Source organism: Glycomyces amatae (genome assembly GCF_020991375.1).
GTDB classification, from domain to species: Bacteria; Actinomycetota; Actinomycetes; order Mycobacteriales; family Micromonosporaceae; genus Glycomyces; species Glycomyces amatae.
Map to the genome: position 1 here is coordinate 1 of NZ_JAJLQZ010000023.1, position 57,671 is coordinate 57,671.

Consider the following 57,671-nt stretch of genomic DNA (forward strand, 5'->3'; position numbering starts at 1 on the left):
GGGGGGGGGGGCGGGGCCCCCCCCCCCGGGGGGCGGGCCCCCGGGGGGCCCCCCCCCGGGGGGGGGGCGGGGCCCCCCCCCCCGGGGGGCCCCCCCCCCACCGCCGTGCTGCTCGCCTAGTCTTCGCTGGTGCGGCGGTCGCTGTCGCCCGTGGGGCGACGGCGGCGCCGGCGCCTGCGGGCCGGGGCGTCGCCTTCGGCGCCGCTCCCGCCCTGCCGGGTCTGCTGCTCGGCCGCGGGGTTCGACTCGCGCGCGGCCGCGCTCTCGTCGCCCTCCTGGCGGATGCGGCGCCGCTGCCGCTGGCGCGGCGCGGGCGCCTCGCCCTCGCCGGACGCCTCGCGGCCCGAACCCCGGCGGTCGCCGCCGCGGCCTCCGCCGCGCCGGTCGCTCTCGCCGCGGCCCTTGCCGCGCGGACCGCGGCTGCGGGACTTCTTGCGGCCCTCGCCCTCGACGTTCTCCTCGCGCTCGGCGCTCAGGCCGTCGCGCTTGCGCAGCTCGCTCGGCAGCGACGACGGGGCGCCCTCGGGGATGTCCAGGTCCGTGTACAGGTGGTCGGAGGTGTGGTACGTCTCCAGCGGCTCGCCCAGGTCCAGGTTGTTGGCCTTGACGATGATCTTCCAGCGCGGCAGGTCCTCCCAGGTCAGGAAGGTCACCGCGATGCCGGTCGCGCCCGCGCGGCCGGTGCGGCCGATGCGGTGCACGTACGTCTCGGCCTCTTCGGGCGCGTCGTAGTTGATGACGTGCGTGATGTCGGGGACGTCGATGCCGCGCGCGGCCACGTCGGTCGCCACGAGCACGTCGATCTTCCCCGAGCGGAACGCCCGCAGGGCCCGCTCGCGCGCGTTCTGGCCCAGGTCGCCGTGGACCGAGCCGACCGCGAAGCCGCGGAAGTCCAGCTCGTCGGCGAGTTTCTGCGCGGCGCGCTTGGTGCGGCAGAACATGATCGTCAGGCCCCGGTCGTTGGCCTGGAGGATCCGGGCCGCGACCTCGACCTTGTTCATCGCGTGGGTCATGTAGACCAGCTGCCGGGTGTTGTTCGCGGCCTCCAGGTCGGGCGCGCTCACGTCGGCGGCCACGGTGATGGGCCGGTTCATGTGGCGCCGCGACAGCGACATGATCGTGTCGGGCATCGTCGCCGAGAACAGCATCGTCTGGCGCTGCTCGGGCAGGAGCTTGAGGATCTTCTCGACGTCCTCGGAGAAGCCGAGGTCGAGCATGCGGTCGGCCTCGTCGAGGACGCAGTGCGCGATCTGGTCCAGCTTGATGTGCTTGGACTTGTAGAGGTCGAGCAGGCGCCCGGGGGTGCCGACGATGATCTCGACGCCCGCCTTGAGCGCGTCGACCTGGGGCTCGTAGGCGCGGCCGCCGTAGATCGGCAGGACCCGGACGCCGCGGGTCTTGCCCGCGTCCTCGAGGTCCCGCGAGACCTGGAGCCCCAGTTCGCGGGTCGGGACCAGGATCAGCGCCTGCGGTCTGCCGCTCGCGCCCTCCTCCGCGGAGGTGATCTGGTCGATGATCGGCAGGCCGAACCCGAAGGTCTTGCCGGTGCCGGTGGGGGCGCGGCCGATGATGTCGGAGCCGCGCAGTGCGATCGGGATCGCGTACTCCTGGATGGCGAAGGCCCGCTCGATGCCAAGCGCCGCAAGCGCTTCGACGGTCTCCTCGCGAATGCCCAGGGCCGCGAATGTCGGCCCGTCGTTCTTGGGCCGGTCGTTGTTCACTTCGTTCACTCTGTTCACCTCGTGGCGGAGGACGTCACCAGATCCGGGGAACTCGGCGCCACATTCATGTCTCGGTACACAGCGGCGACGACCGCCGGATTCGGAGAGTCGCCGCTTCGCAGGAGCGGTCCGGCGCTTCGCGCCGGTGCCGCGTTGAGGACCGCTCGCACTGTGCTGATGCCCGGCTTGCAAGCATCGCCATAGGGGAACGCCTTGTGAAAGGCCGCGGTCGCTCCTGTCCATCGTACGCTCTCCATGCGCGATCGTCTCGGAGCGCCGCTCGGCGCCCCGCGCGGAGGTGGCCGTTCTCACCCGAAAGCGGCAGTCCTGGCCTGCGAAGACGTGCCCGATCGTCCGGTTCGCGACAACCCCGTGAAGGCGAAGGCCGCTCCGGCCCAGTGATAACCTGCCCCCGTGTCCGAGACAACTGATCCCGCCGCCGGAGCCGACGCCACCGTCCCCGCCGTCCCGGCCCCCGGCCGCGAATCCGTCATCGACCTCCTTGGGCTGCTTGCCCTCGGAGAGCTGCTCGCGTTCGAGCGGATGGTCTTCGACGCGCGGCTGGCCCCGGACCTGGGCCGCCGGGCCGCCCTCTCCGAGGCGGCCGTGGGTGAGATTCGCAACTACCGGCTCCTCGCCGACCGCCTCGCCGAGCTCGGCGCCGACCCCGCCGAGGCGATGGCCCCGTTCAAGGAGGCCTTCCGCTCCTTCGACGCCTCCACCTCGCCGCGCGACTGGCTCGAGGCGCTCGTGAAGGTCTACCTCGGCGACGCCGTCGCCGACGACTTCTTCCGCGCCGTCGCCTCCGGGCTCGATGAGGGCGACCGCGCCCTCATCGAGACCGTGCTCTCCCAGACCGGCGCCGCCGACCTCGCCGCCGAGGAGCTCCGCGCCGCCGTCGAGGCCGACCCGTCGGTCACCGGACGCCTGTCGCTGTGGGCCCGCCGCCTCGTCGGCGAGGGCATCAACCGCGCCCAGGGCGTGGCCGCCGCCAACGAGCGGCTCACCGGGCTCATCGTGGGGGACGGCGGCACCCTCGACGGGCTGCTGCGGCGCCTCACCCGGGCGCACCAGGACCGCATGAAGTCGGTCGGCCTGAACAACTGAGGGCCCGCCCCGCAAGGGGTGTTACCGAATCGAGATGATTCGGCCGCAACGCAGGCGTTCTCCTCCCGCGTCTTGGGGGCGGAGGAGGACACAACATGCGGCTCACGAAAAGCCATGTCGTCAGCGGGGTGCTCGCCCTGGCACTGCTGGGGGCGACCGGTACCGCCTGGTACTTCGCGGCGCAGGCGCGCACGCCGGCGCAGCGGGCGGAGGAGACCGAGGAACCCGACGACAGTGTGATCACCGTCCGGGTCGACCAGGACCAGCTCATCGACACGCTCGAATTCGACGCGGTCCTCGACCGCACCGGGGACTTCGCCGTGCAGGCCCCCGCCGCCCCCGAGGGGATCGAGACCGCGCTGGCCTCGAAGCTCCCGCTCGAGGTGGGCGACGAGGTCAAGGCCGGGACGGTCCTGCTGGAGGTCTCCGGCCGCCCCATGATCGCCCTGGAAGGGGACGTCCCGGCCTACCGGGACCTCCAGGAGGGCGACACCGGGCCGGACGTCGAGCAGCTCCAGCTCGCGCTCCAGCAGCTCTACGGGACCCCCAAGACCGGGACCTTCGACTCGCGCACCGCCGACGACCTCGAGAAGCTCTACGACCACGCCGGGTACGAGCCGCCCGTCAACACCGAAGAGGTGTACAACGAGGGCGGCGGCGAGGAGGACGCGGGCGGCGGGACCGGGGACGAGGGCGGCGGCGAGGAGGACGGCGGGGAGAACGCCGGCGGCGCCCAGGCCTCGACGGTGGAGCGCGCGGCGCTGCCCGCCTCCGAGGTCGTGTTCCTGCCGAACCTGCCCATGCAGGTCTCGAAGATCGACGCGAAGCAGTCCGCGCCCGTCGAGGGCGCCGTGATGACCCTCGCCTCGGGCGACTGGAAGCTCGAGGCCGAGCTCGACGAGGAGACCGCCTCCGAGCTGTCCAAGCTCGGCGACGAGGCCGAGCTCGAGTACGGCTCCGGGCCCCTGGAGGGCCAGGAGGTCGGCGCGTTCGAGCTCGACGTCCGCGAGGAGGCCGGCGAGACCGACGAGTGGACCGGCGAGGAGGGCGAGCCGGTCGAGAAGACCTACGCGGTCTTCGAGTTCGACGCCGACGAGATCGAGGGCCTCGACGACCTCGCCCCCGGCGAGGAGCAGGAGGTGACCCTGGTCCGGGCCCGCTCGGCCGAGGACGCGCTCATCGTCCCGCTCTCGGCGCTGTGGACGGACGCCGAGGACCGCACCATGCTCACCGTCCTCGAGGGCGAGGGCGGGTCCGAGCGCCACATCGAGGTCGACGTGACCCTGCGCCACGAGGGCCGCGGCGTGGTCGTCCCCGTCGAGGGCGAGCTGGCGAAGGGCGACGAGGTCGTGATCGCCTGGCGCGACCGGGGCAACGGCTGATGGCGCGCGAGCCCCGCGAACCCCGCGAGCCCGAGACCGACACCGAGATGCTCGACTACCTCCCCGCCGGGGAGGTCCCGGGCGCCCCCGCCGGAGGGGCGCCGGAGGACGCGCCGCGGGGCCGCGCGGCCCGCCGGGAGGCGAAGCGGGCGGCCAAGGCCGAGCGCCGGGCCGCGGAGGGCGACGACCTCCCGAAGGCCAAGGGCCGCTTCGGGATCCGCAGCATGGGCATCGCCTACGAGGCGTTCCAGTCCCTGCGCGGGCGCTCGATGCGCACCTGGATGACCGCGATCGGCATCGCCCTGGGCATCGCCGCCACGGTCGCCACCGTCGGCCTCTCGTCCACCTCGGCCGCGGCCATCGCCGAGCGCTTCGACGCCACCGAGGCCACCCAGGTCACCGTCTCCTTCTCCAACAACATGCGCGACGCCGGGTACGCGCCCACCCTGGACTCCTCCGAGCGGGTGCGCGGCATCAAGGGCGTGATCGACGCCGGGATCTACTGCGCCGCGGGCGAGGAGCGCGGCGCCTCGCGCACCGAGGGCCAGGACTACGTCCGCGACGTCCCCGTCTTCGGCATGGAGCCGGGCGCGATGGACGCCTTCGGGTTCACCTTCGCCCACGGCGCGTCCTTCGACGCCGGGCACGTCGCCCGCGACGACCGCGTCGCCGTCATGGACGAGTCGGCCGCCCGCGACCTCGGCTTCTCCTCCCTCGAAGGCGGGCCCATGGTCTACCTCGACGGCGAGGAGTACGCCCTCGTGGGCATCTACCGCGCGCCCGAGGGCGAGGCCAAGCTGACCGGCGCCGTCATCGTCCCGCCGACCCCGTGCACCGAGGCCGACGCGTCCTTCGACGCCGCGCAGGTCTTCATCCGCACCGACCTCGGCGCGGCCGACAAGGTCGCCGACACCGCGCCCACCGCGGTCTTCCCCGAAGGCGCCGAGAACCTCTCGGTCTCCAAGCCCTCGGACCTGCGCAGCTTCCGCAAGGGCGTCGAGAACGAGATGCAGGCCCTCCTGCTCGGCCTCGCCGCCGTCTCGCTCGTGATCGGCGCCGTCTCGGTCTCCAACACCGCGCTCGTCAGCGTCATGGAGCGCCGCTCGGAGATCGGGCTGCGGCGCGCCGTCGGCGCCGCCCGCCGGGCGGTGGCGATGCAGTTCGTCTGGGAGTCCACGCTCATCGGCCTCATCGGCGGCCTCGTCGGGACCGTCCTGGGCGTGAACGTGACCGCGCTCGTCTCGCTCTACCGCGACTGGCAGATCGTGTTCGACCCGGCCCTGTTCGCGGCCGGGCCCGTCATCGGCGCCGTCGTCGGCGTGGTCGCCGGCGTCTACCCCGCCTGGCGCGCCAGCCGCGTCCCCCCGGCGGTCACCCTCAGGGCCTGACGCTCGTTAGTCCCGCGTGTGGAGTAGCACTGCGAACCTCGCCGCGGACGCCAGAGCCCTGTTCCTGCCCGCCGCCTGCGCCTCCTGCCGGAGCGCGCCGGCGGCGGGCGGCGGCCTGTGCGCCGACTGCGCCGCCGCGCTGGCCGCCCTCCGGCCGCTCCTGGCGACGCCCCTGCACCCCGCCCCGCCCGTCGTCGCCGCCGGACCCTACGCCGGGGCGCTCGCCGAGGCCCTCAACGAGTACAAGGAGCGCGCCCGCCGCGAACTCGCGCCCGCCCTCGGCGCGCTCCTGGGCCGCGCCCTCGCCGCCGTCGCCCCCGAGGTCCCCGGCGCCGTGCTCGTCCCGATCCCGCCCACCCGGGCCGCCCGCCGCGCCCGCGGCTTCGACCACGTGGCCGCCGCCTGCGCCCGCATCCCCGGCCCCGCGGCCCCGCTGCGCCCCTGCCTGCGGGCGCTGCCGCGGCCCGACTCGGTCGGCCTGTCCCCGCGCCGGCGGGCCCTCGCCGCGAAGCGGAGCCTGCGCGTCGCCGCCCGGCCCGCCGCGGCCCTGGCCGCCGCCGGCCGGCCCGTCGTCCTGGTCGACGACGTCGTCACGACCGGGGCCACGCTCGCGGCGGCCGCCGCGGCGCTGCGGGCGGCGGGACTCCAGGTCCCCGCCGCGATCGCGATCGCCGCCGCATGAACGTGACGGACGGGGTTCATGTGGCGCGGCGGCGGGTACTCACGCGAATGTCGACAAGCCGACAGCCGTTCCGACGAGTATTCGACCGTAAATGCGAATAGTTATCCGAGTCCGCCGATATCCGCGCGCGCGCACCCGAGCGCATTGGAGAATTCCGGTAGCGGAAGGGTCGACTTTCGGTGACCGAGGGGATAGTCTCGAAATCTCGGAACGGTAACGAGACGACAGAGGCCAGATGGCCCAAAGGTGAACGCCCCCATGTCGAGAGGTGTCCCACCCCAGGTCGTCCCATCCGTGAGAGGAGGTAGTTCCATCCGCCGTACCGGAACTTCGGCTCCGGACCCAGCATGCACAACTACGACAGCTCTCCCGCCTGGCAGCGCGGGGGGCACCTGGGAGGTTCAGAGGTGGACATCGTCGTCAAGGGCCGCAATGTGGAGGTTCCCGACCACTACCGCGAGCTCGTCGCCGAGAAGATCGAATCGAAGATCGCCAAGTACCTGGCCCGCTACGACGGGGAGGCGATCGCCATCGACGTCGAGCTCTATCACGAGCCCAACCCCCGCCAGAACGACCACGCTCAGCGCGTCGAGATCACCTGCCGTCCCAAGGGAGCGGTCATCCGCGCCGAAGCCTGCGCCGGCGACTTCAGGTCGGCCTTCGAACTGGCGGTGACCAAGCTCGGGCACCAGCTCCGCAAGACCTCCGACCGCAAGCGGATCCACCGCGGCGGCTCCAAGACCCCCATGTCGGTCGCCGAGGCGACCTCCAACGGCAACGGCTCCCGGGTCTCGCCGCAGGGGGGCACGCTCCTGGTCGAACCCGGCGCGAAGCTCTCCCGCGAGGAGGCCCGCTTCGTCTCCGAGGACGTCGACCACTACGAGGGCCTGGTGGAGGAGCACCTGCCCGGCCGCATCGTGCGCGAGAAGATCCACCCGGGGGAGCCGATGAGCGTCGACGACGCCCTCCAGAACATGGAGCTCGTCGGCCACGACTTCTACCTGTTCCACGACAAGGAGAGCGGCCGCCCGTCCGTGGTGTACCGCCGCAGGGCCTTCGACTACGGCCTCCTGCGCCTCGACCTCTAGACACCGGAACGGACGTCGCCGCGGCGCAAGGCCCGCGGCAGTGATGAAGGGGGAACCCTCCTCCGCGGTCCGGACGCGTTGACGAAGGCGTCCGGACCCGGAACGAGGCCCCGGGCTCGAGCCCGGGGCCTCGTTCTGCGCATGCGGTCCGGCAGGGGTGTCGACCGGCCCCCTAGAGCGCCGAGCCCTCTTTCCACTCGTCGAAGGACAGGATCCAGAAGCCCCAGCCGTTGTTCCACGGCATCTCGCGCGGGGAGCCGACGACGTCGACCGGGTCGCCGCGCTGGGCGATCTCGTAGAACCACTTCGCGTCCGCGTCGCTGGCGTTGACGCACCCGTGCGAGAGGTTCGCCGACCCCAGGCTGCCGTTCCACGGCGCGCCGTGGACGAACTCGCCGGTGGAGTTGATGCGGGTGGCCCATTTGACGTCGGTCGAGTAGTAGCCCTCGTCGCCCTCTTCACGGCCGGGGGAGACCATGGTCTTGTCCGCGAACTTCTCCATCACCAGGTGCACGCCCGTGGCGGTGTAGTACTCCCACTCGGCGCCCGAGCCGCCGCTGATGGGCAGTTCCTTGGCGACCTCGCCGTCGATCTCGACGGTCATGGTGTGGGCGTCCAGGTCCACGTGGGAGATCTGCGACTCGCCGATGACCATCTCGGCGTCGTAGTCCTCGCCGCCCCACACGTCGTCGCCCAGGTGCTCGCCCTCGAAGTCCGCGGTGAACGTGACCGTCTGGTGCGGCTCCCAGTACTCCTTGGTCCGGTAGATGACCTGGTTGTCGCTGATCCAGTTCCAGGCGCCCTCGTGGCCCTTCTCGGACTCCACGAGCAGGAGCCGCTCGACCGCGGCCCGGTCCGGGGCGTCCTCGGTGAACGTCACGATGATCGGCGCGCCCACGCCGACCTCCTCGCCGTCGACCACCGGGGTGACGTCGGCGACCTCGAAGCCCGAGCTCTCACGCGCCTCGGTCGTGAACTGCTGCTCGAACTGGGTCACCGTGCCGTCGGTGCTGACCGCCTTGGCCACGACCGTGTGGGTCGAGCCGGCGTCGAGGATGCCGTCCGAGGTCCAGGACGTCAGGTCCTCCGAGAAGGCGCCCTCGATGGTCTCGGAGCGGTCGGAGGTGACGTTGACCTCTTCGAGGATGCCGTCGACCACCGAGAGGGTGAACGGCGCGGTGGGGTCCTGCGCCTCCGCGGCGGCGTCGAGCGAGACGACGGGAACGATCGGGGCGGGTGTGAACGTCCCCGTCTGGGGCGCCGCGCAGGCGCCCGCCATGAGCAGCAGGGACAGCACCGCCAAGGCGCGCACGGGCATGAGCTTCAAAGGGGGTTCCTCCACAGGGCGAAATGACGCGACCACTATATCTTCGACGCGCAGTACCACCCATTGGGTTGCACGTCAGTCGTCGGATAGCGCAGCCCACAGCAGTGTGTCCCGCCGCTCCCCGGAAAGGGTGGGCAGTCCGCCCCTTTCGACCCCTTCCAGGCGGAAACCGGCGCGGCGCAGGACCGCCTGCGAGGCCGCGTTGTGGACGTCGGTCCCGGCCCAGACCCGGTCGAGCCCGACCGCCCCGAACGCCCAGCGGCGCATCAGCGCCACCGCCCGCGTCGCGTACCCCCGGCCGCGCACCTCCGCGCGCAGGTCGTACCCGATCATCCCGGTCCCGACCACGCGCGCCACGTCGTAGAGCCCGATCGTCCCCTGGTAGCCCCCGCCGTCGTCGATCACCATCAGGGCGCTGCGCCCCCGCAGCCAGTCGACCGCGGCCCGCCACTCGCAGAAGTCCCGCGCCTCGTCGACGCTCGGCGGCAGCGGCAGGGCCGCCCCCGCGTACACGTCCGGGCTCGACCGGTGCCGCAGATGCGCCTCGAAATCGTCGGACCTCAAGGGCCGCAAGGCGATCACGCCGTCGTCCAGCTTCCCGCCCGGCAGGTCCGGCAGCACCCTGGGCGCGGGACCGGGGCCGTCGCCTGGGATGAACCCGAGCACCAGCGCCTCCGTGCCGTCCCAGGCCGCGGCCCGCGCGATCCCGCCGTCGGGGCGGAAGCCGGCCCGCAGCGCCGAGCGGATCGCCGCCTGGTCGCGCACCGGCGCGCGCACCTCGACCCGCCGCGCCCCCGTGGCGAACAGGCTCGGGACGGCCTCCCGCAGCATCGCCGACGCCAGGCGGTCGCCCCGCCGCTCCGGCGCGACCCAGAACCGGACCTCCACGACGCCCGAGCCCTCGAAGCCCAGCACGCCCCAGGCCGCCCCGTCCTCGGGGCCGACGGCCACCGCGCCCGGCTCGAACCCGCAGTCGACCTTCTCGCCTTCGGCGGCCGGACGCAGCGTGAACGCCGTCGTCTCGACGGGTTCGAAGAAATGCACGCACTCAGACAAGCAGGTCGGCCGCGGTGCGTCAAGGTTTCCCGGATGCCTGGTTTGCGCCGTTGCGCGCGGTCCGCGCCCGCACGGGCGTTCAGGCGGTCGCCGCCGCTCTTCGGAGAGCGATCCTATAGGATCTGGGTCACTGCAACTCCTCGGGGAACAGGCTCCCCGACCAGGAGTCGAGTCGGCCGTCCGCGCCGTGGCGGATCCGCCGCCGGACCCCTTCGACGGTGAACCCGGTCTTCTCCGCGACCCGCCGCGACGCCTCGTTGCCCACGACCGCGCGCCACGCGATCCGCTCCAGGCCCAGCTCCTCGAAGCCCAGGCGGCACAGGCGCTTCGCCGCGGCCGTCGCCCAGCCCCGGCCCCGCGCCCACGGCGAGCAGAAGTAACCCAGCTCGGCCTCGCCCGGCTCGCCGAGCGAGAGCTCCACCGAGCCCGAGTACCGGTCGCGCTCGTCGGCCAGCGCGAACAGCACCGACCGGCCCAGGTCCCAGCGGTGCCGCGCCACCTCCAGCCACGCCTCCGCGTCGGCGCGGGTGTAGGGGCGGGGGAGGCTCACCCAGCGCTGGGTCTCGTCGTCGGCGCAGGTCGCCGCCAGATCGTCCAGGTCCCGCTCCATGAGCGGCCGCAGCCGCAGCCCGGCCGCCTCGGTCGCCAGCGACCGCCGCTCGGCCATGAAGAACCGGGCCTGCCGCTTCAGGAGGCCGTAGTGCTCGGGCGGGTCGTCCGCGCCGCGCAGCTCCCCGGGGAGGAGGCCCCCCACCCAGCAGTCGCGGGAGGTCCCGCGCTGGTTGACGCCCGAGCGCGCGACGCCCTCGACGGTGAACCCGGTGCGGACCGCGGCCAGGCGCGAGGCGTGGTTGCCGACGATGGCGTCCCAGGCGATGCGCTTGGCGCCCAGGTTCGCGAACCCGAAGCCCACCGCGGCCCGGATGGCCCGCTGCGCGACGCCGCGGCCCCGCGCCCACGGCGCGGTCACATAGGTGATGGTCATCTCGGACGGGAACGACCGCGTCAGCGCCATCGAGCCCACCAGGGACCCGTCGGCCTCCACGACCGCCCAGCGCGGGTTGCCGCCGTGCCAGTGCCGCAGCTGCGTCCCGACGAACCGGTCGCGGGCCGGGCCGGCCCACGGCAGGGGCATCACGAGGTAGCGCTCGATGAGCGGATCGGCGTAGATCCGGGCCAGGTCGGCCATGTGCCGCTGCTCCCAGGCGACCAGGCGCAGGCCCTCGGCCTGGAGGGTGACGGGTTCCATGGACATCGATTCTGCCGCACCGGCGGCCGTCAGGACCAGCCGCTGGCTGCGCGTAGTATTGAGCGGGAAATCCACCCGATCTGGTCAAGACGCTGCTAGGGGCTGATCTTCCGTGTCGATGTTCGAGAAGGTGCTGCGGGCCGGTGAGGGCCGCGCGCTCAAACGGCTCAATGCGATCGCCGACGCGGTCGACTCCCTGGAGGACGAGTACGAGGCGATGACCGACGCGGAGCTCCGCGCGCTCACCGACGAGTACAAGGAGCGCCTGGGGGACGGCGAGACCACCGAGGACCTGATGCCCGAGGCGTTCGCCACGGTCCGCGAGGCCGCCAAGCGGGTCCGCGGGATGCGCCACTACCACGTGCAGATCATGGGCGGCGCCGCCCTCCACCAGGGCAACATCGCCGAGATGAAGACCGGTGAGGGCAAGACCCTCGTCTCCACGCTCCCGGTCTACCTGAACGGCCTGACCGGCAAGGGCGTCCACCAGGTCACCGTCAACGACTACCTGGTGCGCCGCGACGCGGAGTGGATGGGCGAGATCCACCGCTTCCTCGGCCTCACCGTCGGCGTCGTGCTCCCCGGCGAGGGCTCGGAGAAGCACCGCGAGGCCTACCGGGCGGACATCACCTACTCGACCAACAACGAGCTCGCGTTCGACTACCTCCGCGACAACATGACCGCCTCGGCCGAGAACCTGGTGCAGCGCGGCCACAACTTCGCGCTCGTCGACGAGGTCGACTCGATCCTCATCGACGAGGCCCGGACCCCGATCATCATCTCCGGCCCCGCCGAGCACTCCAAGCGCTGGTACACCGAGTTCGCGAAGATCGTGCGCTCGATGAAGCGCGAGGACCACTACGAGGTCGACGAGGGCAAGCGGACCATCGCGATCACCGAGTCGGGCGTCGCCCGCGTCGAGGACCGCCTGGGCATCGAGAACCTCTACGACTCGGTGAACACCCCGCTGGTGGGCTACCTCAACAACGCGATCAAGGCGCAGGAGCTGTTCGAGCGCAACCGCGAGTACATCGTCTCGGAGTCCGACGAGGTCCTCATCGTCGACGAGTTCACCGGCCGCGTGCTGCCCGGGCGCCGCTTCAACGAGGGCATCCACCAGGCCATCGAGGCGAAGGAGGGGGTGGAGATCAAGCAGGAGAACCAGACCTTCGCGACCACCACCCTCCAGAACTACTTCCGCATGTACGACAAGATCGCGGGCATCACCGGTACGGCCCAGACCGAGGCCTCGGAGTTCAACAACGTCTACGGCATGGGCGTCATCCCGATCCCCACGAACAAGCCGATGATCCGCAAGGACCAGTCCGACGTCATCTACAAGACCGAGGAGGCGAAGTACCAGGCGGTCGTGGACGACATCGCCGAGCGCCACGAGAGCGGCCAGCCGGTCCTCGTCGGCACCGTCTCGGTCGAGAAGTCGGAGATGCTCGGCCGCTTCCTGAAGAAGCGCGGCATCCCGCACAACGTGCTCAACGCGAAGAACCACGCGAAGGAAGCCGACATCATCGCCCAGGCGGGCCAGCGGGGCGCGGTCACCGTCGCCACGAACATGGCCGGGCGCGGCACCGACATCATGCTCGGCGGCAACCCCGAGTACCTGGCCGCGACGGACCTGCGCAACCGCGGCATCGACGAGGCCGACGAGGAGACCTACTCGGCCGCCTGGCAGGAGGCCCTCGCGAAGTTCGAGGAGACCTGCGACGCCGAGGCCGAGGACGTCAAGGACGCGGGCGGCCTCTACGTGCTGGGCACCGAGCGCCACGAGTCGCGCCGCATCGACAACCAGCTGCGCGGCCGCGCCGGGCGCCAGGGCGACCCGGGCGAGTCGCGGTTCTACCTCTCGCTCTCGGACGACCTGATGAAGCGGTTCAACGCGGACGCCGTGCGCGCCATGATGAACCGCCTGCGCGTGCCCGACGACGTCCCGATCGTCTCCAAGATGGTGTCCAAGCAGATCGAGTCGGCGCAGTCGCAGATCGAGGGCCACAACGCGGAGATCCGCAAGAACGTCCTCAAGTACGACGAGGTCATGAACAAGCAGCGCTCGGTCATCTACGACGAGCGGCGCAAGGTGCTCGACGGCGAGGACGTGTCCGAGCAGATCGAGCACTTCGTGGACGACGTCCTGGAGGCCTACGTCGCGGGCGCGACCAGCGACGGCTACGCCGAGGACTGGGACCTGGACGAGCTGTGGAGCGCCTTCAAGCAGCTCTACCCGATCTCCCTGTCCCACAAGGAGCTCGCCAAGGAGGCCGGGGGCCTCGACGACCTCGACCCCGAGACGCTCCTCAAGGCCGTGAAGGAGGACGCGCGCGCCGCCTACGCCGCCCGCGAGGAGGAGTTCGGCGAGGAGGTCCTGCGCAAGCTGGAGCGGCGTGTGCTGCTCCAGACGATCGACCGCAAGTGGCGCGAGCACCTGTACGAGGTGGACTACCTCAAGCAGGGCATCAGCCTGCGCGCCTACGCGCAGCGCGACCCGGTCATCGAGTACCAGCGCGAGGCCTTCGACATGTTCCAGACGATGCTCGACGGCATCAAGGAGGACACCGTCAGGTTCCTCATGAACGCCGAGCTCAAGGCCAAGCCCGCCGAGGGCGGCGCGGCCGCGGAGCCCGAGGCCCAGATCCGGGGCCTGGAGCCGCTGCGCAAGCCCGAGATGCTGCTCCAGTCGGCCCCGTCGATCGACGGCGCGAACGGCAGCGGCGCGGTCCAGCAGCAGGCCACCACCGAGGAGGGCACGGTCTTCAAGCGCCCGCCGAAGCCGGTCCCCGGCCAGAAGCGCGACGTCAAGCGCACTCCGGGCGCGGGCTCGAAGGGCGCCGCGAAGGTCGCCTCGAAGTCGGCGCGCTCGGCCGGGCCCCGCAAGGCCTCGACCGCGCCCCCGGCGCAGCAGGCGAACCCGGGCCAGCGCCAGTCGGCGAAGGTGGGGCCGAACGAGCCGTGCCCGTGCGGCTCGGGCAAGAAGTACAAGCGCTGCCACGGCGCCCCCGGCGCCGCCGCGCAGTAGGGACCATGGCGAACTCCCCAGCCGGTCCGCGGGCGGCGCTGACCCGCGTCTACCTGCCGGCCGACGTCGCGATGCTGGCCCACCTCGCCGAGAGCGGCGAGGTGCGGCCGGTGGCGACGGTGCACGCGGTGACGGCCTGGCTCGTCGGCGCGGCGCCGGGCGCGGACGTCGAGGACCTGGAGTACACGGCGTTCGCCGACGCCGCCGCGGCGTCGGTCGCGCTCCTGGCGGGCCAGGTCCCGCGGCGGGTCGTGATCTCGGCGGACGTGCCCGAGGCGCTGGTGATCGACCGGGCCGAGGGCACCGAGGCGGACTTCGACGGCGCCGTGGCCCTGAAGCAGGTCGCGGCGATCCACGTCGACGACGCGGACGCGGCCGCCCAGATCGCGGCCGAGCTCGCCTCGGGCGCTCCGGACCCGGCGGCGATCGAGGCCAACGTCCTCGACTGGTACGCCCCCTCGGAGCTTCAAGAGCTCTTGGCGGCCTTGGCCTTAGGCGGCTTGGGCAGGAGCAGGCCGTAGGCCAGCACGGAGCAGAACGCCCCGACGAACATCGCGGTCATCGAGCCGTTGTACTGGGTCTGGAACGCCAGCGCCAGGTACCCCTCGTCGAGGAACGAGAGCTCGTCGACGCCGACGCCGATGAGGACCTCGACGCCGATCTGCGCGACGACCGTGCAGGCGAGCCAGATCCCGCCCGGGAGCGCGCCCGCGAGCAGGTAGCCGAGCATCTTCGTGCGGCCCTTGCGCTTCCACAGGTACAGGAAGGCGCACAGGCCGCAGACCAGGCCCATGAGGAACGGCGCGTACCGGCCGAGGATGCCGTACTCCTCGAGCGGGTCGTTCGACAGCTCGATCGAGGACTCCAGGAGCCCTCGCGCGAACATGAACACCAGCAGCAGGAGCGTGGCCCACAGCCCGGCCGCGACCGGCAGCGGGTGCCGGGGGAGGGCGATGAGGCCGCCGGCGAGCGCGGACCCCAGCAGGATCAGGCCCAGCGTCAGCGCGATGGCGCCGTCGACCTGGAAGAGCAGGTAGGCGGCGGTCGCGGTGGCGAGGCCGGTGACGGTGAAGCCCAGCGCCGCGACCGCCTTCCGCGGGCCCTTGACGAGCCGCGGCGCCACGAGGCCGGCGACCGCTCCGGCGTAGGCGGCGACGATGATGGGGCTGAACAGGCTGAGCGCCAGGATCATGACGCCGGTCTGGTCGAGGCCGTCGGCCATGCCGGTGAGGCGGTAGAGGGAGTAGAGGACCCCGCCCAGGGCCGCGAGGGCGGTGAGGCCGAGCACCCACAGGGTGGGGCGGCCCGGCCGCGGCCCCGCCTCGCGCACGGGCTCGGCCTCGTCGGCGGGCGCGGCCGGCGCCTCCCGGGGCTCGGTCTCCTGCTCCGGTGCTTTCTGCGAGTTCGTCACGAGGCTCAGAGTACGGACCCCGCGCCTCCGCGGCGCTCGCGGCGCCGCGATTGTGGCTTGGACTCCTCCTGTACGTCTTGTTGCCGTCGCAGCAGGTCGCAGGCCCCGAACATAGCGACACCCGTCTTTTGACATCCTCGCCGTCCTAAAGGACGGCGATTCCCGGCTCGGGCGCCGCTTGCGCGGCGCCGCTACGGGTGGGTTCCTCGTTCTGCCCCTCACGGGGATTTCCAGGTCTGCCAGGTCTCCCTGGTCTGACGTCCTGTCCAGAGGCGTTTAGGGTGTCCGAGCGCCCCTCGGCCACCATACGCTTGCCTTCACGGCGAATATTGATCTCGGCGTTCTGATCCCGGTCGTGCACCGCTCCGCACCCGCACATCCAAGACCTGACCCTCAGGCCCTGAACTCCGGACGGCCCGTCCGAGACCCCGCACAACGAACACAACATGGTGGAGGGGAAGAACCGGTCGACCTTCACGAACGTCCGCCCCGCACGGGACGCCTTCGACTCCAGCCGGACCAAGAACATGCCGAACGCGGCGTCATGGATCGACTTCGCGTGCCTACCCCGTGCCAGGCCCTTGACATTGAGGTCTTCAACGTAGAGAGCTTGGTTCTCGCCCACCAACGTCTTCACCTGCTTGTCGATCCAATCAGACCGGGTGTGCTTGATCTTCTCGTGGACCTTCGCGACCCGAATCCGGGCTTTCGCCCGGTTGACCGAGCCCTTCGCCTTCCGGGCAAGAACCCGCTGCGCTTTCTTCAGCTTCCGCTCAAGCTTCCCGAAGAACTTCGGGTTCTCGATCACCTTCCCGCCGCGCAAGACCGCGAAATCCTTGAGCCCGAGGTCAATACCGGTCTCGGCCTCAGGATCGGCGAGCGGTTCGAGCAGGTCCGCACCATCATCCACGGCGACGACGAAACTGGCGTAGTACTTGCCCGTCGGGGTCTTGACGACCGTCACCGAGGACGGCGCGGACGGCAGCTCCCGCGACCACGCCACCCGCATGTCGCCGATCTTCGGCAGGCGCAGCCGACCGTTGTCGAGCACCCTGAACTTGGCGTTGCGGGTGAAGCGGATCGACTGGGCGTGCGTACGGCGTTTGAACCGCGGCGGGCCCATCCGCGCCCCGGCCCGCTTGCCTTTGATCGACGTGAAGAAGTTTCGGTACGCCCGGTCAGCGTCCGCGAGCGCCTGCTGGAGTATCGCGGCCGACACTTCGGCAAGCCATGCCCGTTCAGGGGTGCGCTTCGCCTCGGTGATCAACGCCTTCGACAAGACCGCCGTCGTCGGATACGGCAGCCCCTGCTCGTGCGCTTGCTTCCTCGCGGCCACCGCGTCGTTGAACACGACTCGAGCGGACCCGAATGCGCGCGCAAGCGACACCCGCTGCGGCGCTGTCGGATAGACCCGATACCGGTATCGAAGGAGCACACTTCAAGGCTAGACCAGGGGTACGACAAAGCCGTTGACCTCAGGCTCGAACAGTCCCGCTGGTGCGGGACTGCGAGCAGGCGATCACCCGGATGCATCTCCGCCATAAACGACGCAGCCCTCTCCGGAAAACTGGTAGCCTAGAAATCAAAGACTTGAAATCACAGTAGCCATCGAATCAATGGGAGGGTGCGATGGACGCCTTGTTTACGGTACCGACGCCGGAGAACGAACCGGTCAACGGCTACGCGCCCGGCAGCCCCGAGCGCGAGAGCCTCCAGAAGAAGCTCGCCGAACTCGCCGGCACGCAGCTCGAACTGGACCTGCACGTCTCGGGCGAGTGGCGCCGCGGCGCGGGCGAGGAGATCCAGGTCGTCCAGCCGCACCGCCGCGCCCACGTCCTCGGCACCACCCGCGAGGCCACCGCGGCCGAGTGGGCCGACGCGGTGGCCGCGGCCAAGGCCGCCCGCCACGACTGGACCCGCACCGACTTCGCCGACCGCGCCGCGATCTTCCTGCGCGCGGCCGAGCTCATCTCCGGGCCCTACCGGGACGTGCTCAACGGCGCGACCATGCTGGGCCAGTCCAAGACCGCGGCCCAGGCCGAGATCGACGCCGCGTGCGAGCTCATCGACTTCCTGCGCTTCAACGTGAGCTTCGCCGAGTGGCTCTACCGCCGGCAGCCGAACTCCTCCAAGGGCCTGTGGAACCGCACCGACCACCGGCCGCTCGACGGGTTCGTCCTGGCGATCACCCCGTTCAACTTCACCGCGATCGCGGGGAACCTCCCCACCGCCCCGGCGCTCATGGGCAACACCGTGGTGTGGAAGCCCTCGCCGACCCAGCAGTTCGCGGCGCACTTCGTGATGAAGGTGCTCCTGGAGGCGGGCCTGCCGCCGGGCGTGATCAACATGGTCACCGGCTACGGCGAGCACTCCGAGACCGCCCTGCTCGACCCCGACCTCGGCGGCATCCACTTCACCGGCTCCACCAGGACCTTCCAGCACCTGTGGCAGACGGTGGGGGCGAACATCGCCGGGTACCGCACCTACCCGCGCCTGGTCGGCGAGACCGGCGGCAAGGACTTCATCATCGCCCACCCGAGCGCCGACCTCCAGCAGCTCGCGGTGGCGATGGTCCGCGGCGCGTACGAGTACCAGGGCCAGAAGTGCTCGGCGCTGTCGCGCACCTACGTCCCCGCCTCGCTGTGGCGCGGCGGCCTGAAGGACGCCGTGGTCGGCATGACCGAGGACATCTCCTACGGGGACGTCGCCGACTTCGACAACTTCGGCGGCGCGGTCATCGACGGGCGGTCCTTCGCCAAGCACACCGCGCTCTTCGACCGCCTCCGGGACGACCCGAAGGCCACCGTCGTCACCGGCGGCACCGCCGACGACTCGGAGGGCTTCTTCGTGCAGCCGACGCTCATCGAGGCGACCGACCCCGAGCACGAGATGTTCGTCGACGAGTACTTCGGGCCGATCAACGCCGTGTACGTCTACGAGGACGCCGACTTCGACGCGGTGATCGCCCAGGCCGGCGAGATCGCCCCGTACGCGCTGACGGGCGCGGTCTTCGCGACCGACCGGGCCGCCATCGCCCGTGCGAGTGAAGCGCTGCGCTTCGCGGCGGGCAACTACTACATCAACGACAAGCCGACGGGCGCGGTCGTGGGCCAGCAGCCGTTCGGCGGCGCGCGCGGCTCGGGCACGAACGACAAGGCCGGGTCGTGGCAGAACCTCGTCCGCTGGGTGAGCCCGCGGTCGATCAAGGAGAACTTCGTCCCGCCGACGGAGTACCGCTACCCGCACCAGGGCTGACCGCTCGACGAGAGGGGCCCGGACCGCGAGGCCCGGGCCCTTTTATGCTTGGTCCATGACGAAGCGTGAGCATCCGCTCAAGGGCGAGTTCGACACCGGCGCGGCCCGCTGGGAGCGCACCACCCACGAGGACGGCACCCCGGCGGCCCTGGAGATCGGCTACGCCGACAACGGCCTGGTCGCCCTGCGCATGGCCGAGGACCCCGAGGGCGACATCCTCATCTACACCCCGGCCGAGTGGGAGGCCTTCGTCGAGGGCGTCCGCGACGGCGAGTTCGACCTCGAGACCTGGGACGACGAGCCCATCGTCGAGGTCATCGAGGACGACGACGAGCCGGCGAAACGGTAACCGCAAGGGCCGCAACCGAATACGAACTTCCGCGACCGTCCCGGGGCACCGTCCCGGGGCGGTCGCGCGCTGCGCGGCCCGGTTTCAGGGTCGGTGCGAACGTGCCAGGTTCAGAATCCGGGGCGCGGGGTGTATCCCATCGGACGCCGCGGCCTCTTCCCTGGTGAATGCCGTGATAACCGTCCAGCCCGTGGCGTTCGCGGCATTCCGGGCCCGAGTGCCTCCCGACCTGTCGGAACCCGCGTGTACCCCACGCGTTGCGACCGGCGGGGAGAATGGATCGCGAAGGATCCCCCTCCTCGCCGCACAACCGCATAACCCCCCGAGAGACAAGCAGAGGAGCTCCCATGCGATTGGTGTTCGCCGATCACGAACCCCATCTGAAGCCCAACCCCCGCCGCGACCACATGAGCGGCGTGCCCGAGCTGTCGTATTCCACTCTGGACCGCCACGGCGGCCGCGTCCTGGCCCCCGGCCAGGTCGTGCGCAGTCCTGGCGAGCCCGCGCCCGTCGGCACCGTCTACCGCTACGACCGTCTGCTCATCGACGAATCGGTCATGCGCGACGAGGAGGCCCGAGACGCGCTCGAAGGCGCGGTCCTCCACAGCGGCATGAGACTCAAGAGCCACGCGGCCAGCGCGATCATCTCCGGTCAGGGCTCGTACCGCGTCCCGGTCTTCAGTAACCGCGGCGACCACGCGGCCGTCGACGCCTGGGCCTTGATTCAGCGCCTGCGCACCGACGCCGACGAGTCCGGCCTCTCCGCGGAGCTCATCGACAAGGTGCGCCTGGAGCACCTGATGATCTGCTCGAAGGGCGGGCCGAGCGTCGGCGGCGGTGAGCCACCCGTCGGCGATCCGCGAGCGTTCTCGCTCGGCCGCATCCCGGTCGACATGGTCAACCCGATGCCGGACCGCAGGAAACGCGACCGGCGCCTACGAGTGGCCATTCTGGATACCGGTGTTCCGCATCGACATCCGTCTTTCGACGTGTCCGACCGCTCCGAGGGGGAGGACACCTTCGTGGTGGTCGACCACGCCTTCCAGACCAAGATCGGCGAGCACTCCGACTCGCCCGCGCCGCCGCTCGACGACCCGTGGGAGGGGCCGGTCCATGAGCCGACGCTCATCGGCGAGGTCGCCAGCCACTTCGGCCACGGCACGTTCATGACCGGGCTGCTCCGTCAGATGTCGCCGGACGTGCAGGTGTACTCGCTGCGAGTCGTCCACAACGACGGGCTGGCGTACGAGCACGAGGTCATCGGGGCGCTGCACCATGTCGCCGACCAGGTCGAGGCGGCTCGGGGCGGCGACGAGGAGGCGATCGGCGCCGATGTGGTGGTCCTGGCGATGGGCTACGTCGATGAGAACCCTTACGACCAGCCGGGTGGCTGGATCGGAGACGCGGTCAACCGTCTCGCCGCTCTGGGCGTCCCGGTGGTCGCGGCGGCCGGGAACCAGTCGTCGGATCGCCCCTTCTACCCGGCCGCGTTCGCGGCCCACGGGCAGTCCGAGACCAGCGCCCCGATCCTCAGCGTCGGTGCGCTCAACCCCAATCGCCACATCGCGATGTTCTCCAACGAGGGCCCGTGGGTCTCGTGCTACGCCACCGGGGCCGGGTTGGTGAGCACGTACCCGTGCGAGGCCAAGGGCTCGCGGATGCCCGACCGCCAAGCCAAGTCCACGATCTTGAACCGGCACCGCGAGAGCCACGACCCCGACGACTTCTCATCGGGGTTCGCCGTCTGGAGCGGCACTTCGTTCGCGGCGCCGTTGGCGGCGGCCTTCCTGGTGAACGCCATGGCCGAATCGGAGGCGATGACAGTGGGGGACGCGGCCCAGGCGTCGGCTCGTGCTCACGAAGCGCTGAAGCGGTTGAAGAAACAGCTAGCCTGAAATCATGAATGCGACTTCGGCTCATTCGGTGGCCGCCGTGGATTACGACCGGCGCGCGCAGCTCTATCTCGCTGCGCGCGCCGGGGACGGCGCTGCGCAGCAGACCCTCGTCGTGGAGCTCAACGAGCTCCTCTGGCGAGCGGCCCGCCGCACCGGGCTGGACAGGGAGACCGCTTCGGACGTCGTTCAGACGGCTTGGCTCCGCCTGTGGCACATCGAAAAAGAGCTGGAGCAACCTCGTGCGCTGACCAAGTGGTTGCTCACCACGGTCAGCCGCGAGGCCTGGAAGCAGATCGGCCACCACCGGCGCGAGGTCGTCGCCGATCCGATCGACCTCAGGGAGGAGCAGGCCACCGAGAGCGTCGAGGACCGCCTCGTCCGCGACGCCGAGTGTGAAGCCGTGCGCCGCGCCTTCCTTGCCCAGCCAGAGCGGTGTCGGCGGCTGCTCGCCTTCGTGGCGACGGTCTCCCGGCCCGATTACGACGTCATCGCCGGGGCACTCGGGATGAAGAGGGGGAGCATCGGACCCACCCGGGGCCGTTGCTTGGACAAACTGAGGAGGACGCTCCTGGACGATCCGTCCTGGAGCGGAGGTGAGGAGCGGGATGAAGATGCGACCTGAATACGAGAATCAGGGTGAATTCGAGTCATTGGACTCCTGCGATGAGCGGATTCTCTCGGTGATCAACGAACTGCACCACCGGGACGATCCGATGCCGGAGGACCTCAACGAGCGGGTGCAGTTCATCCTCGAACTCGAAGCGGAGCTCGACGCCCGCGTGGCGAGGGTGTCGCGTGAGAACGAACTGGTGCTCATGAGGGGCGACGCCGACCTGGTGGTGGGGCAGAACGATCCCGCATCGGTCACCTTCGACTGCGAGTCGGTCACCGTGATGGTGACGCCGAGGCCCGCGGCGCTCCGGGAGCTGCGGCTCGACGGATGGATAGGTCCCGAGGGGAGCTACGAGGTCGAACTCAGGAGTCCGGAGGGCTCGCGGAGGGCCTCCACCGACGAGACCGGTCGGTTCGTACTCGAAGGCCTCCCCGACGGGCAGATGTTCCAATTGGTGATCCGGCCGGACGAGACACTGCAGCGGGAAGGGCTACCGGCGGTCGTCGTCACGCCGGCGGTGCGGCTGTAGCATGTGAAGAATGCTTCAACGTGCCTGGAGGTTGTTCTCCCGTGGACACCGGCTCCAGAGCAGACTGCGAATCGTTGAAGCCGCCGCGGTGTTCGACGAGGCGTTGCGCCTCTTGGGATGGGACCCCGCGAATCCGCCGCCTCCGGGCACCGCTCGGGCGCGGCTCACGGCCCGGATTCTGAATTCCCGGGCGCTGACGTACACGTACTCGGGCGAGGCGCCGGCGGGATTGGCGCTGCTCCAGCAAGCCGTCCGATTCGTGGACGAGCGGGACCGCGGACTGCTGACGCATCAGCGAGGGCTCATCCTCCAGCAGAACGGGCGGCCAGTGGACGCACTGGCGCATTTCGATCGCGCGGAGCCCATGCTGGCCGAGCACGGCCCCGACTTCATCTATGCGGGGTTGTTCCTCAATCGGGCGAACACGTTGCGGGACCTGGGCGAACTCAGCAAAGGCCTCGAGAGCGCGAGGCGTGCGAGGGCATTGTTCGCAAAACTCGGTCGGCGCATCAACCAGATCAAAGCGCAGCATGTGGAGGCGCTGCTGCTGCTCGATCTCGGTGACGTGACCAAGGCCCTCGCCGAGTTCAAGGAAGTACGGGCCGAATACCGCGAGCACGCCCCCGAACTCGAGGCCTTCGTGCACAGCTCCAACGCGGATGCGCTTCTCTACGTGGGGATGTACCAGCAGGCGATCGACCACTGGGCTGAGGCGATCGCGGCCCTGCGACTCGCGGGGGACCACCGCAGCGCGGCGATCTTCGAGTTCTGGCGTGCGGTGACCGCATTCGAAAACGATCAGTTCGACCTCGCGAGCGATTGGGCCGAGCGGGCGATGGACTCGCTCTACGAGCAGGGCAACGAACCGATGGCCTTCCTCGCCCGCCTGTTGATCCTCCAGGGCCAGTTCGACTCAGGGAAGGCCGGGCCGAACTTCGCGGACAAGGTCTCCCGACTGTGCGACGCACTCGAGCAGCGTGGATGGACCCTTCGCCTGAACCAGGCCAAGATCCTGGCCGCCCGGGCTCGGATCAAGGCAGGGGACCTCGACGACGTCGACGCCGTGCTCGACGAGGAACCGGGTGGGCCGGGCTATGAAGCGCTCGCCGAAGCCTTGGCCCGGCATCTCGCCAGGGCCGAGCTCGCCATGATTCGCAAGCAGGACCCGATGCCGGAACTCCAGACCGGTCTCGACCTGCTCGACGAGTACCGCATGACCTTCGGCTCGGTCGAGTTCCAGGCAGGGGTCTCCGCTCTGGGCGTCCAGCTGGCCAACCGGGGTTTGATCCACACCACGAACAACGGCTCTCCCGCCGAGATGCTCTGGTGGGTCGAGCGGAGCAGGGCTCAGGGATTGCGCATCCCGCCCGTCAAGTCGGCGACCGACCCTGGAGCTAGAGAGGCGCTCGGCCGTCTCCGACAGGCTCGGCGGCGGCTCTGGGACCTCCAAGTTCAAGGCGAGGAGAGCTCTGAGGAGTTCGCGCGCGTTCAGGTGCTCGAAGAGGAGATTCGCGCGTACGAACGAACCACGCCCGGCCCGGGGCAGCGGGCCGAGCGGATCGCTCCCGAGGACATCCATGATCTCGCCGAATCCCGCAACACCGTCGTGGTGAACCTCTACGAAGCCGGCGGCGATATCCGCGCCATTCTCGCGGGAGGCAAGGGGCTCAAGCACGTTCGGCTCATGCCGCTCGATGCCGCCGCCGAACTCGGGCGCCGTCTCGGCGCGGACCTCGATGCCCTCGGAAAGCCCTTCCGCCTCCCGCCCCGTCTCCAAACGAGCGTCGAGGGATCGCTCCGCCGGAACGCCGCCGCCCTTGCTGAAGGAATCTGGGAGCCGATCGCCGATTACGTTGCCGACCGTCAAGTGGTCATCGTCCCGCACAGCCGATTGGCCTGGGTGCCCTGGCCGCTGCTCCCGCAGCTCCGAGGTCGCCCGGTCACGGTGTCGCCCTCCGCTGAGGCCTGGTGGCGGTCGGTTCACCGGAGCGCCGCCACGGGCCCTGCCCTCGTCGCCGCCGGCCCGGCGCTGTCGAGGGCAGGAGGCGAGATCGAAGTGATCGCCGGTCTCTATCCGGGCGCGCACCTCATCACCGCGGACAAGTCCGATCCCGAGCTCGTCCTCCGCGCCCTGGACGGCGCCTCGGTCGCGCACATCGCGGCGCACGGCCATCACGAGCCCGACAACGTCCTGTTCTCACGCCTCGACTTCGGACTGGGCCCGCTCAACGCCTACGAACTGCTCAGCCTCGACCAGCCGCCGAGCCATGTCGTCCTCTCCTCCTGCGACCTCGGCCGCTCCACGGTCGCGGTCGGCAACGAGACGCTCGGGTTCACCGCGGCCCTCCTGCATGCGGGGACCTCCACCGTCGTCTCCAGTCTCGGCCGCGTCCCCGACGACATGGCCGCCGAGATGATGATCGAGTACCACCAGCACTGCGCCAAGGGCGCGACCCCCGCCGAAGCGCTTGCCGCCGTGGGGGAGCGGCGTCCGTGGCACCCGTTCGTCGCGTTCGGCGCCTAAACTCGGACAAGCCCCCCTGTACGAGGAAAGGCCCGCCCCCGTGACCGACGCCCCCTGCCCGCGCTGATGTTCCGCAACCCCGACCACCGCCTCCTGCTCATCTCGGTCGCCTCCAGCCAGGTCGGCCTCCAGATCGCGTACTTCTCGGTCTCGATCATCGCCGTCGTCGTCCTCAAGCTCGGCGAGGCGCAGATCGGGATCCTCAACGCCATGGACCAGATCGCCCTGGTCGTGTTCGGCCTCCTGGTCGGCGCCTGGGTCGACCGGATGCGCCGCAAGCCGATCATCGTCGTCAGCGAGACGGTCCGGGCGCTGGTGCTGCTGAGCGTCCCGGTCGCCTGGATGCTCGACTCGCTCGTCATGTGGCACATGTACGCGGTGATGTTCCTGCTCGGTCTCGCCTCGGTGTTCTTCGACGTGGCGCAGGCCAGCTACATCCCGATGCTCATCGACAACGACCGGCTCGCGGGGGCCAACTCCCGCATCCAGGGGCTCCGGTCCGCGTCCGACACGGGCGGCCCGCTCGCGGCCGGGCCATTGGTCTCGCTGCTCACCGCCCCGATCGCCATCGCGGCCGCGGTCGCGGGCTTCGCGGTGTCGGCGTTCAGCTTGCGGCGCATCCGGTTCCAGGAGGCCGAGCCGGTCCGCCGGGAGAAGCCGAACCTCAGGGCCGAGATCGCGCAGGGGGTCAGGTTCATCCTCAAGGACCCGATCATCCGGACCGTGGCGTTCGCGAGCGCCTGGTGCAACCTGTCGGTGGGCGCGTTCCAGGCGATGCTCGTCGTGTTCCTGATCCGGGACGCGGAGCAGGCCAGCGCGGTCGTGGGCCTGATCCTCGCCGGATCCGGGATCGGCGGCGTGCTCGGGGCGATGCTGGTCGGGAAGATCTCGGCGAAGGCGGGGATGGGTCCGACAGCGCTGGTCGCGCTGGCGCTCTCGGGGCCGGGCATGGCGGTCGTGGCCGCCTCGGGACCGGGCTGGGGCGCGGCCCTCGCCTTCCTCGGGCAGATCCTGTACGTCGCGTCGATCGTGGTGTTCAACGTGAACGTCGTGAGCTACCGGCAGGCGATCACGCCGGACCCGATCCAGGGACGCGTCAACGCCACGCAGCGGGTGATCACCTGGGGTTCGATGGCGGTCGGCTCGATCCTGGGCGGCTTCGCGGGCGAGGCCATCGGCGCCCGGTACGTGCTGCTCATCGCCGCAGGGATGCTGTTCGCCGGGTGCCTCGTCCTGCTGCGGACCCCGATCCGCACCCTCAAGGAGCTCCCCGAGGAGGGCACCGGGCTGCGGGAAGTCCACTGACTCTCGCTGCGCCGCAGTAGAGTCGAGCCATGACGTGGGATCTTGACGCACCCGGCGTGCTCCGCCTCCCCTCCGGCCGCCTGGTCCGCGGGCGCGGGCTCGGCAGGCCGCTGCCGGAGGGGCCGAAGCCGGAGTTCGCGCTGTACCTGTACGGGAAGGAGCCGCCGGCGGTCGAGTGGGAGTCGCAGTGGGTGCGGTGGCCGGACTTCCGGCTCCCCGCCGACAAGCCCGCGTTCGCGGCCGCGCTCCGCGAGGCGTGGCAGCGCACCGAGACCGAGCGGGTGGAGCTCGCCTGCCACGGCGGCAACGGCCGCACCGGCACGGCGCTGGCGTGCATGGCGGTCCTCGACGGCGTCCCGGCGGACGAGGCGGTCGCCTACGTGCGCGCCGGCTACTCGCCGCGAGCGGTGGAGACCCCCTGGCAGAAGCGCTTCGTCAGCCGCTTCGGCTGAATCCGCCGGTACGGGCGACCGGCTATTCCCAGCTGCTCGCGCGAGTCAGGACCTTCATGACCTCAGGTGCCTGGTACTGGTGGCGGTACTTGCCGGTGAGTTTTTCCAACGCTCCGATGTCGACGAGCTGGTTGACGGCGTTGGCAATGCCTTGCGAGGTGGCCTTGTTGAGTCGTTTCGCCAGGGAAGGGACGGTGAAGCGGGGATACCCCGTCAGACTGCTCGCGATGTCCCGGGCCAGCCCGCTCCGAGGCAACAGGGTCTGGATCCGTTCCTGGTAGAGGCCTTGAAGCTGCAAGAGGTCCTCGACTCGGGAACGCGTGTCTTCGGCCGCAGCGGCGAGTCCGGAACTGAAGAAGCGGACCCAGGGGTCCCATTCGCCTTTGGCGGAGACGCTGTAAAGACGTTCTTGGTATTCATCCCGGTGGTCTTCGAACCAAGGCGAGACGCTCAGCAGCGGCTGTCTCAGTGCTCCATGGGTAATGAGCTGGAGGACGATGAGCATCCGCCCGATGCGGCCGTTGCCGTCTGCGAACGGGTGCAGCGTCTCGAACTGGTAGTGCCCCATCGCCGCCGAGACCACGGGATCGCAGTCACTGTCTTTTTTGACCCAGTCCACGAGGTCCTGCACCGCGGCGCGCAGTTCGATGCCGGGCGGCATCGGAATGAAGCGGGCCGATTCGATCGAGGAGCCGCCGTTCCCGATGGCGACCTGGATCGTTCGCAGACGGCCGGGGTCGCGCCGTTCCGACGGGGTGTCGCGGACCAGTGTCCGCTGCGCCTCCTCCAGCAACCCGACCGTGATCGCATGGCCGTCCTCGATGAGTGCGAACGCCTCTTCGGCGGCGTACACGTAGTTGAGGATCTCGATCAGCGCGGTGCCGAGTGGGCTGTTCTCATCGGGCTCTTCGTCGTCGGAGAGCACGCGTTCGAGCGGGGCGAAGGTCCCCTCCAGCGCCGAGGTGCTCTGCGCCTCTCGGCGGAGCGTCGGCCTTCGCAGAAGTCCCGGATTGGGAATCTGCAACGACGCCTGGTCGAGGCGGCCGAGTGCCCGGTTCGCACGGGAGACTTCCTGCCAGGTGCGCTGCTGAAGTTCGATCGGGGTGCCGAGTGGCGCGGGGACGAACGCCATGTGTTGGAACGGTCGACCGATGCGACCGTCAGTGCCGGTGATCGGGGTCAGATGACCGGTTGGACTTTGCGCGAACACATTCAGATCCACATATCAAATCTTAGCGATGAGAGTTGAGATGTTCGCGAACCTCTCAACTGACGTTGTCGTGTAGTGTCGAATCTCAAGACTCGCGTCTGAGATTTGAGATGTACCGGTAGGCGGTTGCACGCCCCTTGGCATAGGGTGGGCCCGTACCCCTGGTCACATGACTCCCCTTGAGGTTCCGCATGGCCCACCCCGATCCGCAGCGCGGCGCGTCGCGACGCCGCTGGCTGCCCGTGGTCGTCGTCGCGGCCGCGCTCCTGGTCGTCGGGATCGCCGCCCAGGGCTCCGGGGTCTCCTGGCAGGAGGCCGAGCTGCCCGGCGCGACCGGCGGCGGGGAGCTGCCGCAGCAGATCCCCTCCGAGTCCCCGATGGAGCAGCCCAGCGACCTTCCCACCGGCGAGCCCGAGGACGGCTTCACCATGCCCTCCTGGGTCACCTGGCTCGTCCTCGGCCTGCTCATCGGCACCCCGCTCTGCCTCATCCTCCTGCTCCTGGCCCGGCGCCTCATGGACTGGCTCGTCCACGCCCCCTCCTCGGACGGCGTGCCCGAACCCGAGCCGCAGTACCTCCACCGCGACTTCGCGCTGGTCGAGGACGCCGTCGCCGCCGCGCTCGCCGAGATGGACCTCGGCGACGACCCGCGCTCGGCCATCATGGCCTGCTGGGTGCATTTCGAGCGCGCCTCCGAGGCGGTCGGGATCGAGCGGGAGTCCTCCGACACGCCCGCCGACCTCGTCCGGCGGCTGCTCGAGCGCCACCGCCTCGACGGCGCCGCCCTCACGCGCCTCTCCGCGGCCTACCTCCGGGCCCGCTATTCGCCGCACGACGTGGTCGAGGCCGACCGCGACCAGGCCCGTGACGCCCTCGTCGCGCTCCAGGCGCAGCTGGGCCTCAGGGAGGCCCGATGAGGGAGCTCCTCGCGCCGTTCGGGCGCGTCCGCCTCTGGCCCGCGGTCGGCGCCGTGGCCGCCGCCGTGTCCTTCTGGGCCGTCGCGATGGTCTCGGGGGTCGACTTCTCCCTGTGGCAGCTGGTCCTGCTCGCCCTCGCGGGGCTGCTGGTCCTCTCGGTGGTCGACGGGATGCGCGCCGACACCGAGCCGGCCCCCGAGCTCATCGTGCGCACCGTGAACGACCCCAGCTGGCGCCCCTTCGCCGACGTCAACCGCTGGGAGGACCGGCTCATCTTCGCCGAGACCAAACCCGGGCGCTTCGAGGGCTCCAACGCCCAGCGGCAGCTGGTCGAGCTCGCCTCCGAGCGGCTGCGGCTGCGCCGCGGCCTCTCCCTGGAGCACCACCCCGACCAGTGCCGTGAGCTCCTGGGCGAGGAGACCTTCCTGTTCCTGACGCGGCCGACGCCCGACTGCCCCGCCCCCTGGCGGCTGGGCGAACACCTGAACGCCATCGAGGAGATTTGAATGACCGAGCACCCGACCATCAGCCTCGACCAGGTCGCCCACCACGCGGGCGCGGTCCTGAAGTCCGTCCAGTCGGTCATCGTCGGCAAGGACGAACCGCTGCGGCTGGTCCTCGCCGGCATCCTCGCGGGCGGGCACGTCCTGCTCGAAGACCTCCCCGGCCTCGGGAAGACGCTCACGGCGCGGTGCTTCGCCCAGAGCCTCGGCCTGGACTTCCGGCGCCTCCAGTTCACCCCCGACCTGCTGCCCGCCGACGTCACCGGCTCCCTCCTCTACAACCAGAAGACCGGCGACTTCGTCTACCGCAAGGGCCCCGTCCACACCAACCTGCTGCTCGCCGACGAGATCAACCGGACGCCCCCCAAGACCCAGTCCGCGCTCCTGGAGGCCATGCAGGAGCGCCAGGTCTCGGTCGAGGGCGAGACGCACCGGCTGCCCGAGCCGTTCACGGTGCTCGCCACCTCCAACCCCGTCGAGTTCGAGGGCACCTACCAGCTCCCCGAGGCGCAGCTCGACCGCTTCCTCCTGCGGGTCTCCTTCGGCTACCCCACGCCCGACGAGGAGTGGGAGGTGCTCCAGCGCCGCCTCTCCCGGCGGGCCGAGGCGGTCGAGCTCGACCCCGTGATCGACGCGGCCACCCTGGTCGGCATGCAGCGCGCCCTCGAGCAGGTCACCGTCGAGGACTCGGTCGGGCGCTACATGGTCGCCATCACCGCCGCCACCCGCGGCCACGCCCAGGTCCAGGTCGGCGCCTCCCCTCGCGGGTCGCTCGCGCTGCTGCTGGCCTCCCGCGCCCTCGCCGTCCTCTCGGGGCGCGACTTCGTGACCCCCGACGACGTCAAGGGCGTCGCCGGGGCCGCCCTCGCGCACCGCATCACCCTCAAGCCCGAGCTGTGGATGCGCCGCATCGACCCGGCCTCGGTCGTCGCCGACATCTGCCGCGGCGTCCAGGCCCCCCAGACCGCGCAGGCCCCGACCTACAGCGTCCAGCCGCAATGACGCTCGCCGGCGACCCCGCGCTGAACCTGCGCACCGACAACGCCCGGCCCGTCCGGCGGGCCCACGTCGAGCCCCCGGTCACCTGGCGCCGCACTCCGGCCCTGACCAGGGCCGTCGCCCTCGTCGCGGTGTGCCTGCTGGTGGCGGTCGCCTTCGGCCGGGTCGACCTGGTGCTCATCGCGGCGCCGTTCGCGCTCGGCACGACCCTGCTGCTCCAGCGCCGGCCCGTGCGGCCCCCCGAGGCCCGGATGGCCTCGGTCGACGACGCGTCCTGCGCGGAGGGCGCCACCGCCGCCGCGAGCCTCGTCGTCGTCAACCCCGAGCCGGTCCCGGTCACCACGCTGGTGACCGCCACCGCCGACCCCTGGATCGACCTGCACACCGGCAAGGGCGACTTCGCCGAGGCGCTCGCCCCCTCCACTGGCCGCGACATGGTCGTCGCCGGGCGCGCCCGCCGCTGGGGCGGGCACCACCTCGGGCCCGTGCACGTCCGCTCCACCGCCTGCGGCGGCCTGCTGGAGACCACCGTGCAGCGTCTGCCCGGCACCACCGTGTGGGTCCTGCCGGTGCCCGACTGGTTCGAGTCGGCCGAGTCCCTGCCGTTCGCCGACGGCGTCACCGGCGTCCACCGGTCCCGCCGCGGCGGCGACTCCGGCGAGCTCGCCGAGGTGCGCCTCTACCAGCCCGGCGACCGGCTCCGGCGCATCGACTGGCGCACCTCGATGCGCACGCGGGACCTCTACGTCAACGCCACCCTGTCCGAGCGCGACACCGACGTCACCCTGGTCCTCGACCTCCAGGTGGAGGCCGGGGCCTCCGGCGGCGTCGACGGGCCCGCCTCGATCGCCGACCTGACCGTGCGCGCCGCGGGCGCCGTCGCCTCCCACTACGCCCTCCAGGGCGACCGGGTCGCCTGCGTCGAGTTCGGCGCCCGCGGCCGCAGGATGCGCGCCGGGGCCGGGCGGCGCCACGCCGCCGCCACGCTGCGCTGGCTCGCCTCGGTGGACATCCCGCCGGACCCGCTCCCGCCCTCGCCGGAGATGCTCCGCCGCCAGCTCGCCGGGCAGCGCAGCCTCAACGTCGTCTTCACGCCCCTGCTGACCGACCGCGCCGTGCAGCTCATCGCCGCGCTCGCCCGCGCCGGGCGGCCCGTGCTGTGCGTCGACACGCTCCCGCCGCACGTCTCCCCGCCCGCCAGGACACATTGGACTCCGTACGCGGAGCGGCTGTGGCGCCTCGACCGCGCCAACACCGTCATGGAGCTGCGCGACCTCGGCGTCGCCGTCGAGCCCTGGCGCGGCTGGGCCTCCCTCGACACCGTGCTCGCCGACCTGAACCGGAGGCGCTACCGATGAGCACCCTCGACGAAGCCTGGGAGGCATGGATGAGCACCCTCGACGAAGCTTGCGAGGCGTGGATGAGCGCTCCCGACGAAGCCTGCGAGTCATAAATGAGCGATGTCCAGCGCGGCCTCGTCCGGGCCCTCACCGAAGGCGCCCGCGAACGCCTCAAGGCCGGCCGGGCCGGCACCGCCGGCTGGGTCCGGCGCGTCGCCCCCGCCGTGCTCCTGCTGCGCCTCGCGATCGCGCTGTCGCTCTTCCTCGCCGCCGAGCTCGCCGTCCCGCCCGAGTGGGCCGCCGCCGGGTTCTACATCGGCGCCGCCGCGCTCTTCGCGCTCGCCGCGGCCCTGCTCCCGGCCGGCATGGCCCCCCTCTTCGCCATCCTGTTCGTCCTGGCCTCCTGGCTCCTCAGCGGCGCCCTCGAACGGGCCGACGGCGGCGGCGACCCTTCCCTGTGGACGGCCGCCGCCCTCGCCTGCCTGCTGTACACCGCCCACGCCACGGCCGCCGTCACGCAGCGGCTCCGGACGACTACCGCAGTGGACGGTGAGATCATCCTCACCTGGGCCCGCCACCTGGGGCTGGTCCTGGCGTCGACTGTGGCCGCCGCCCTCACCCTGGCCCTGTTCACCGCCTATTTCACGGGCCTCACCGCGAGTGTCGCTATCGCTGCGGGCATCGTCGCCGCGGTCACCGTGATCTACGTCCTTGCGCGTTCACTACACAAGAACCCCTGAACAGGGCCAGAATTGAACATGTGAAACGTATAGTCGTGATAGGTGCCGGTCACGTCGGTTTTTACGTTGCCGAACGCTTGAGCAAACTGCTGAAGGGCGACATCAAGCGCGGCCAAGTTGAACTGATGGTCATCGACCCCAACCAGCACATGACCTACCAGCCGTTCCTGCCCGAGGCGGCCGCTGGCTCCATCTCCCCGCGACACGGTGTTGTGCCGCTCCGTCAGGCCCTCAAGCACTGCACCATCCTCACCGGTGCCGTCACCGAGATCAAGCACGCCGAGCGCAAGCTCACCGTGCAGCCTTTCGCCGGACCCACCCGCGAGGTCGAGTACGACGAGGTCATCGTCGCCCCCGGCTCCGTCTCCCGGCCCCTGCCCATCCCCGGCCTGGCCGACGTCGCCATCGGCATCAAGTCGATGGGCGAGGCGATCTGGCTGCGCAACCACGTGCTCCAGCGCTTCGACATCGCCGCCACCACCGAGGACCCGGACGTGCGCCGCAAGGCCCTCACGTTCGTGACCGTCGGCGGCGGCTTCGCCGGCGCCGAGACCCTCGGCGAGCTCGAGGACCTCACGGCGAACATCGTCAAGAACTACCCGATGCTCGACGCCTCCGAGATCAAGTGGTACCTCGTCGAGTACGCCAACAAGATCCTCCCCGAGGTCGGCCCCGAGATGGGCGCCTACGCCGCCCGCGAGCTCACCAAGCGCGGCGTCGACATCCGCCTCGGCACCACCCTCAAGTCCTGCGAGGGCGGGCACGTCGTCCTCACCGACGGCGAGGAGTTCGACACCGACACCATCATCTGGACCGCCGGCGTCATGCCCCACCCGCTGCTCAAGCAGTCCGACCTGCCGATCGGCCCCCGCGGCCACCTCGAGTGCAACACCCGCCTCCAGGTCGCGACCGGCGTCGAGGCCGGCACGGACATCGTCGGCGAGGTCGTCGCGGGCGCCTGGGGCGCCGGCGACTCCACGCAGGTCCCCGACACCTCGGACTTCCCGATGGACTGGTGCACGCCCTCGGCGCAGCACGCCGTCCGCCAGGCCAAGGTCCTCGCGGACAACGTCTACCGCAGCCACGTCGGGCGCGAGCTCACGCCGTACGAGCACAAGTACATCGGCTCGGTCGCCGGCCTCGGCCTGTACAAGGGCGTCGCCAACACCTACGGCTTCAAGGCCAAGGGCCTGCTCGCCTGGCTCATGCACCGCGGCTACCACCTGTCGCGCGTGCCCGGGACCGGCCGCAAGGGCCGCGTCCTCGCGGACTGGATCGTCGGCTTCTTCACGAAGCGCGAAATGGTCCAGCTCGGTGAAATCCAGGCGGGGCGCGAGCCCTTCGAGGCCATCGCCGCAGGCACCGACCCCGCGCGGGCCGTCAAGTCCGTCGGATAGTCGTTACAGTGGGAGCACCACGGGTATCCACCCGTGGTGCTCTCGGCTTTTGCGAGGTGGAAAACTGGTGTCCATGAGAGCACGTGTACTCGTCGTTGACGACGACCCCGCGCTGGCGGAGATGCTCGGCATCATCCTCCGGACCGAAGGCTTCACCCCCACGTTCGTCACCGACGGCGAGAAGGCGCTCGCCGCGTTCAAGGAGCACCGCCCCGACATCGTCCTGCTCGACCTCATGCTCCCGGGCATGAGCGGCATCGACGTCGCCAAGGCGATCCGCGGCGAGTCCGGCGTGCCCATCGTCATGCTCACCGCCAAGTCCGACACCGTCGACATCGTCCTCGGCCTCGAGTCCGGCGCCGACGACTACATCGTCAAGCCGTTCAAACCGAAGGAGCTGGTCGCCCGCATCCGCGCGCGCCTGCGCCGCGGCGACGACGTCACCCCCGAGCGCCTCGAGATCGGCAAGCCCGGCCTCCAGGTCCAGATCGACGTCCCCGCCCACCAGGTCACCCTCAACGGCGCCGAAGTCAAGCTCACCCCGCTCGAGTTCGACCTGCTCGTGGCCCTCGCCCGCAAACCCCGGCAGGTCTTCACCCGCCAGGTCCTGCTCGAGCAGGTCTGGGGCTACCGCCACTCGGCCGACACCCGCCTGGTGAACGTGCACGTCCAGCGCCTGCGCGCCAAGATCGAACCCGACCCCGAGCGCCCACAGCTCATCCAGACCGTGCGCGGCGTCGGGTACAAGGCCGGACTGGGCTGATGCGCCCCCGGCGGACCCTGGCGGAGACCTAGATTGACCGAACAGCGGAACCGGCCCCGTGAGAGGCCGGTGTGGCTCCGGCGGTCCGGCGGCGCCCTCGCCCGCTGGGCGGGCCGCGCCGCCAGGCCCCTGGTCGACCGCTTCCGCGCCTCGCTCCAGCTGCGCGTCGTCGCCTCGACCCTCATCGCCTCCACGGTCCTGGTCCTCATCTTCAGCTTCGTCGTGGCCGGATCGGTCACCTCCGGTCTCCTCGCCGAACGCGAGGAGACCGCCGTCGAGGAGACCGAGAACGCCGTCGAGCAGGCGGCCGAGCAGCTCGCCCCCTACGGCTCCACCTCCGACGAGGTACTCGCCACGACCATGCAGCGCATCGTCAACGAGCTCGCCGAGGACCCGGTCTACGCGCCGGTCATCGTCCTGCGCACCGCCGACGGCGTCGTCACCAAGTCCCACGCCGTCTCCGGCGAAGCCCTCCCCTCCGAGGCGCTCCAGGACGTCGTGGCCGACCACAAGATCGCCGTCCAGTACGGCGACTTCGCCCTCGACAGCGACGAGCCCATGCCCTACCTCGTCGTCGGCTCCTACATCGACCTGAACGTCGACTACGAGCTGTACGCGTTCTACCGGCTGGACTCCCAGCAGGACGCCATCAGCCTGCTGCGCACCAACCTCGCCCTCGCAGGGGTCGCGCTCGTGCTGCTCCTGGGCGTCATCGCCGCCCTCGTCACCCGGCTCGTCGTCACCCCCGTGCGCGAGGCCGCCCGCACCTCCCAGCGCCTGGCCGCCGGGCTCCTCCACGAGCGCATGGAGGTGCGCGGCTCCGACGACCTCGCCCGCCTGGCCGGGTCCTTCAACCTCATGGCCGAGAACCTCCAGAGCCAGATCCGGCGCCTGGAGGAGATGTCGATGATGCAGCGGCGCTTCACCTCCGACGTGTCCCACGAGCTGCGCACGCCCCTGGCGACCATCCGCATGGCCGCCGACCTGCTCTACGACAACCGCGACGACTTCGACCCGGTCACCAAGCGCTCCACCGAGCTGCTCCAGCACGAGATCGACCGCTTCGAGGACCTCCTCCAGGAGCTTCTGGAGATCTCCCGCTTCGACTCCGGCTTCGCCTCGCTCGAAGTGGACGCCGTGGACGTCGCCCGCATCGCCGAGGACGTCGTGGCGGGCCTGTCCCACCTCGCGAGCGAGTGCGGCGTACCGGTCGCCGTCGCCAAGCCCGGGCGCCGCGTCATCGCCGAGGTCGACCCGCGCCGGGTCCAGCGGATCCTGCGCAACCTCGTCTCCAACGCCATCGAGCACGCCGAGGGCGGCCCCGTCGAGGTCACCGTGGCCGAGTCCGAGACCGCCGTCGCCGTCGCCGTCCGCGACCACGGCGTGGGCCTCAAGCCCGGCCACGCCGACCGCGTCTTCGACCGCTTCTGGCGCGCCGACCCCTCCCGCAACCGCAAGACCGGCGGCACGGGCCTGGGCCTGGCCATCAGCCTGGAGGACGCCAAACTCCACTCCGGCACTCTCCAGGCCGCCGGCGAGCCCGGCAAGGGCACCCTCTTCGTGCTGACGCTGCCGCTCCAGGCCGGGAACCGGGTCATCACCTCGCCGATCCCGCTGCGCTTCGACGCGCCGATCCTGCAACCCCTGGAACGCAAGGAGGCCCCGCATGCGACGCAGGACTAGCCTCGCCGCCGTCCTCGCCCTCGGCGTCACCTGGGCCGCGAGCGCCTGCGGCATCCCCTCCGGCAAGGCTCCCGAGGTCATCGGCGACGCCCCCAGCGACTTCGACCAGTCCTCCGGCACCAGCGCCGAGGTGTACGGCCCGACCGACAAGCCCGAGGAGACCGTCCAGAACTACCTCAAGGCCGCCGCGGGCGACCCCGACGGGCGCAACGACCGCCTCAACGCCTTCACCGTCGGCGGCGAGCAGGAGTTCTCGGACCCGTCCACCGGCCTCGACCTGCTCGCCGGCGCCCACGTGGCCATCGACTCCAACGCCGGCGTCGGCTCCGCCACCGTCAAGGTGACCGGCTCGGTCGTGGGCACCTACCTGTCCAACGGGTCGGTGCGCATGAACTCCGCCCCCCGCGACTACGACGAGTCGTTCACCCTCCAGCGCGAGAGCCTCCAGGACAACTGGAAGATCACGGTGCCGCCCAACCAGGCGATGCTCGACTACTCCTACTTCACCACCGCCTACGAAGAGGTCCCGCTGTACTTCCAGGCCGGCCAGCGCGACCTCCTCGTGCCGGACCTGCGCTGGATCTTCGCCGACCTCGACCCCGAGATCGACCGGCGGCTGCGCCTGGGCTGGCTGCTGCTGGGGCCCTCCGAGTTCGTGAGCGTCGCCGCCCGCAACGCCGTCCCCGAGGGCACCGCGGGACGGGTCGGCGACGAGGACGGCGAGGTCGGCATCGAGCTCACCACCGCCCTCGGCGACGCGGTCGACGAGGACACGTCCCGCGCCATCGCCGCGCAGGTCGCCTGGAGCCTCGGGCTCGACAGCGACTTCACCCTCACCGTCGACGGCGGCGAGGCCTTCCACGGCAGCCTCGACAACTGGCGGGCCTGGAACGCCATCCCCGCCTCCGACGCGCTCTCCGAGACCGGCTACTTCATCGCCGAGGACACGGTGTGGGAGTACACGAGCAACGAGGAGGTCACCACCGCCTCGGCCGACCACACCTGGGTCGGGTTCACCCTCGCGGGTCTGCGGCAGGTCGCGGTCGGCGTCGACGGCCGCATCGCCGCGGTCGTGCAGGGCGCCGGGACCGACACCCTCCAGGTCGGCACGAGGGACGACGCGATGCAGGTCATGGCCCAGCTCAGCGGGAGCCTCGCCGACCCGCAGTGGCTCTCCGACACCACGGTCATGGTCATCGACGACGGCACGCCGACCGCGGTCGACACCAGGACCGGGGCGGTCCAGACCCTCGAGGTGGGGGACGCGGTGACCTCGCTGGCGCTCGCCGCCGACGGGCGGCGCCTGGCCTTCGTGGAGGACGGCCTCGCGTGGATCGCGCCGCTGAGCGTCAACGCCGACGGGAACCTCCAGGCGGGGGAGCCCAAGCCGATCGGCCTGGACATCACCGACGTCACGGACGTGGCCTGGAGCTCGGAGAACTACCTGTGGGTGGCCGGGGTGCGCGGCGACGACCGGCTCTTGATGGTCGCCGTCGACAACTCGCGGACCGAGGTCCAGGACTGGACGCTGGGTCTGGACATCGCGCAGGTCGCGGCCAACCCGGCCGACCCGGTCGAGTCGAGCCTCAACCGCGGCGAACCGGTGCTCGTGGTCGCGAACGCGACGCTGTACCGGGTCCACTTCTCCGGGCCGGTCGAGGTCGAGAACGGCAACCACGCGGTGGCCGCGACGGCCCCGTTCACGGTGCCGCAGTGAGCGAAGGGCCCGGAGCCGATGCTCCGGGCCTTTCGCTCACAAACTCAGGAGCCGACCGTGCTGCGCGTTCTGTTCCCGGCCCGACCCCTTCGCAGGCTCAGGAGTCGACCGTGCTGCGCCTTCTGTTCCCGGCCCGACTCCTTCGCAGGCTCAGGAGTCGACCGTGCTGTGCTGCCCGTTCCCGGCCCGACCCCTTCGCAGGCTCAGGAGTCGACCGTGAAGCCGACCGACCGCACGTTGGTCGCGGCGACCTCGACGTACGCGATCTTCTCGGCGGGGATGTACACCTGCCGGCCCTTCTCGTCCTCGAGCCGCAGGACTCCGCCCTTGCCGACGGCCTGTTCGATCGTCTCGGACAGGTCCTTCGGCGACAGCTTGCTCTCCAACACCAGTTCGCGTGGGGCGTACTGGACACCGATCTTGACCTCCACGGGCCCTCCTCAATCGAAATGCTCTGACGTCTAGACGCATGCAAGACTACTAGCGGCGGCCCTCCGCGCAGGGCACCGAGGAGTGCGCCGAGAGCGAACTAAGCCGCCCCCCACTCGCCTTCGGCTTCTCTCGGGCCGTGCCTTCCGCTTCCCTCACTCGCCTTCGGCTTCGCGAGGGAAGTGCGAAATCCCGCGCCAGGCGAGGCTGCTCATGAGCTGCACGGCCTCCTCCTTGGGGATCACGCGGCCCGAGGCGATCCACTTCCGGGCCGCGACCTCCGCGGTCCCGACCAGGCCGGTGGCGAGCAGTTCGGCGCGGGCCTTGTCGACGTGGGCGTCGGCCATGATCGTGTCGGCCATCGCCGCCACGCACTCGGCCTCCATGCGCAGCACCCGCTCGGCGACCTCGGGGTCGTTGCGCTGGTCGGACTCGAACACCAGCCGGAACGCCTCGCCCTGGGCGTCCACGAAGTCGAAGTAGGCCCGCATGGCGCGGTTCACCCGCTCCTTGTTGTCGTCCGTGGACGCTATGGCGTCCCTGACCTGGCCCACCAGCTCGGCGGCCCGGCCGTCCAGCAGCGCCAGGTACAGCTCCAGCTTCGACGCGAAGTGCTGGTACAGGACCGGCTTGGAGACCCCGGCGTTCTCGGCGATGTCGTCCATCGAGGTGTTGTGGTAACCGTTGGACACGAAGACGTCCTGCGCGGCCCGCAGCAGCTGGGCTCGGCGTTCGCTCCTGGGCAGTCGGATCCGGCCCTCTCCGGCGCTGTTCACAGGGCACCTCTCCTCGCGTCATGTCGCCCATCCGTCAGTCGCGGGCTCTTGCGACCTGAAGGAAGCTTACGGAAACCTGAATACAGTCTCCCAGCGTACGGGGGCGACAAACGCGGCTTCGAGTCACTGGGCGCGCCACGGTACCTTGAGACCGGGAATATGAAGGAGTTGTCCAGTGGTGTATGACCAGAACCGGCCGGATGAGCCGTCGCGCCCGAGCGGAGAGGAGCGGACCTCTCGCAGGCGCATCGGCAGGTCCTGGGGCCCGCCCGCCGAGGAGGCCCCCGAGGCCCCCGAGGAGGCGCGCCAGGGGATGGCCCAGCCGCCTGAGCAGTACCGGTTCGACCCGGACCGCGGGCGCCGCCACCGCTACAGCGAGGACCCGACCGGGCAGGTCCCGAACGTGCCGGTCGAGATCGCCGAGACCGGGCCGATGGTCCCGGCCACCAGGCGCCCCTCGCCCGGCGAGCAGTTCGCCCCGCTCCCCGCGGCCCCCGAGACCCCGCAAGGCCCCCAAGGATTCCCGAACGACCCGAACCAGCAGCCCCAGCCTCCGCAGCAGCCGCCGTCGCCGTTCGCACCGCCGGGTGCGAACCATGAGCGCAGTGCGCCGCCGGGTGCGAACCATGAGCGCAGTGCGCCGCCGGGTGCGAACCATGAGCGCAGTGCGCCGCCGGGCGCGAACCATGAGCGCAGTGCGCCGCCGGGTGCGAACCATGAGCGCAGTGCGCCGCCGGGCGCGAACCAGGAGTTCGGCGCCCCGACCGCGAACCACGAGCAGGCCACGCCCCCGCCGCAGCAGCACCTGAGCGCGCCGCAGGACTTCGGCGCCCCCCAGCAGCACCCCGGCTACAGCGCCCCGCCCGCGCCCGGCGACTACGCCCAGCAGCAGGGCCCCCCGCACCCGGGACCGAACCAGGAGTTCGGCGCGCCGGGCGCGAACCACGAGTACAGCGCCCCTAACCCCGAGCACGGCGCCCCGCAGCACTTCAGCGCCCCGCCCCAGGCCGGCGCGATGCCGAGCGCGCCCCCCGCCAACCCGGCGTTCGCCACACCCGCCCCGGGCCAGGACCGCCCCCTCCCTCCGACGCCGCCGGAGCCGCCCGCCGCGCCTGAGCCGCCCCAGCAGTACTCGCAGCCCGCGCCGCAGCACACCGGCCCCATCGAGGTCCCGCAGCCGCCGGCGCAGCAGGCCCCGCCCGTGCCGCCCACCCCGGCGGCCCCCGGGCCCATCCCCGTCGGCGAGCAGCAGACCGACCAGTTCCCGATCGTCCAGCGCCAGCCGCTCACCGAGGTGTCGCCCGCGGCCGTCCCGAGCCCGCCCGTCACCGAGCAGGCCCCGCTGCGCACGGCCCCGGCGAACCGGCCGCCGCTCGCCGAGCCCACCCCTCCCGCGACCGTGGAGCAGCCCGGCCACCTGCCCGGCGCGCCCGGCCCGTCCGGGGGGAGCGACACCGAGTCCGAGCGCCTGGTCGACGCGGTCCGCCAGGTTCCCGGCGTCCGCGACGCGTTCCACGTGACCGCCCCCGACGGCGCCTCCAGCCTCCGGCTCGAGCTCGAAGAGGGCGTCGACCCCGACGAGGTCCACGCGGTCGTCTCCGCCGTCGTCGCCGAGCAGCGCGCGGTCGAGCCCGGCCCGCAGTCCTCGGACGAGCCCGGCCAGGACATCAGCGCCCAGGTCGAGGCCCCCTCCACCGACGTCGAGGTCGCGCAGGTCGGCCCGGTCGAGCTGCGCCGCGTCGACATCGAGTCGGCCGGCCTCGAGGCCGAGGTCAGCGTCACGCTCTCCCTCGGCGGCGACGAGTCGACCGGGAAGGTCGCCGTCCCGCCCATCGACTGGCACATCCAGCACGCCGCCGCGGCGGCCACAGTGGAGGCGCTGCGCCCGCGGCTCGCCGCCGGCGACGTCCGCGTCGAGGTCGAGCACGCCTCGATCGTGCCGACCGGGCCGGTCAAGACCGCCGTCGTGGTCATCCTGTGGCTCGACGGCCAGGCCGTGCGGCGCCTCTCCGGCGCCGCCGTGGTCACCGCCGAACGTTCGCGCGCCGTGGTTTCGGCTACTTTGGGCGCACTCGCTGCCGAAGTGTCACACTAGGACCCATGAAACGGGCGCGGCTGGTCGACGCCGGCGGGGTTCGCACCCCCCGGCGCCCGCACCCGCCGTGGCCCGGCATCGAGCACCAGCTGAGCCGCCGCCGGCTGTTCATCCGGCACACCCCGCCGACCGCCAAGGGCGCCGAGCCCGCGGTGTTCGTGCACGGCCTCGGCGGCTCGGCCCAGAACTGGACCGACCTCGCCGACGCCCTCTCCGACCGGCTCGCCGTCGACGCGGTCGACCTGCCCGGCTTCGGCCACTCGGCGCCCGCCCCGCGCGTCACCGTCCCACTGCTCGCGCAGGACGTCGCCGCCTGGATCGTCGAGTCCGGGCGCGGGCCCGTGCACCTGGCGGGCCACTCCCTGGGCGGGGCGGTCTCGGTCTACCTCGCCGCGACCCGGCCGGGCCTGGTCCGCACGCTGACGCTGGTGTCCCCGGCGATGCCCTTCGCCAACCCCCGGCGCTCGCACCAGTCCCGCTACCTGCCGATGCTCGCGGTGCCGAACATGGCCTGGTTCGCCGACCGCGCCATGCGCTCGCGCACCCCCGAGCAGGTCGTGGACGACATCATCTTCGGCACCTGGGCGGTCCCGGAGCTCATCCACCCGCAGCGCCGGCGCGAGGCGATCGCCGAGGCCCGCCACCGGCTCGCCGTCCCCTGGAACAACCGCGCCTACATCCAGACCTACCGGGGGCTCATGGCCTCCTTCTTCCAGTCGTTCGTCCCGGGCACGCACTCGCTGTGGCGCCTCGCGGCCGAGATCCAGTGCCCGACCCTGGTCATCTGGGGCAAGCAGGACCGGGTGATCGACGTGCGCCAGGCCCCGCCCGCGGCCCTGGCCATCCCCGACTCGCGCCTGCTCATCCTCGACCAGACCGGGCACGTGGCGATGATGGAGCGCCCGCAGGCGACCGCCCGCGCGATGGCCGCGATGCTCGACGAGTTCCACAGCGAAGCGGTCGAGCCGGTCGCCGAGCCCGAGACGGCGGTGTCGTGACCGCGGCCGCGAGCAGTGTCGGACCCGCCGGGCAGTATTGAGACCAGGGGACCCGCCCGCCCCGTGCGGCCTCGGCGTGTCCGCATGGTGAACTCGAATCGGGCCACATGAAAACCGGGGCTGGGCCAATCGCGGCTCCGTCTGTCTTAGACTCGCCGGTGTGACTGAGGGACGGCTCGACCGCAACCGCAGGCTCCGCAGGCGGCGCCGCTTCGTGCTGCTCGCCATCCTCGTCCTCATGGCGGGGACGGGTGCCTACTTCGCCATCGACGCCGCCGACGCCGAGAAACCGCAGGCCCTGGACGAGCAGCAGGTCGCCCCGAGCACCGTCGTCGCGCCGTCCCCCGACGCCCCGCCCTCTCCCAGCCCCGAGGCCGCGGTCGTCCCGCCGCTGTACTTCTCCGGCACCGGCACCTGGACCTACGCCGAACCGGCGGACACCGGGGTCCTCGGCACCGCTGGCACGCTCCTCACCTACGACGTCGCCGTCGAGAACGGCCTCGAGCTCGACGCGGAGGAGTTCAGCGGGTTCGTCCACGCGACGCTCGCCGACCCCCGCTCCTGGACCGCGGGCGGCGGCTGGCGCTTCCAGCAGGTCGGCGAGGGCGGCGGCGCGGACTTCACCGTCTACCTCGCCAGCCCCGAGCAGCGCGCGCTGCTGTGCGGCTCGACCAACACCACCGTCTCGTGCCGCAACGGCGACAGCGTCGTCATCAACTCGGCCCGCTGGATCACCGCCGTCGACCACTGGGACGGCACCCTCGACGGCTACCGCCAGTACGCCGTGAACCACGAGGTCGGGCACCGGCTCGGCCACGGCCACGAGGTGTGCCCCGCCGAGGGCGAGACCTCCCCGGTCATGGCCCAGCAGACCTACCGGCTCGCCGGCTGCGTCGGCAACTCCTGGCCCTTCCCCGACGGCGAGACGTACGTGTCGGGGCCCGCGGGGGACTACAACGGCCCCGAGCTCCCCCCGGACGACTTCGTCGACCGCTAGACCCGCATTCCACAGAATGGGACGGACCGTCCCACGGGCGTGAAGAACCGCACACCGCGCTTCCCGGTGGAATATCCACACCGTGGACATGCATTATTGGACATATGAGTTTGCCGCCGCTGGTCGAACCAGCCTCTGAGCTGTCGGTCGACGAGGTGCGCCGCTATTCGCGCCACCTCATCATCCCCGACGTCGCCATGGACGGTCAGAAACGACTCAAGAACGCCAAGGTGCTCTGCGTGGGCGCGGGCGGCCTCGGGTCCCCCGCGCTGATGTACCTGGCCGCCGCCGGGGTCGGCACGATCGGCATCGCCGAGTTCGACACCGTCGACGAATCGAACCTCCAGCGCCAGATCATCCACGGCCAGTCCGACATCGGCCGCCCCAAGTCCGAGTCGGCCGCCGCCACGATCCGCGAGATCAACCCGCATGTCGAGGTCGTCATCCACAACGCGGTGCTCGACAACGACAACGTCTTCGAGATCTTCGAGCCGTACGACCTCATCATCGACGGCACCGACAACTTCGCGACCCGCTACATGGTCAACGACGCGGCCGTGCTCTCCGGCAAGCCGTACGTGTGGGGCTCGATCTACCGCTTCGACGGCCAGGCCAGCGTCTTCTGGGCCGACCAGGGCCCGTGCTACCGCTGCCTCTACCCCGAGCCCCCGCCGCCGGGCATGGTCCCGAGCTGCGCCGAGGGCGGCGTCCTCGGCGTCCTGTGCGCCTCGATCGGCTCGATCCAGACCACCGAGGCCATCAAGCTGCTCACCGGCATCGGCGACCCGCTCGTCGGCTCGCTCATGGTCTACGACGCCCTGGAGATGAGCTACCGCAAGATCAAGGTCCGCAAGGACCCCAACTGCGCGGTCTGCGGCCCGAACGCCACGATCAAGGAGCTCATCGACTACGAGGAGTTCTGCGGGTCGGTCACCGACGAGGCGGCCGAGGCCGTCGTCGGCTCGACCATCACGGCGCGCGAGCTGGCCGAGTGGCTCAAGGAGGGCCGCGACATCGACCTCATCGACGTGCGCGAGCCCGCCGAGTACGAGATCGTGCGCATCCCCGGTTCGCGGCTGATCCCCAAGGGCGACATCGTCTCCGGTGCCGCGCTCAGCGATCTGCCGACCGAGCGGCAGGCGGTCTTCTACTGCAAGGCGGGCGTGCGCTCCGCCGAGGCCCTGGCCGCCGCCAAGGCCGCCGGGCTGAAGAACGCCGTCCACGTCCAGGGCGGCGTGCTCGGCTGGATCAACCAGGTCGACCCGAGCCTGCCGGCCTACTAGCGGGCGTCCGCGAGGGGCGTGCGGCCACGGGCCGTACGCCCTTCGTCGCGCTTTGGGTTGCTTCGAGTCGTTATGAGATTTCAGACTCGGTTCATCAAGGAATTCCCTTCCTGAGGCGTTGACTCCCGGTTGACCGGTTCCCTAGCCTGGGCTCCATGACCCGCAAAAGCGAACGATCCTCCAGTCGCGTGCGTTCCTCCCGCCGGACCGTCCTGCGCTTCGGCGTCCCCGCCGCCGCGGTCCTCGTCGGCGGCGGTGCCGTGGCCACGGTGGCCGCGAACGCCTCCGAGCTCGGCCTCGACACCGTCTTCGGCGTCTCCCGCGAAGAGCTCGAGGCCGACCTCAAGACCCGGATCGACGCCTACCTCGCCTCCACGGACACTCTGGTCGAGGCCTCGGTCGCCGTCGAGAAGGCCGGCATGCGCCTCGACTACAACCCCGCGCAGACCCACATCACCGCCTCCGTCGTCAAGGTCGAGATCCTCGCGATGGTCCAGCAGTACTGGGGCTCGGTCGACGCGATCCCCGAGGACCACCGGGAACTGCTGGAGCGCATGATCACCGAGTCCCACAACGACTCGACCACGTCCCTCTACAACTACCTCGGCGGAGCCGAGGCCCTCCGGGCCGCGCACGAGCGGTACGGCCTCCAGGACACCGCGGTCGACGCGCAGGGCCGCTGGGGCGTGGGCTGGTCCAGCGCCCCCGACCAGCTGGTCCTCACCGACCTCAACCTCTTCGCAGGGGTGCTCGACGCCGAGCAGGTCGCCCTCGGCCGCGAGCTCATGGGCGCCGTCGTCGAGGAGCAGGCGTGGGGCGTCTCCGCCGCCGCGAAGGAGGGCGAGGCGGTCTGGCTCAAGAACGGCTGGGACGTCGAGTCGCAGCTCGACGGCCTATGGGTGGTCAACTCCGTCGGCGTCCTCGACGGCGACGGCGACGAGCCGGTCACGATGGCGATCCTCACCAGCGGCGCCGTCGACGACGCCGAGGGCATCCCGATCGTCGAGGAGGTCGCCCGGATCACCCGCGAGGTCATCGACACCGAATAGCCCTGCGGCGCAACGGCACGGACATGCGAAAGGCCCGGACCGGAGTCCGGGCCCTTCGTCTTCGCCTAGTAGCGGTAGTGGTCGGGCTTGTACGGCCCCTCGACCTTCACGCCGATGTAGTCGGCCTGCTTCTTGGACAGCTCGGTCAGCTTGACGCCCAAGGCGTCCAGGTGCAGGCGGGCCACCTCCTCGTCGAGGTGCTTCGGCAGCGTGTACACGCCGATCGGGTACGACTCGAGCCTGGTGTGCAGCTCCATCTGCCAGCACCTGGTTCGTGAAGCTGTTGCTCATCACGAAGCTCGGGTGGCCGGTCGCGTTGCCCAGGTTGAGCAGCCGGCCCTCGCTCAGCACGATGATCGAGTGCCCCGCGGCGCCGTCGACGCCCGCGAACTGCCACTCGTGGACCTGCGGCTTGACCTCGAGCTTCTTGATCCCCGGCTCGGCGGCGAGGCCGGCCATGTCGATCTCGTTGTCGAAGTGCCCGATGTTGCCCACGATCGCCTGGTGCTTCATCCGGCGCATGTGGTCGACCGAGATGATGTCGCGGTTGCCGGTGGTGGTGATGAAGATGTCCGCGTACTCGACCGCGTCCTCGAGGGTCAGCACCTGGTAGCCGTCCATCGCGGCCTGGAGCGCGCAGATCGGGTCGATCTCGGTGACGATCACGCGGGCGCCCTGGCCGCGCAGCGCCTCGGCCGAGCCCTTCCCGACGTCGCCGTAGCCGCACACGACCGCGACCTTGCCGCCGATGAGGACGTCGGTGGCCCGGTTGATCCCGTCGGGCAGCGAGTGCCGCACGCCGTACTTGTTGTCGAACTTGGACTTGGTGACCGAGTCGTTCACGTTGATCGCCGGGAACGGCAGGCGCCCGTCGCGCTCGAGCTCGTAGAGCCGGTGCACGCCGGTGGTGGTCTCCTCGGTGACGCCCCGGATCGCCGTGGCCTGGCGGCTGAAGCGGCCCGGGTCGTCCTTGAGCGAGCGGGCCAGCAGCGAGAGCACCACGGCCTCCTCCTCGCTGTCGGCCGAGCCCGGGTCGGGGACGGCCCCGGCGGCCTCGAACTTGGCGCCGTTGACGACCAGCATCGTGGCGTCGCCGCCGTCGTCGAGGATCAGGTTCGGCTCCTCGTCGCCCCAGTCGAGCGCCCGCTCGGTGCACCACCAGTACTCCTCGAGGGACTCGCCCTTCCAGGCGAAGACCGGGACGCCCTGCGGCTGGTCGGGGGTGCCCGGGCCGACGGCGATCGCGGCGGCGGCGTGGTCCTGAGTGGAGAAGATGTTGCACGAGGCCCACCGCACGCGGGCGCCGAGCGCCGTGAGCGTCTCGATGAGGACGGCGGTCTGGATCGTCATGTGCAGGGACCCGGTGATGCGGGCGCCCTCCAGGGGACGGGACGCGCCGTAGCGCTCGCGCAGGGCCATCAGGCCGGGCATCTCGTGTTCGGCCAGTCGGATCTCGTGCCGGCCGTAGTCGGCCAGCTTGAGGTCGGCGACCTTGTAGTCGTCGGCTCGCAGCGTGTTCGTCATGCCTGAAATGCTACGCGGTGCCCCCGGGCGGGCCCGTCGAACGGGCCCGTGGCGGCGGCCACGCGGCGGCCGCGAAAGGGGTGGTCGGGGCCACCGTGACGGGCGGCGGCGGAAGTCACGGAAAAAATATCCGTGGAACCCGAGTTTCGGCTTGACACTGCCGAGGCTATGGGTAATATTGCAGATACGCAGCGTCACGGAGATGCGGAGATCCACAGGGTCTCGAACCATCACCGCCGGCGCCACGGGGAAACCAAACCGGGGGGAGTGCCGGGCAGTCTGGGGTGGCTGCCCGGCACATTAATTTTTGCGCCGGACCACAGGCCCGGGCCGCATCGCGGCCGGGGCCTTTTGTCGTACTCCGCGAATACCCTTGAACCAAGGGGTCCCCCAGGGACTACCCGCCTTCGCGTGCCCCGGGCCCGCGGCCTCCGGGCCCGAGCCGCGGATCGAACCGCCTCCCGCTAATTCGATTGCGCCTCGTCCCGATCCGCGAGAGGGTCCCTACGTGAGCAACTCTGACATCGACATCGTTCCGATCGACCCGCTCGACCGCGAGCTGGTCGACGGCTGGATCCGCACCCAGCGCGCCGTCGTCGAGCACGACCTGCCCGGCGAGCCGCTGCCCAGCCCCGCGTTCCAGCGGCTCCGGCTCCTCCTGTGGCCCGACGCCCTCGACGTCGAGCGGTACGTCGCGCGCCGCGACGGCACCGTCGTCGGTGCGCTCCAGTACTCCATGCCGAACCAGGACAACCAGCACCTCCTCGAACTCGAACTCGAGGTCCACCCCGAGCACCGCCGCCAGGGCGTCGGCACCGCGCTGCTCGAGTTCACCGAGCGCCGCGCCGCCGAACTCGGCCGCGACACGATCCTCGCCTTCGCCGTCGACTCCCTGGAGGACGGCCCGCGCTTCGACCACTCCGGGCAGGAGTTCGCGAAGGCCCGCGGCTACAAGACCGTCGACCAGGAGATCCACCGCCGCAACGACATCACGCTCGTCGGCGACGACGAACTCGCCCGGCTCTACGCCGACGCCTGGGCCAAGGCCGCCGGCTACGAGCTCGTGCAGTGGATCGACGACTGCCCCGAGGAGATCGTCGACGGGTACGCCGCCCTGTGCGAGCGCATGTACACCGACCCGCCCCAGGGCGAGGAGCTCGACATCCGCCCCGCCGAGTACGACGCCGCCCGCATCCGCAACACCGAGTGGACGCGCAAGGAGCGGGCCGAGACCCGCTTCTGCAGTGCCGTCGTCCACGTGGAGTCCGGCGAGGTCGCCGGCATGACCGACCTCGGCCTCATCCCCGGCGAGGAGCTCCACGCCTACCAGGGCGACACCATCGTCGAGGAGAAGCACCGAGGACACCGCCTCGGCATCATCCTCAAGATCGCCAACCAGCGGCTCATGCGCCGCTACCGCCCCGAGATCCGCTACGTCCACACCTGGAACGCCGAGGTCAACGACCACATGATCCTCATCAACGAGGCCATGGGCTACCGGCCCCTGTGCCGCGACCTCGACGTGCAGAAGAAGCTCGCCTGACACCGAGTTCCCGCGTTGCAATGGGAGACGGCCCGACCGCGCAGCGGTCGGGCCGTTCGTTTTCCGCAAATGACGTTGCGCCCCGAGAGGCCCGTGCCTGATCGTCGATGACATGCATACCAACGACATCGACATCACCCCGATCGACCCGCTCGACCGCGGCCTGGTCGACGCCTGGATCGACATGCGGCACGCCGTCGCGACCCACGACAGGCCCGGCGAAGCGCACGTCAACCCCGCGCTGCAACGCCTGAACCTGCTGCTGTGGTCCGAGGCGGTCGACGTCGAGCGCCACGTCGCCCGCGTCGGCGCCGAGGTCGTCGGCGCCCTCGAGCTCTCGATGCCCGTCAAGGACAACCGGCACCTGGTGGAGCTCGCGCTCGAGGTCCACCCCGACCACCGCAGGCGCGGCGTCGGGACCGCGCTGCTCGGCTTCGCCGAGCGCCGCGCCGCCGGACTGGGCCGCGACACGCTCCTGGGCTACGCCGTCGAGCGCCTCGACGGCGGACCGGCCTTCGACGAGGCCGGGCGCCGCTTCGCCGCCGCCCGCGGCTACCGGGTCGTCGACCGGGACGTCCACCGCCGCAACGACCTCGCGCTCACCGACGAGGAGGCGCTCGCGCGCCGCTACGACGAGGCCTGGGAGCACGCCGACGGGTACGAACTCGTGCAGTCGGTCGCCCGCGCGGTCCCCGACGACCTCGTCGAGGGCATCGCCCACCTGTGCGAGCGCATGTACACCGACCCGCCGATGGGGGAGGAGCTGGACATCAGGCCGGCCGTGTTCGACGCCGCGCGCCTGCGCGACTACGAGCGCACCCGCGAGCGGCGCGCCCAGATGCAGGTCATCACGGCCGTCCGCCACATCGAGACGGGCGTGGTCGCCGGGTACACCTTCATCCTCGTCAACCCCGGCGACGACGAGCACGCCTGGCAGGACGACACCATCGTCCTGCCCGAGCACCGCGGCCGCCGCCTGGGCACGATCCTCAAGATCGCCAACCAGCGCCAGCTGCTGCGCCACCGGCCGGCGATGCGCCATGTGCACACCTGGAACGCCGAGGCCAACGACCGCATGATCGAGATCAACGAGATGATGGGCTACCGGCCCCTGTGCCGCGACCTCAACGTGCAGAAGAAGCTCGCCTGAGACCGGCCCTGCGACGGGAGACGGCCCGACCGCGATGCGGTCGGGCCGGTCTTCGCGGGCGCTCAGGCGCTCGCGATGAACAGCTCGCCGATCCCCGAGGCCGTGACCGGCCCGGCGGTGCCCGCCGAGAACGCGGCGCGGCCCGGCGACAGGGCGACCTCGCCCTCGCCGTCGGCCACGGTGACGGCGCCGCCGGTGGACAGGCAGATCCGCGGGCCGTCGAGCTCGACGGTCACCGCCTCGCCCGTCAGCGTGACGCGCCGCAGCGCGAAGTCGTCGATGGGGACCGGCCAGGAGCGCACCGGGCCGTCGTCCTCGGCCCCCGTGCGCGGGTCGGTCATCGCCTGGAAGTCCAGGACGCGCAGCAGCTCGGGCACGTCCACGCGCTTGTTGGTGAGGCCGCCGCGCAGCACGTTGTCGCTGGCGGCCATGACCTCGACGCCGAAGCCGTGCAGGTAGGCGTGCAGGTTCCCCGCGGGCATGTACACGGCCTCGCCGGGCTGGAGCGTGATGTGGTTGAGCAGCAGGCTCACCAGTACGCCCGGGTCGTCGGGGTAGGAGCGGGCCAGGGACACCAGGTCGGCGCCGTCCTCGGTCGCGAGCTCGGAGGCGGCCTTCGCCGCGGCGTCGATGATCGAGCGGCACTCCTCGCGGGCGAGCCCGAGGAGGTCCGGGACGGCCTTGCGGAGCCCGGCCTTCCGGTCGCGCAGCGTGGCGGTGAGCCCTTCGAGCTCGGGGACGCCGAGCGCCTCGATGTCCGCGGCCGCCGCGAGCGGGTCGCGGAAGCCGCACATGGCGCGGAACTCGGTGAGCGCCACCAGCATCTCGGGCTTGTGGTTGTCGTCCACGTAGTTGCGGTAGGCCGTGTCGATGCCGATGCGCATCTCCCGCTGGTGGCCCGAGTGGGCCTGGCGGGCGTTCGGGTGCGCCTGGAGCGACAGCGGCTTGGCGGCCGCGAGGAGCTTGAGCAGGAACGGGAGCCTCGGGCCGAACCGCTCGGCGGCGCGCTCGCCGAGCATCGCGGCGGGGTTCGAGGCGATCGCGTCGTCCAGCGGCCCCCCGTCGTGGAGGGTCGAGGGGGCGCTGTGGTGGGCGCCGAACCACTCCTCGGCCTCTGGCAGGTCCGCGGGGACCTCCCGGCCCTGGAGCCGGGCGAGGTCGACCTGCGACCCCCAGGCGTAGTTGCGGATGACGCCGTACAGCCCCTGCACCGCCGCTCCTCTTGTTGTTCGGGTGTTGTTCAGGTCGGAGGACTCAACTGTATCGGTACGGCCCGCGCGCCCCGATACCCCGGCCCGTCTCCTGCGGCGCCGCCCGGTGGAACGCGGGAGGCCGCGGCGGGCACCGCCCGCCGCGGCCTCCCGCAATGCCCGTGAGCTGCGAGGACGGCTACTCGCCGCCGAGCGTCAGGTCCTTCATCTCCGAGACCGCCGGGACGCGCATCGGGTCGAGCCCGTGGGCGAGCGCGAGGTACACGGACGCGAAGTCGGGCACCGAGATGAGCGAGGCGAGCCGCTCGAGCGCGCAGCCGCCCTCGGCCGGGAGCACGTCGCAGCGGACGCCGCGCCGGGCGGCCAGGTCGGCCACGGCGTCGGCGCGGCGGGTGTCGGGCTTGGGGGTGGAGTCGTCGCCGTCGAGCCCGTCGTCGCGCATGAGCACGATCCGCAGGCGCGTCAGCTCGTCCTCCCCGGGGTCGGCGAAGATGTCCTTCCGGCCTTCGGCGAGCGAGCCGAACACGCCGTCGAGGAGGCCGACGCGGCCGCGCCCGACCTCGCCGAGCTCCCCGGAGACGACCGGGTAGCGGGAGTTCGCGGCGAGCATGTCGCCGAAGCGCCGGGCGGCGACGCCCGCGAGCGGGCTGGAGCCCCACACGACCGGGATCGACCCGGCCAGGTTCATCGCGAGCTCCTTGGCGGGGTTCACGTAGGCGTCGGCGTCGGGGCGGCAGCGCTCGGCGTCCTCGTCGAGGCGGCGCGCGGTCTCGGCGATGTCGGCCTCGACCAGGCTCACGAGCCCGAGCTCCCTGGCGGCCATGAGGACCGGGACGGTGAGGGCCCACAGGCTGAGCCGGGCCGGGGCCCGGCGCGGGACGGCCACGAACGAGGCGCGGGCCCGCTCGGCCACGGCCTGGAGCTCGGAGTCGGGGGCGCCGATGGCGACCAGGCGCGCGCCGCGGCGGGCGGCGGCCTCGGCGGCGGCGAGCGCCTCGGGGCTGCGTCCGGACGCGGACACGGCGATGACCACGTCGGCGGCGCCGACCCAGCCGGGGACGCCGGCGGAGCGGTGCCCGAGGATCGGCACGGGGCAGCGGGGCCCGGCGACGGTGGCGAGGATGTCGCCGGTCCGGGCGGCGGTGCCGACGCCCGCGACGACGACCGCCCGCGGGCGGCCCTCCTCGGCGAGCGCGCCGAGCCCGGCGTCGGCGGCGAGCGCGGCGGACTCCCGCAGCTGCGGCCCGGCCGAGGCGAGCGCCCACAGGGCGCCGCCGGGGCGGATCGCGTCGCTCAGGTCGCCTTCGATGCGGCGCTCGTCGGGGAGCCGGTCGCCGGTGATCCCGGCGAGCCCGTCGTCCTCAGGACCCATGCTGTGTTCCTCCTTGGCCTCTGGCCTGCGGGGCCGCGCCCCTGGGCGGTTCGCTTCGGTTGCGGGGGAGCCGGCCGCCGTGGGGCGGCCGCTGGTCGGGGGCCTACTCGCCGTGGTGCGCGGCGCCGTTGCCGGAAGCGCCGCCGCCGGAGGCGCTGTCGAGGAGCATCACGGGGATGCCGTCCTCGACCCGGAAGACCTTCGCGCACTCGGAGCAGGTGAGCGCGTTCTCCTCGCGGTCGTAGGCGAGCGGCGCGTGGTGGGGCTCGGGGCAGCGCAGCAGTTCCAGGAGCACGGGTTTGGGCGCGGTGGCGGGCATGGGCTAGTTCCTTACGATGCGGAGGATGTCGTCGCGCAGCCGTTCCATCGAGGCCTGGTCGGGGCCTTCGACGTTGAGCCGCAGCAGCGGTTCGGTGTTCGAGGGGCGCAGGTTGGCCCACGAGCCGTCCCGGAGGGAGACGGTGAGGCCGTCGAGCCGGTCGGTCTCGACCCCGTCCCGGCCCGCGAAGTGGTCGGCGACCTCTTCGATCTTGGCGTGCGGGTCGGCGACCTCGGAGTTGATCTCGCCGGAGGGCGTGTAGCGGACGAACCGGTCCGCCAGTTCCGACAGGGGCCGGTCGGTCTCGCCGACCGCCGCCAGGACGTGCATGGCCGCGAGCATGCCGGTGTCGGCGAACCAGAAGTCCCGGAAGTAGTAGTGCCCGGAGTGCTCGCCGCCGAAGACCGCGTCCTCCTCGGCCATGACGGCCTTGATGTAGGAGTGGCCGACGCGGGTGCGCAGGGGGCGGCCGCCGTGCTCGGCGATGATCTCGGGGACGGCCTTGGAGCAGATCAGGTTGTGGCACACGGCGCTGCCGGGGTGCTTGGCGAGTTCGCGGGTGGCGATGAGCGCGGTGATGGCCGACGGCGTGACGGGCTCGCCGTCGGCGTCGACCACGAAGCAGCGGTCGGCGTCGCCGTCGAAGGCCAGGCCGAGGTCGGCGCCGACCTCCTTGACGCGGGCCTGGAGGTCGACGAGGTTCGCCGGCTCCAGCGGGTTCGCCTCGTGGTTGGGAAAGGTGCCGTCGAGCTCGAAGTAGAGCGGGTCGATCTCCAGCGGGAGCCCGTCCAGGAGCTGGTCGCCGAGGACGGCCGGGACGGTGTGGCCGCCCATGCCGTTGCCCGCGTCGACCACGATCTTGAGCGGGCGGATCTTCGCGAGGTCGACGAGGTCGCGCATGTACGCGGCGTACGCGGCGAGGAAGTCCTCCTTCACGACGCTGCCCGGCTCGGCGGCGGCGGGGGCGGGCTCGCCGTCGAGGATCGCCTGGGCCCTGTCGCGGATGTCGGCCAGGCCGGTGTCGAGGCCGATCGGCCGCGCGGCGGGCAGGCACATCTTCAGGCCGTTGTACTCGGCGGGGTTGTGGCTGGCGGTGAACATCGCGCCGGCGACGTCGCGGCTGCCGGCGATGAAGTAGAGCATGTCGGTCGAGCACAGGCCGGTCTCGATGACGTCGGCCCCCGCCCTGGTGGCGCCGCGCGCGAACGCGGCGGCGAAACCGGGCCCCGAGTCGCGCATGTCGTGGCCGACGGCCCAGGTCCGCTCGCCGGTGACGGCGACGGCGGCCGCGCCGATGGCCTCCATGACCTCGGGCGTGAGTTGCGAGCCGACGAGTCCGCGGACGTCGTAGGCCTTCACGAATTCGCTGAGCTGGGAAGCCACGGGTCAGATGCCGCCTTTCCGGGTTACGGGGCCGGTGGGAGGCGCCGGGACCGCAGCTGCGGCGTGCGGGGCCGCCTCCGTGACGAGACTAGCGCTGTGGGTCCTCGTCGCCGGACACCACCCGGAGGTGACGCCGGGCACCGAACTGGGGGCCCGCGGGGCGGTGCCCCGGCCGCTGCGCCGTTTCGGTCTCGGCCAGGCGGCGGCTCGCGAGCGTGGCCGCGTCGGCCGGTTCGGTCTCGGGTTCGTGCCGCTCGCCGACGGCCGCCTCGCGGACGGCGTTGGCCAGGGCGACCAGGTCGTCGTCGGTGGGCATGGGCACGGCGTAGTCGCCCTGGTGGCGGACCAGTTCCCAGCCGTGGGGGACGGTGAGGCGCCGGGCGTGGGCGTCGCACAGGTCGTAGCTGTGGGGCTCCCGCGCCGTCGAGAGCGGGCCGACCACAGCGGTCGAATCCGAGTATATGTATGTCAAAGTGGCCACCGCAGGCTGGCGGCAGCCGTTCCGGGAGCAACGCCGATCCGACCTCACCCCACGAAACTACCACTCGCTGTGGCGAAGTCAGCGGCGCTGAGCAGTGGCCTCTCACGGATTCGTGTCGCCGCGGATCGCGGGGGCCGTTTCGGTCGGACCCGGACGCTAAGGTGGCCCCATGCGCAGAGATCGACACGGACGGGGGATGCGGGGGCCGCTCGCGCCCCGCGCCCTGCCGCTGCGGCGCACGGCCGTGGAGGAGTTCGACGCGCTGGTGATGGACGCGGTGGCGGTGCTCGAGCAGCGCCTCGCGGAGAACCTCGGTTCGAACTTCACCGATCTGCGGCACGTCGAGTTCGCCGTCGACGAGGTCCCGCCGGACTCGCAGGACTACGACGCCGACGTGGTCGAGGACCGCGGGGTGCCGCTGTCGAAGCTGTACCCGGCGCAGCCGGGCACGGTCGCGGCCGCGCCCCGGATCGTGCTGTACCGCAGGCCGATCGAGATCCGGTACGACTCGAAGGCCGACGCCGAGTCGCTGGTGCGCTCGATCCTGGCCGAGCAGCTCGCGTCCCTGCTCAACCTGCCGCCCGAGGACCTGGAGTCCTAGGCCCCGTTGCCGCCCCCTTGGACCGCGTCCGGCCCCGGGCACGGCGGAAGGGCGGGACTTCGCTGGCCCGCCCTCTCGCCGTGTCGTGCGATCGTAGATGTCCTCTTATGCGGCGACCGGGATCCGGTCGCGCGCCGCCTCCTCGACGAGCTCCTCCGCCGGTGCGCCCATGCGGGCGCCGACGAGCTCGTCCATCAGGGCGCCGCCCTGTCCGCCGGTGGCGACGCTGAGTCGCTCGTACGGCTCGGCGTGGCGCATTTCCTGCGCGAACGCCGCCTCCGCGGCCACCGCGGGGTTGATCATCGGGGTCGGCAGGCACACCACCACCGGGATGCGCTCGCTGCGCCGGCGTGCCGCTTCGCGCGCCTGGCGCTTGATCTTGCGGCGCTCGCGCTCGGAGAGCCCGCCCCAGATCCCGAACCGCTCGTCGTGGTCGAGCGCGTACTGCAGACAGTTCTCTTTGACCTCGCACCGCGCGCAGATGCGTTTCGCATCCCGCGTGGAGCCCCCTTTTTCGGGGAAGAACGCCTCCGGATCGGTCTGCGCGCACAATGCGCGAGCCTGCCACTCCGGAACGTTACCCAACAGGTCGGCCAAGTAGTCACGGCCGTCCATATGCGTCCGCCTCCTCGTTCGCGCACCGGTCGAACCGGTGCTCCCCCCTTGCAATCACTTGCGCGGCAACGGCATGAGGACCGGGCGCGGACGCGTCGCCTCCCCTGAGACGCGTACGGCCCCGCTGCGGGCCACCAGGTGGTCCGCCGGTGCGTCAGTCCTGCATGTCTGCGGCTTCTTCTCGGAAGCCCCGGTGCCCGCGGGCGGCCTGTAGATGGGGCCGCGCCGCCTTGCTCATCTCTATGGACGATGAGTCTTCATCGCTAATCCGATAACGGTTCGATGTCAGACGATAGCGCACAGTGATCTGATTGATGGAAGGACCCCTCAGACTCACGCTTGCGGGGGACTTGTCTTGACAGGAGTGTCTAGGCTTCGTCCTGTTCCTCTGTAGTGGAGGATCGCTCGCGATCGCCGCGGCGGCGCGAAAGGAACAGGCCGACGCCGGCCAGCGTCAGCCACACCGCGTCGAGCACCAGTCGCTCCACCGCGGTGCGGGTGTCGATGAAGACCTGTCCCTCCTCGGCCAGCTGCCTGGCATCGTCGAAACCGTACCGAGCCGCCGAGAACATCAGCAGCACTCCGATAACGAGGTAGGCGACGTAGAGGAGACGGGTGAGGCGGCCGATCACCCTTCCGGGTCGCGTGTCGGGCGCCAGGAGCGCCGCGAGCGCCGGGAGCGCGACGGGGACGATCGAGAAGAGGGTCCCGCGGGCGTCGTCGGTGAAGCCGATCCCGGCGGCGCGTCTGAGGGTGTCGTCGCGCGGGTCGAGGCCGATCCCGAAGAGCCACTGGGAGAGCGCGACGAGGACGAAGGCCGCGGCGCAGGCCAGCAGGACGGCGGCGGCGACGGTGCGGTGGCGCGGGGCGAGCTGCATGGGCGCCATTACACCAGATCGGTCCGCGCGGCCTGCTTCACTTCCTCGACCAGCGCCTTGACCTCCTGGGCGCGGTCCCTGGGGCACACCAGGAGCGCGTCGGGGGTGTCGACGATGATCATGTCGTCGACGCCGACCGCGGCCACGAGGCGCCCGGCGGCGGGGACGACGACGTTGCGCTTGGACTCGGTCAGGAGCGTCTCGCCCGAGCCGCGGACGATGACGTTGCCGACCTTGTCGGCGGCCGTGAGGACCTGCCCGAGGGTGTGGTAGTCGCCCACGTCGTGCCAGTCGAAGTCGCCGGGGACGACGCCGACCTTGCCCGCGGCGGCGGCCGGCTCCATGACGGCGTAGTCGATCGAGATCTTCTCCAGGGTCGGCCACAGCTGCGAGAACAGCGCTTCGCGACCGGTGGAGTCCCAGGCGGCGGCGAGGGTGCGGACCGCGTCGTGGAGGGCCGGGCGGTGGCGCTTGAGCTCGGCGAGGAAGACGTCGACGCGCCAGACGAACATCCCGGCGTTCCACAGGTAGTTCCCGGCCGAGACGTACTCCACGGCCGAGACCTGGTCGGGCTTCTCGACGAAGGCCTCCAGCTGGTAGCCGGGGCCGACGGGCGCGCCGAGGCGCAGGTACCCGAAGCCGGTGTCGGGGCCGGTGGGGTTGATGCCGATGGTCATGAGCAGGCCGGTCTCGGCCAGCTCCATGGCGCGCTCGACGGTCTTGGCGAACGCCTCGCCGTCCAGCACGAGGTGGTCGGCGGCGAAGGCGCCCATGACCGCGGTCGGCTCGCGCTCGGCGATGACGGCGGCGGCGAGGCTGATGGCCGCCGCGGAGTCCCGCGGGGAGGGCTCGACGAGGATGTTGTCGCCGGGGACCTCGGGGAGCTGGCGGGCGACGTCGACGGCGTGCGCCGCGCCGGTGACGACGTACACGCGGCCGGGGTCGGACAGGAGCCGGACCCGTTCCACCGTCGATTGCAGCAGCGAGGAGCCCGTGCCGGTCAAGGGCAGCAGGAACTTGGGTCGTTGCGCGCGAGACAGGGGCCAGAGCCTGGTTCCGGAACCGCCTGCGGGGACCACCGCGTGAAGCATGCCAATAGTCTTGCACGCCGCTCCCACGTGCCCGTTCACCCCTGCGGCGGGGCAGCGCAGGTGACGCGGTCGCGACGGCCGCGTGAAGAATGCACCGATCCCCGGTGGCCCGCGGATCATGATATCGCTTGCCGACGGTTCGCGCCAGAGCCGGTCCGCCGCGGGGGATCGGCGGCCTCGCCGAACGCCATGAGTGCTCATGGGACGGATGCCTTCGGTAGCGGCGCTGCTCGATCCTGTTGCGGT

The 57,671-nt window shown here is 71.3% G+C and carries 48 protein-coding genes and 2 pseudogenes; 32 read left to right on the forward strand and 18 right to left on the reverse strand.

Annotated features, from left to right (window positions below; genetic code table 11):
• Positions 1-116: 116 nt before the first annotated feature.
• Entirely contained in the window at positions 117-1,730 is a 1,614-nt protein-coding gene (locus LO763_RS24215) for a DEAD/DEAH box helicase (RefSeq protein WP_230790042.1), read from the reverse strand.
• 405 nt (positions 1,731-2,135) lie between these two features.
• Between LO763_RS24215 and LO763_RS24220 the strand changes: the two genes are divergently transcribed.
• From LO763_RS24220 to hpf, 5 genes are all read left to right on the forward strand, one after another.
• A complete protein-coding gene (locus LO763_RS24220) occupies positions 2,136-2,828 on the forward strand; it encodes a ferritin-like fold-containing protein (protein WP_230790044.1) in 693 nt (230 codons plus the stop codon).
• Between the two features lie 95 nt (positions 2,829-2,923).
• A complete protein-coding gene (locus tag LO763_RS24225; RefSeq protein ID WP_230790046.1) occupies positions 2,924-4,210 on the forward strand; it encodes an efflux RND transporter periplasmic adaptor subunit in 1,287 nt (428 codons plus the stop codon).
• The gene (locus tag LO763_RS24230) at positions 4,210-5,598 is read left to right on the forward strand and encodes an ABC transporter permease (protein ID WP_230790048.1); all 1,389 of its coding nucleotides are present in this window, start codon (positions 4,210-4,212) and stop codon (positions 5,596-5,598) included. The genes LO763_RS24225 and LO763_RS24230 overlap by 1 nt, the downstream gene beginning before the upstream one ends.
• A gap of 16 nt (positions 5,599-5,614) precedes the next feature.
• Positions 5,615-6,280 (forward strand): ComF family protein, encoded by a 666-nt coding sequence (locus LO763_RS30130; RefSeq protein ID WP_230790050.1) that lies wholly within the window; start codon positions 5,615-5,617, stop codon positions 6,278-6,280.
• A 407-nt stretch (positions 6,281-6,687) separates the two neighbouring features.
• A complete protein-coding gene (gene hpf, locus LO763_RS24240) occupies positions 6,688-7,368 on the forward strand; it encodes a ribosome hibernation-promoting factor, HPF/YfiA family (protein ID WP_230790053.1) in 681 nt (226 codons plus the stop codon).
• Positions 7,369-7,540: 172 nt separating this feature from the next.
• Here the strand turns inward: hpf and LO763_RS24245 are convergent, their stop codons facing one another.
• The 3 genes from LO763_RS24245 to LO763_RS24255 all read right to left on the reverse strand — a co-directional run bounded on the left by LO763_RS24245 (position 7,541) and on the right by LO763_RS24255 (position 11,000).
• Positions 7,541-8,686, reverse strand: a complete 1,146-nt coding sequence (locus tag LO763_RS24245) for a L,D-transpeptidase (RefSeq protein WP_230790222.1) — start codon at positions 8,684-8,686, stop codon at positions 7,541-7,543.
• An 84-nt stretch (positions 8,687-8,770) separates the two neighbouring features.
• Entirely contained in the window at positions 8,771-9,739 is a 969-nt protein-coding gene (locus LO763_RS24250; RefSeq protein WP_230790055.1) for a GNAT family N-acetyltransferase, read from the reverse strand.
• 139 nt (positions 9,740-9,878) lie between these two features.
• On the reverse strand, positions 9,879-11,000 hold the full coding sequence (locus LO763_RS24255) for a GNAT family N-acetyltransferase (RefSeq protein ID WP_230790058.1): 1,122 nt from the start codon (positions 10,998-11,000) through the stop codon (positions 9,879-9,881).
• Between the two features lie 112 nt (positions 11,001-11,112).
• Here LO763_RS24255 and secA point away from each other — a divergent pair, with 112 nt between their 5' ends.
• Together secA and LO763_RS24265 are read left to right on the forward strand one after the other, a co-directional pair.
• Positions 11,113-14,028 carry a preprotein translocase subunit SecA gene (secA, locus tag LO763_RS24260; protein WP_369432074.1) on the forward strand — a complete coding sequence of 972 codons (2,916 nt, stop codon included), beginning with the start codon at positions 11,113-11,115 and terminating at the stop codon, positions 14,026-14,028.
• 5 nt (positions 14,029-14,033) lie between these two features.
• A complete protein-coding gene (locus LO763_RS24265) occupies positions 14,034-14,549 on the forward strand; it encodes a DUF6912 family protein (protein WP_230790060.1) in 516 nt (171 codons plus the stop codon).
• Here LO763_RS24265 and LO763_RS24270 read toward each other — a convergent pair.
• Positions 14,495-15,439 carry a hypothetical protein gene (locus LO763_RS24270; RefSeq protein WP_230790064.1) on the reverse strand — a complete coding sequence of 315 codons (945 nt, stop codon included), beginning with the start codon at positions 15,437-15,439 and terminating at the stop codon, positions 14,495-14,497. The two genes, LO763_RS24265 and LO763_RS24270, sit on opposite strands and share 55 nt — an antisense overlap.
• A 145-nt stretch (positions 15,440-15,584) precedes the next feature.
• A complete protein-coding gene (locus LO763_RS24275) occupies positions 15,585-16,874 on the reverse strand; it encodes an RNA-guided endonuclease InsQ/TnpB family protein (protein ID WP_369432075.1) in 1,290 nt (429 codons plus the stop codon).
• A gap of 194 nt (positions 16,875-17,068) precedes the next feature.
• On the opposite strand from LO763_RS24275, the gene pruA reads away from it, so the two are divergent.
• The 8 genes from pruA (at position 17,069) to LO763_RS24315 (ending at position 26,361) form a co-directional block, all read left to right on the forward strand.
• A complete protein-coding gene (gene pruA / locus LO763_RS24280) occupies positions 17,069-18,694 on the forward strand; it encodes an L-glutamate gamma-semialdehyde dehydrogenase (RefSeq protein WP_230790066.1) in 1,626 nt (541 codons plus the stop codon).
• A 55-nt stretch (positions 18,695-18,749) separates the two neighbouring features.
• Complete coding sequence (locus LO763_RS24285) at positions 18,750-19,043, forward strand: DUF397 domain-containing protein (protein ID WP_230790069.1); 294 nt, start codon at positions 18,750-18,752, stop codon at positions 19,041-19,043.
• Positions 19,044-19,390: 347 nt separating this feature from the next.
• Entirely contained in the window at positions 19,391-20,938 is a 1,548-nt protein-coding gene (locus LO763_RS24290; RefSeq protein WP_230790073.1) for a S8 family peptidase, read from the forward strand.
• 4 nt (positions 20,939-20,942) lie between these two features.
• Entirely contained in the window at positions 20,943-21,560 is a 618-nt protein-coding gene (locus LO763_RS24295; protein WP_230790076.1) for an RNA polymerase sigma factor, read from the forward strand.
• Positions 21,544-22,080, forward strand: coding sequence for a hypothetical protein (locus LO763_RS24300; RefSeq protein ID WP_230790079.1), 537 nt, complete (start codon positions 21,544-21,546; stop codon positions 22,078-22,080). The genes LO763_RS24295 and LO763_RS24300 overlap by 17 nt, the downstream gene beginning before the upstream one ends.
• Before the next feature lie 10 nt (positions 22,081-22,090).
• Complete coding sequence (locus LO763_RS24305; protein WP_230790082.1) at positions 22,091-24,604, forward strand: CHAT domain-containing protein; 2,514 nt, start codon at positions 22,091-22,093, stop codon at positions 24,602-24,604.
• Positions 24,605-24,670: 66 nt separating this feature from the next.
• On the forward strand, positions 24,671-25,909 hold the full coding sequence (locus tag LO763_RS24310) for an MFS transporter (RefSeq protein ID WP_230790085.1): 1,239 nt from the start codon (positions 24,671-24,673) through the stop codon (positions 25,907-25,909).
• A 29-nt stretch (positions 25,910-25,938) separates the two neighbouring features.
• Positions 25,939-26,361 (forward strand): protein-tyrosine phosphatase family protein, encoded by a 423-nt coding sequence (locus LO763_RS24315; protein WP_230790088.1) that lies wholly within the window; start codon positions 25,939-25,941, stop codon positions 26,359-26,361.
• A gap of 22 nt (positions 26,362-26,383) precedes the next feature.
• Here LO763_RS24315 and LO763_RS24320 read toward each other — a convergent pair whose 3' ends face one another.
• Positions 26,384-27,583, reverse strand: coding sequence for a Fic family protein (locus LO763_RS24320; RefSeq protein ID WP_230790091.1), 1,200 nt, complete (start codon positions 27,581-27,583; stop codon positions 26,384-26,386).
• 179 nt (positions 27,584-27,762) lie between these two features.
• Between LO763_RS24320 and LO763_RS24325 the strand changes: the two genes are divergently transcribed.
• From LO763_RS24325 to LO763_RS24365, 9 genes are all read left to right on the forward strand, one after another.
• Positions 27,763-28,488: a DUF4129 domain-containing protein gene (locus LO763_RS24325; protein WP_230790094.1), complete on the forward strand. Its 726-nt coding sequence runs from the start codon at positions 27,763-27,765 to the stop codon at positions 28,486-28,488.
• On the forward strand, positions 28,485-28,994 hold the full coding sequence (locus LO763_RS24330) for a hypothetical protein (RefSeq protein WP_230790096.1): 510 nt from the start codon (positions 28,485-28,487) through the stop codon (positions 28,992-28,994). Before LO763_RS24325 ends, LO763_RS24330 begins: the two co-directional genes overlap by 4 nt.
• Complete coding sequence (locus tag LO763_RS24335) at positions 28,995-29,993, forward strand: AAA family ATPase (protein ID WP_230790098.1); 999 nt, start codon at positions 28,995-28,997, stop codon at positions 29,991-29,993.
• Complete coding sequence (locus LO763_RS24340; RefSeq protein ID WP_230790100.1) at positions 29,990-31,348, forward strand: DUF58 domain-containing protein; 1,359 nt, start codon at positions 29,990-29,992, stop codon at positions 31,346-31,348. The genes LO763_RS24335 and LO763_RS24340 overlap by 4 nt, the downstream gene beginning before the upstream one ends.
• 95 nt (positions 31,349-31,443) lie before the next feature.
• The gene (locus LO763_RS24345) at positions 31,444-32,070 is read left to right on the forward strand and encodes a hypothetical protein (protein WP_230790101.1); all 627 of its coding nucleotides are present in this window, start codon (positions 31,444-31,446) and stop codon (positions 32,068-32,070) included.
• Between the two features lie 20 nt (positions 32,071-32,090).
• A complete protein-coding gene (locus LO763_RS24350; protein ID WP_439650317.1) occupies positions 32,091-33,467 on the forward strand; it encodes an NAD(P)/FAD-dependent oxidoreductase in 1,377 nt (458 codons plus the stop codon).
• A gap of 73 nt (positions 33,468-33,540) precedes the next feature.
• Positions 33,541-34,230, forward strand: coding sequence for an MtrAB system response regulator MtrA (gene mtrA, locus LO763_RS24355; protein ID WP_030155693.1), 690 nt, complete (start codon positions 33,541-33,543; stop codon positions 34,228-34,230).
• 33 nt (positions 34,231-34,263) lie between these two features.
• Positions 34,264-35,913 carry an MtrAB system histidine kinase MtrB gene (gene mtrB, locus LO763_RS24360; protein ID WP_230790106.1) on the forward strand — a complete coding sequence of 550 codons (1,650 nt, stop codon included), beginning with the start codon at positions 34,264-34,266 and terminating at the stop codon, positions 35,911-35,913.
• The gene (locus LO763_RS24365; protein WP_230790108.1) at positions 35,897-37,630 is read left to right on the forward strand and encodes an LpqB family beta-propeller domain-containing protein; all 1,734 of its coding nucleotides are present in this window, start codon (positions 35,897-35,899) and stop codon (positions 37,628-37,630) included. Before mtrB ends, LO763_RS24365 begins: the two co-directional genes overlap by 17 nt.
• A 203-nt stretch (positions 37,631-37,833) precedes the next feature.
• Here the strand turns inward: LO763_RS24365 and LO763_RS24370 are convergent, their stop codons facing one another.
• Both LO763_RS24370 and LO763_RS24375 read right to left on the reverse strand, forming a co-directional pair.
• Positions 37,834-38,061, reverse strand: coding sequence for a DUF3107 domain-containing protein (locus tag LO763_RS24370; protein ID WP_230790111.1), 228 nt, complete (start codon positions 38,059-38,061; stop codon positions 37,834-37,836).
• Positions 38,062-38,214: 153 nt separating this feature from the next.
• On the reverse strand, positions 38,215-38,835 hold the full coding sequence (locus LO763_RS24375; RefSeq protein WP_230790113.1) for a TetR/AcrR family transcriptional regulator: 621 nt from the start codon (positions 38,833-38,835) through the stop codon (positions 38,215-38,217).
• Between the two features lie 175 nt (positions 38,836-39,010).
• Here LO763_RS24375 and LO763_RS24380 point away from each other — a divergent pair, with 175 nt between their 5' ends.
• The 5 genes from LO763_RS24380 (at position 39,011) to LO763_RS29460 (ending at position 45,257) form a co-directional block, all read left to right on the forward strand.
• Positions 39,011-40,930, forward strand: a complete 1,920-nt coding sequence (locus tag LO763_RS24380) for a hypothetical protein (RefSeq protein WP_230790117.1) — start codon at positions 39,011-39,013, stop codon at positions 40,928-40,930.
• 5 nt (positions 40,931-40,935) lie between these two features.
• Positions 40,936-41,928 carry an alpha/beta fold hydrolase gene (locus tag LO763_RS24385; RefSeq protein ID WP_230790120.1) on the forward strand — a complete coding sequence of 331 codons (993 nt, stop codon included), beginning with the start codon at positions 40,936-40,938 and terminating at the stop codon, positions 41,926-41,928.
• Between the two features lie 160 nt (positions 41,929-42,088).
• A complete protein-coding gene (locus tag LO763_RS24390; protein WP_230790123.1) occupies positions 42,089-42,925 on the forward strand; it encodes a DUF3152 domain-containing protein in 837 nt (278 codons plus the stop codon).
• Positions 42,926-43,029: 104 nt separating this feature from the next.
• Complete coding sequence (moeZ, locus tag LO763_RS24395) at positions 43,030-44,208, forward strand: adenylyltransferase/sulfurtransferase MoeZ (RefSeq protein WP_230790126.1); 1,179 nt, start codon at positions 43,030-43,032, stop codon at positions 44,206-44,208.
• Between the two features lie 188 nt (positions 44,209-44,396).
• Positions 44,397-45,257 carry a serine hydrolase gene (locus LO763_RS29460; protein WP_304608873.1) on the forward strand — a complete coding sequence of 287 codons (861 nt, stop codon included), beginning with the start codon at positions 44,397-44,399 and terminating at the stop codon, positions 45,255-45,257.
• Between the two features lie 65 nt (positions 45,258-45,322).
• On the opposite strand, the pseudogene ahcY reads toward LO763_RS29460, so the two are convergent.
• Positions 45,323-46,781: pseudogene (ahcY, locus tag LO763_RS24400) on the reverse strand (adenosylhomocysteinase).
• A 508-nt stretch (positions 46,782-47,289) separates the two neighbouring features.
• Here ahcY and LO763_RS24405 point away from each other — a divergent pair.
• Together LO763_RS24405 and LO763_RS24410 are read left to right on the forward strand one after the other, a co-directional pair.
• Positions 47,290-48,324, forward strand: a complete 1,035-nt coding sequence (locus LO763_RS24405) for a GNAT family N-acetyltransferase (RefSeq protein ID WP_230790131.1) — start codon at positions 47,290-47,292, stop codon at positions 48,322-48,324.
• Positions 48,325-48,436: 112 nt separating this feature from the next.
• Positions 48,437-49,474, forward strand: coding sequence for a GNAT family N-acetyltransferase (locus tag LO763_RS24410; protein ID WP_230790134.1), 1,038 nt, complete (start codon positions 48,437-48,439; stop codon positions 49,472-49,474).
• A 62-nt stretch (positions 49,475-49,536) separates the two neighbouring features.
• Here LO763_RS24410 and manA read toward each other — a convergent pair whose 3' ends face one another.
• The 5 genes from manA to LO763_RS24435 form a co-directional block, all read right to left on the reverse strand.
• Complete coding sequence (gene manA, locus LO763_RS24415; RefSeq protein ID WP_230790137.1) at positions 49,537-50,685, reverse strand: mannose-6-phosphate isomerase, class I; 1,149 nt, start codon at positions 50,683-50,685, stop codon at positions 49,537-49,539.
• Positions 50,686-50,863: 178 nt separating this feature from the next.
• The gene (locus LO763_RS24420; RefSeq protein WP_230790140.1) at positions 50,864-52,057 is read right to left on the reverse strand and encodes an SIS domain-containing protein; all 1,194 of its coding nucleotides are present in this window, start codon (positions 52,055-52,057) and stop codon (positions 50,864-50,866) included.
• Positions 52,058-52,160: 103 nt separating this feature from the next.
• Positions 52,161-52,376, reverse strand: a complete 216-nt coding sequence (locus LO763_RS24425) for a Trm112 family protein (protein ID WP_230790142.1) — start codon at positions 52,374-52,376, stop codon at positions 52,161-52,163.
• Positions 52,377-52,379: 3 nt separating this feature from the next.
• Positions 52,380-53,759: a phosphomannomutase/phosphoglucomutase gene (locus LO763_RS24430; RefSeq protein ID WP_230790144.1), complete on the reverse strand. Its 1,380-nt coding sequence runs from the start codon at positions 53,757-53,759 to the stop codon at positions 52,380-52,382.
• 88 nt (positions 53,760-53,847) lie between these two features.
• The gene (locus tag LO763_RS24435; protein ID WP_369432076.1) at positions 53,848-54,288 is read right to left on the reverse strand and encodes a DUF3499 domain-containing protein; all 441 of its coding nucleotides are present in this window, start codon (positions 54,286-54,288) and stop codon (positions 53,848-53,850) included.
• A 121-nt stretch (positions 54,289-54,409) separates the two neighbouring features.
• Between LO763_RS24435 and LO763_RS24440 the strand changes: the two genes are divergently transcribed.
• Entirely contained in the window at positions 54,410-54,841 is a 432-nt protein-coding gene (locus LO763_RS24440; protein ID WP_230790150.1) for a metallopeptidase family protein, read from the forward strand.
• 363 nt (positions 54,842-55,204) lie between these two features.
• Here LO763_RS24440 and LO763_RS24445 read toward each other — a convergent pair.
• The 3 genes and pseudogenes from LO763_RS24445 to LO763_RS24455 all read right to left on the reverse strand — a co-directional run.
• Positions 55,205-55,456, reverse strand: a pseudogene (locus tag LO763_RS24445) (WhiB family transcriptional regulator); the annotation flags it as partial.
• Between the two features lie 368 nt (positions 55,457-55,824).
• Positions 55,825-56,334 (reverse strand): hypothetical protein, encoded by a 510-nt coding sequence (locus LO763_RS24450; RefSeq protein ID WP_230790153.1) that lies wholly within the window; start codon positions 56,332-56,334, stop codon positions 55,825-55,827.
• An 8-nt stretch (positions 56,335-56,342) separates the two neighbouring features.
• Complete coding sequence (locus tag LO763_RS24455; RefSeq protein WP_230790156.1) at positions 56,343-57,425, reverse strand: mannose-1-phosphate guanylyltransferase; 1,083 nt, start codon at positions 57,423-57,425, stop codon at positions 56,343-56,345.
• Positions 57,426-57,671 lie beyond the last annotated feature (246 nt).

Bases quoted from the DNA above. Each gene is read 5' to 3' on its own strand.
- moeZ (WP_230790126.1), top strand. From the start codon at position 43,030: ATGAGTTTGCCGCCGCTGGTCGAACCAGCCTCTGAGCTGTCGGTCGAC.
- LO763_RS24300 (WP_230790079.1), top strand. From the start codon at position 21,544: ATGAAGATGCGACCTGAATACGAGAATCAGGGTGAATTCGAGTCATTG.
- LO763_RS24325 (WP_230790094.1), top strand. From the start codon at position 27,763: ATGGCCCACCCCGATCCGCAGCGCGGCGCGTCGCGACGCCGCTGGCTG.
- LO763_RS24335 (WP_230790098.1), top strand. From the start codon at position 28,995: ATGACCGAGCACCCGACCATCAGCCTCGACCAGGTCGCCCACCACGCG.
- LO763_RS24425 (WP_230790142.1), bottom strand. From the start codon at position 52,376: ATGCCCGCCACCGCGCCCAAACCCGTGCTCCTGGAACTGCTGCGCTGC.
- LO763_RS24440 (WP_230790150.1), top strand. From the start codon at position 54,410: ATGCGCAGAGATCGACACGGACGGGGGATGCGGGGGCCGCTCGCGCCC.
- LO763_RS24315 (WP_230790088.1), top strand. From the start codon at position 25,939: ATGACGTGGGATCTTGACGCACCCGGCGTGCTCCGCCTCCCCTCCGGC.
- LO763_RS24285 (WP_230790069.1), top strand. From the start codon at position 18,750: ATGACGAAGCGTGAGCATCCGCTCAAGGGCGAGTTCGACACCGGCGCG.
- LO763_RS24265 (WP_230790060.1), top strand. From the start codon at position 14,034: ATGGCGAACTCCCCAGCCGGTCCGCGGGCGGCGCTGACCCGCGTCTAC.
- LO763_RS24365 (WP_230790108.1), top strand. From the start codon at position 35,897: ATGCGACGCAGGACTAGCCTCGCCGCCGTCCTCGCCCTCGGCGTCACC.
- LO763_RS24225 (WP_230790046.1), top strand. From the start codon at position 2,924: ATGCGGCTCACGAAAAGCCATGTCGTCAGCGGGGTGCTCGCCCTGGCA.
- LO763_RS24455 (WP_230790156.1), bottom strand. From the start codon at position 57,425: ATGCTTCACGCGGTGGTCCCCGCAGGCGGTTCCGGAACCAGGCTCTGG.
- LO763_RS24330 (WP_230790096.1), top strand. From the start codon at position 28,485: ATGAGGGAGCTCCTCGCGCCGTTCGGGCGCGTCCGCCTCTGGCCCGCG.
- LO763_RS24245 (WP_230790222.1), bottom strand. From the start codon at position 8,686: ATGCCCGTGCGCGCCTTGGCGGTGCTGTCCCTGCTGCTCATGGCGGGC.
- LO763_RS24385 (WP_230790120.1), top strand. From the start codon at position 40,936: ATGAAACGGGCGCGGCTGGTCGACGCCGGCGGGGTTCGCACCCCCCGG.
- LO763_RS24420 (WP_230790140.1), bottom strand. From the start codon at position 52,057: ATGGGTCCTGAGGACGACGGGCTCGCCGGGATCACCGGCGACCGGCTC.
- LO763_RS24305 (WP_230790082.1), top strand. From the start codon at position 22,091: ATGCTTCAACGTGCCTGGAGGTTGTTCTCCCGTGGACACCGGCTCCAG.
- LO763_RS24410 (WP_230790134.1), top strand. From the start codon at position 48,437: ATGCATACCAACGACATCGACATCACCCCGATCGACCCGCTCGACCGC.
- LO763_RS24295 (WP_230790076.1), top strand. From the start codon at position 20,943: ATGAATGCGACTTCGGCTCATTCGGTGGCCGCCGTGGATTACGACCGG.
- LO763_RS24450 (WP_230790153.1), bottom strand. From the start codon at position 56,334: ATGCAGCTCGCCCCGCGCCACCGCACCGTCGCCGCCGCCGTCCTGCTG.
- mtrA (WP_030155693.1), top strand. From the start codon at position 33,541: ATGAGAGCACGTGTACTCGTCGTTGACGACGACCCCGCGCTGGCGGAG.
- LO763_RS24255 (WP_230790058.1), bottom strand. From the start codon at position 11,000: ATGGAACCCGTCACCCTCCAGGCCGAGGGCCTGCGCCTGGTCGCCTGG.
- LO763_RS24310 (WP_230790085.1), top strand. From the start codon at position 24,671: ATGTTCCGCAACCCCGACCACCGCCTCCTGCTCATCTCGGTCGCCTCC.
- LO763_RS24290 (WP_230790073.1), top strand. From the start codon at position 19,391: ATGCGATTGGTGTTCGCCGATCACGAACCCCATCTGAAGCCCAACCCC.
- LO763_RS24340 (WP_230790100.1), top strand. From the start codon at position 29,990: ATGACGCTCGCCGGCGACCCCGCGCTGAACCTGCGCACCGACAACGCC.
- LO763_RS24230 (WP_230790048.1), top strand. From the start codon at position 4,210: ATGGCGCGCGAGCCCCGCGAACCCCGCGAGCCCGAGACCGACACCGAG.
- LO763_RS24345 (WP_230790101.1), top strand. From the start codon at position 31,444: ATGAGCGATGTCCAGCGCGGCCTCGTCCGGGCCCTCACCGAAGGCGCC.
- pruA (WP_230790066.1), top strand. From the start codon at position 17,069: ATGGACGCCTTGTTTACGGTACCGACGCCGGAGAACGAACCGGTCAAC.